The organism is Catenuloplanes japonicus (genome assembly GCF_000717135.1).
Lineage (GTDB): Bacteria > Actinomycetota > Actinomycetes > Mycobacteriales > Micromonosporaceae > Catenuloplanes > Catenuloplanes japonicus.
In genome coordinates this window covers 1-55,998 of record NZ_JNXY01000033.1, presented here as the reverse complement: position 1 = coordinate 55,998, position 55,998 = coordinate 1, and the positions used below count along the sequence as shown (strand labels likewise).

Genomic DNA, 55,998 nt, shown 5'->3' with positions numbered 1-55,998 from the left:
CGCGGACGCCGGTGCCAGCCAGCCACTCGGCCTCGGCCAGCAGCTCGTCCGGCCTACGGGAGACGAACGCGCCACGGAACGCCGGGATCGCACAGAACGCGCACTTGCGGTCGCAGCCGCTGGCCAGCTTGAGCGAGGCCACCGGCCCCTTCTCCAGGCGGTGGCGCAGGATCGGGCGCAGGTGCGCGGGCGTGGCCGCGTCGACCACGGAGTGGCCGGGGACCACGACCGAGGTGTCCCGGCGCGCGACCGGCGTGATCGGCAGCAGCTCGCGGCGGTCACGCGGCGTGTGCGAGCCGACCTGCTCGCCGGCCAGCACCGCGTTGAGCCGCGCGGAGATGTCCGGGTAGTCGTCGAAGCCGAGCACCGCGTGCGCCTCGGGGAGGCTGTCGGCGAGCTGCTTGCCGTAGCGCTCGGACATGCAGCCGGCCGCGACGACCTTGGCGCCGGTCTCGTGCGCGGCGAGCAGCGTGTCGATGGAGTCCTGTTTCGCCTTCTCCACGAAGCCGCAGGTGTTGACCAGGACGACGTCCGCGTTCTCCGCGTCCGTGCCGACCTGCCAGCCCTCCGCATCGAGACGGGCGGCCAGCTCCTCGGAGTCGACCTCGTTACGGGCGCAGCCCAGCGTGAGCAGGGCGACGCGCTGGCCGGGGGCAGAAGGCGTTACAGACACCACCCGAGGGTACCGGCATGTCCGCCGATACCTCGAAGTCGCCCGGTGAGGTCGGCCACCGGGGGTGGCTTCCGCGTGCGGTCGTTGCTACTTTCGGTGACGTGGTGCCCGCACATCTGCGGTCATCCCGGACGAGTGCGGTCGTACCCGGTTCTGCGAAGACGGCCGCTGGACAGGTGACTCGTCATGGCATGGGCAGTTCTCGTCGTCTCCGGCATCCTCGAAACGGTCTGGGCGATCGCGCTCGAGAAGAGCCACGGATTCACCCGCCCGATCCCCTCCGCGGTCTTCGGTGTCGCGCTCGTGCTCAGCATGGCCGGCCTCGGCTACGCGCTGCGCACGATCCCGGTCGGCACCGGTTACGCGGTCTGGGTGGGCATCGGCGCGGTCGGCACCGCGATCGTCGGCATGACCGTGCTGGGCGAGTCCGCCTCGCTGCCCCGCATCCTCTGCCTGATGCTGGTGATCTGCGGCGTGGCCGGGCTCAAGTTCTTCCACTAAGACCAATATTCGTTGGTAATACGATGGCGCGATGGACGACACCGGCCTGAACGCCGTCTCCACGCTCGCCGACCGGGTGCGCCGCGCCGCCTACCGCGAGGTGGCCTCCGCGGGCGGCGCACCGGTCGGGCGGGACGATGTCGCGGCCTCGCTCGGCATCGGCCGCACGCTCGCCGCCCACCACCTGGACAAACTGGTGGACGCGGGTCTGCTGGAGGTCACCTACGCGCGCCGGTCCGGCCGCACCGGGCCGGGCGCGGGCCGTCCGGCGAAGCTCTACCGGGTAGCGGCCGACGCCGAGCACGAGGTGAGCCTGCCGCCGCGCACCTACCGGACCGCGGCGGAACTGCTGGCCGAGGCGGTGGAGCGGACCGGCGCGGAGGTGGCGCTGTTCGACGTGGCCCGCACACACGGCCGCGCGACACGGACCCCGTCGGCGGAGGTGGCGGACCGGCTGGAGGCGCACGGCTATCTGCCGGTGGAGGCGGACGGGCGGATCGAGCTGCGCAACTGCCCGTACCACCGGCTGGCCGAGCAGTTCCCGCCGCTGATCTGCGGCATGAGCCTGGCGACGGTCGAAGGACTGGTGGAGGACACGGCGTGGTCGGCGCGGATGGATCCGGCGCCGGGGCGGTGCTGCGTGACGCTCTCTAAAAACAAAACTGATTGACACTAGAAGACTACGTCTGGTGAGCTACCGGGCATGGCGACCTTTCACCTCGCACATTTCAACGCCGCCCGCCTGCGCGCACCGCTGGACGACCCGGCCACCGCCGGGTTCGTCGCCGGGCTCGACCCGATCAACGCGCTGGCCGATCGCTCCCCGGGGTTCGTCTGGCGACTCGCCGAGGAAGGGGCCACAGTCACGCCCGTGGACGACGTCATCGCCACGCTGTCGGTCTGGGAGTCGCTGGAGGCGCTGCGCGCGTTCACCTACCAGAGCGAGCACCTCGACTACGTGCGCCGGCGGCGGGACTGGTTCGTCCCGCTCGGCTACCGCGCCTCGCTGGTCCTCTGGTGGATCCCGGCCGGCACGCTCCCCACGCCGCAGGAGGGCGTGACCCGGCTGCGCAGGCTGGGCGAGCACGGCCCGACGGCGGAGGCGTTCACGTTCCGTGCACCGTTCCCGGCGCCGGACGAGGTCACGGGCGCAGCGCCGCCATCGCCTCTTCCAGCTCGTCCGGCTTGATCAGCACGTCGCGGGCCTTGGAGCCCTCGGACGGGCCGACGATGCCGCGCGACTCCATCAGGTCCATCAGGCGACCCGCCTTGGCGAAGCCGACGCGCAGCTTGCGCTGCAGCATCGACGTGGAGCCGAACTGGCTGGTCACCACCAGCTCGATCGCCTGGAGCAGCAGGTCGAGGTCGTCGCCGACCTCCTCGTCGATCTGCTTGCGCGGGTCCGCGACCGCCTCGGTCACGTGCTCGCGGAACTCCGGCTCGCGCTGCTCCTTGCAGAAGTTCACCACCGCGGCGATCTCCGCCTCGGTGATCCACGCGCCCTGGATGCGGGTCGGCTTCGACGCGCCCATCGGCAGGAACAGGCCGTCGCCGCGGCCGAGCAGCTTCTCCGCGCCCGGCTGGTCCAGGATGACCCGCGAGTCCGCCAGCGACGAGGTGGCGAACGCGAGCCGGGACGGCACATTCGCCTTGATCAGGCCGGTGACCACGTCCACGGACGGGCGCTGGGTGGCCAGCACCAGGTGGATGCCGGCCGCGCGGGCCAGCTGGGTGATGCGCACGATCGAGTCCTCGACGTCGCGCGGCGCCACCATCATCAGGTCGGCCAGCTCGTCCACGATCACGAGCAGATAGGGGTACGGCTTCAGCTCGCGCTCCACGCCGGGCGGCGCCTTGATCTCGCCGCTGCGCACCTTGCGATTGAAGTCGTCGATGTGCCGGACGCCGTTCGCCGCCAGGTCGTCGTAGCGCATGTCCATCTCGCCGACGACCCACTCCAGCGCGGTCGACGCCTTCTTCGGGTCCGTGACGATCGGCGTGACCAGGTGCGGGATGCCCTCGTAGGAGGTCATCTCCACGCGCTTCGGGTCGATCAGCAGCAGCCGCACCTCGTCCGGCGTCGCGCGGGTCAGGATCGACACCAGCAGCGAGTTCAGGCAGGAGGACTTGCCGGCGCCGGTCGCGCCCGCGATCAGGATGTGCGGCATCTTGGCCAGGTTCGCCACGACGAAGCCGCCCTCGATGTCCTTGCCGAGCGCGGCCAGCATCGGGTGCTGGTCCGAGGTGGCGTTGTAGGACCGCAGCACGTCGCCGAGCGCCACGTTCTCCGGGTCCGTGTTCGGGATCTCCACGCCGACCGCGGACTTGCCCGGGATCGGGCTCAGGATCCGCACGTCCGCGGACTTCACGGCGTAGGCGATGTTCCGCGACAGCTGGGTGATCCGCTCGACCTTCACGCCGCGGCCCAGCTCGACCGCGTACCGCGTGACGGTCGGGCCCCGGGTGAAGCCGGTGACCTCCGCGTCCACGCCGAACTGGTCGAACACGCCCTCCAGCGCTTCGGTGATCTCCTCGTTCGCCCGGCTGGCCTTCTTCGCGGCCGCGCCCTCCACCAGCAGGCTCGGCGGCGGCAGCTTGTAGTCGCCCTCGATCGCGGTGATGGCCAGCTGCTCGGCCCGGGTCGGCGGCGGCGCGTCCGAGTGCGCCGGCGCGACCCGGCGACCGGACGCCTTCTTCGTCTTGGTGATCTTCGGGAGCGCGACCGTCTCCTGCAGATCGTCCATCAGGTCGTCGAAGTCGTCCCCCGGCGGCGGGGGCGGCGGCACGTCGTCGTCCGGCGGCGGCGAGTCCGCATGACCGGCGGCCTTGCGACGGGCGGCACGGCGGCGCGCGGGCCGTGGCGCCTCCTCCTCGTCCTCGTCGTCGTCCAGATCCTCGTCGTCGTCGAGGTCGTGGCGGGCGCGGTTGCCGAGCGGCCGGCCCGCGAACGCCTCGACCAGGTCGCCGAGCCGCTCCGGGATCTTGTTGATCGGCGTGGCCGTGACCACCAGGACACCGAAGAGCAGGAGCAGGACCAGCAGCGGTACGGCCACCCACGGCGTCACGGCCGCGACCAGCAGCGAACCCACGCCGTAGCCGATCAGGCCGCCGGCGAAGTCGAGCTGCGCGTCGCTGACCGGGCGCTGGGCCACGTGCAGCAGGCCGTCGCCGGCCACGATGATCGCGGTCCAGCCGACCAGCCCGCTGCCCCGGTGCTCCGGGTCGGACGGCTCGCGCATCAGCCGGATCGCGTTGTAGAACAGCAGCAACGGGATCGCTATCGCGACCGCGCCGAAGAAGAGCCGGATCGTGTCCGCCAGCCAGGCGCCGACCGGGCCCGCCGACTCGAACCAGACCGCGACCGCGATCACGATCGCCAGGCCGAGCATGAGGAAGCCGGTGCCGTCGCGGCGGTGCGCCGGGTTCAGATCGCGGGCGCTGGACGCGCCGCGACCGACCTGCCGCACGCTCCAGCCGACCGCGCCGGCCGTGGCCATCCACAGCGCGCCGAGCGAGCCGGCCGCGAACGCGAGCGGGTTGACGCTGCTCTTCCGCTTGGCGCGGGCCCGGGGTGCGGGCTGACGCTTCCGCGGGGTGGCGGCGCGGGCACGGGACTGGGCCGGCGTGCGCGACGAGGAGGACGTGCCCGTCCGCGCCGCGGGAGTGGTCCGCCGCTTAGCCGGAGAGGAACGACCTGCCATGATGCCACGGTAACGGCGACGCGCCGGGAAGGCCTGTCTATCGGGGGCGTGTCACCGGGATCGAGATCTCACTCTCACCGATATGTCGGGGCTTGGCCGGAAATGTTCGCGCTCACGGGCGTACCCCCGTCGGCATGTGCTCCTGATCTTTCCGCGCGCGGCGGCGGCGCAGCACGACCGCGTAACCGGCCCAGGACACGCCGACCGCCAGCCCGAGGATGATCCGCGCGGCCCACACCTGGTCCTCCGGGTAGATCACGCCGGCCAGGTAGCGGTCGATGAAGCCGGCGTCGGAGACGGCCTGACCGGCGCGGCCGCGCGCCCAGTGCTCCAGAGTGGTCAGCGGGCAGGTCAGCGACGCGGCCACCACCAGCACGCCCCACACGGCGGTGAGCAGGTGCAACCAGATCGTCCGCGGCCAGCGCCAGGCGAGGAAGCCGCCGACCGCGAGGTATGCCAGGAAGGCGAAATGCAGCGTGAGCACCACGGTCACCAACGCCTCGTAGACCACGGAGACCACGGTAACCCGCCCCCTGACATCCGTCATGGGTCCGGCATGACGTGTGCCCGCGGGGCGCGGGCGCGATCGACGGCATGGAGACGAACGAGGGACCGGCGGTACGACTGAGCGGGCTGACGAAGCGGTTCGGGCCGGTGACCGCCGTCGACGGACTCGACCTGACGATCGGGCGCGGTGACGAGGTGGTCGAGGCCGCCCGGCGCACCCGGCCGGACGTGGCGCTGCTCGACGTGGAGATGCCGGGCCTGGACGGGATCGCGGCCACGGCCGCGCTCAGGGCCGCGGTACCGGGCTGCCGGGTGCTGGTGGTGACCACGTTCGGGCGTCCGGGCTACCTGCGGCGGGCCATCCAGGCCGGTGCGGGCGGGTTCGTCGTCAAGGACACCCCGGCCCGGCAGCTCGCGGACGCGGTCCGCCGGGTCGCGGCCGGCATGCGTGTGGTCGACCCGACGCCGGCGGCGGAGGCGCCGGTCACCGGCGACAGTCCGCTCACCCCGCGCGAGACCGACGTGATCCACGCGGCCCGGGACGGCGGCACGGTCGCGGACCTGGCGGCCGGCCTGAACCTCTCCGAGGGCACCGTCCGCAACCACCTGTCCTCGGCGATCGGCAAGACCGGCGCCCGCACCCGCGCCGAGGCGGTCCGCCTGTCCGTCGAGAACGGCTGGCTCCCACCGGACTGACCGGCGCCGCCGCGGGCAGTCCGGCCCGATCGCCCCGGCGGCATTACACGCCGGCCGGCGGCCCGGTGCCGGTCGGACGGCTCTTTCGGCACCACGGCGAAACCGGCAGGGAGGAGCGCCGGCGACGACCGGTGCCCGCGGGAGCAACGCTGCCGGGCCACGCCGGAAGCGGGAAGATGAACTGGATTTTGATCTGGAAAGCAGAGATCGGTGTGGGGCGGCTGACCCGTTGACCGCCCCACACCGACGTTTCTGTGCCGCGCCCGCCTGCTAGTTCACCGCGAACTGCAGGGAGAAGTCGCCGGAGCCGGCGGCCGAGGCGACGCGGTAGCGGTAGTTGCCCGCGGTGCCGGAGAAGGTGAGCGTCTCCGAACCGGCGTCCGTCGCGGCGCGGGCCACGGTGACCCAGCGGCCGCCGTTGACCTGCTGCTGGAGGTACAGGTCGAAGTCGGCGCCCTCGGGGGCGGTGAGGCAGGCGGCGTGCGTGCCGGCCGGGGCGCGGAAGCGGACCGCGTCACGGCGCTGGCCGGGACGGTTCAGCGTGCCGTCGCGGGTGACACTGCCGGCGGCGTCGCAGCCGACCGCGTCGGCCGGCGGCGTGCTGGGCTCGCCCGGCGTCGCGGGCGGGCTGGCCGGCGGGGTGCCGCCTCCGCCGCTGCCGCCGGTGACCAGCGTGAGGTTGTTCTTCTCCAGGATCTCGGCGATCGGCTGGAAGAACGTGGTGCCGCCGACCGTGCAGTCGCCGGAGCCGCCCGAGGTGACGCCCTGGGCCTGGTTGCCGGAGATGAACGATCCGCCGGAGTCGCCCGGCTCGGCGCAGACGCTGGTCCGGGTGAGGCCGGTGACCGTGCCCTCGGCGTAGTTGACCGTGGCGTTGAGCGCCTCGACCTCGCCGCAGTGCAGGCCGGTGGTGGAGCCGGAGCGGCAGATGGACGAGCCGACCGGGGCCACCTCGGCGCCGGCGACCGGGAGCACGCCGCCGTTGTAGTCGTTGACCGTGGCGGTCGGCGTCCAGTCCGCGTTCGTCAGCACGACCGCGAAGTCGTCGCCGGGGAACGAGGACGCGCTGAACCGGCCCTGGGGCGCGCCGTTGACGCCGTTGGTGCCGGCGCCCTCCTGGCCGCAGTGACCGGCGGTGACGAAGCCGCCCTCGACCGCGAAGCCGATCGAGCAGCGGGCGTTGCCGATGGTGTACGCGTCGCCGCCGACCAGGTCGAACAGCGGCTTCGGGGCCTCGTCGCTGCGCTCGACGCGCACCGCGGCCGCGTCGACGCCGCTGGCGGCCGCGAACTCCTTGGCGGCGCCCTCCGCGTCCGCGACGTCGGCGCGGGCGAGCAGCACGACGGTGTTGGCGGCCGGGTCGATGTACCAGCCGGGGATCGACTCGGAGGCCTTGTCCGAGTTGGTGTCCAGCGCGGCCTTCACGGCGTCCAGCGTGGCGGAGCTGTTCTTGACGATCTTCGGCTCGGCGCCGGCCTTCCGTACCTGGTCGGCCAGCGCCTGATCGGTCACCGCGATCGTGAGCGTCGCCGCGTCGTCGGTCAGCCACGCGCCGGCCCAGGAGGTGCCGGCGGCGGCCTTGACGGTACGGACCGCGGCCGCGGCCTCCCGCTCCGCGGCGAGGCGGTCGGTGGCCTGCTCGGTGGTCAGGTTGAAGTCGCGGGAGAGCGCGGCGAGCACCTCGGGCTCGGCGAACGCGCGGTCGACGGCCACCTCGCCCGGCTCCTCGCGCGTCACCGTGCCGGCGAGCGCGGGGAAGGTGAGCGCGACAGTGGCTCCCGCCGTGGCGATCACCGCTGCCGTGGTGATTGCTCGTCTTCGATCCATCCGTCTTCTCCTTACCTGACTCCCCCGCCGGAACGCCGATGCGACGTCGGACGGAAGTACGGGGATGGTGTCAGATTTGGATTAAAGGATCGATCGTGGCTAAAGTCACCCTCCGTTCGGTGAACGATATGCGGCCGTGATGCGTATAGGGGTCGGTTGATCCGCTCGACTTCGCGCTATAGAGATCAACAAACCTTGGTCAACTTGCGCCGGCGCGCCTCCGTCAGGAACACCCGCCACGCCTCCCCGGAGAAGATCAGCACGGCGCCCGCGGCATCCCGCACCCACACGCCGCCGCCGACGGAGGCCACCTCCAGACATGCCGCGGTGTCACACCGCCTGCTCTTACGCCATTCCGGCCGACGCCCTCGGTCGACAGCTTCCATCTCGAACCTCCCATCAACAACACCGAATGTAATCAATGGGCTACTAAAAGCAATAGAGCGCGCCCGAAATCAGGCACGCTCCATTGCCGGGATATTGCTACCGCGCAAATTTCTCCTGCTTCACAAAATCCGTGAACGACCTCCATTGCGCGGTGGGAATCCGGAGATACGGACCCTCAGGATTCTTGCCGTCGCGCAATCCCACCCCACCATCCGGGAGGCCGCGTACTTCTACACAGGCAGACGTGTCACAGTAGGAACTCGTGAACCACGAGAATTGAGAAATCATTTCCATTTCCTCCTCGATCATCTGGAGATGGCCGAGGACATTCTCCATTCCGGCGTGCCATGCCGGTGTCCGGAGTCAATTTTTCACCATGGCGAGTCGCCCGTGCCGGGCCCCGGATCGGCCAGCCGGGCACGGCTCCGGCCGATCAGTGCCCTGAGCTCCGCCATCCGGGCCTCGATGAGCCGCGCCGAGATGTCGGGGGCGAAACTGCGCCCCCAGACCTGCTCGTAGATCTCGCGCCAGCGCCGGATGTCCTTGATCGAGTGGCCGAAGGAGTCCGTCTGCCAGCCGCTCTCCCGGTAGAGGAAGACGTCCTCCTCATCGCCGAGCTCCAGGATCGTGAACGATCCGAGCATGGCGGGAATCGCCCCCTCCGGAAACGGGACGATCCGGACCGAGATGGCCTGCCGCCGGATCAGGTCCAGGAGGAATTCCAGCTGATCCGCGAAGATCGAGGGCCCGCCGATGTCGCGATGCAGCACGGACTCGTCCAGGACCAGCAGATATCTCGGCGGATCGGGCGCGCCGAACAAACCCTCACGGCGGCGGGCCCGCAACTCCACCCGCACCTTCATATCCTCCTCGGGGACCGCCCGCGACCAGAATCGCTGGATCCAGCCGGCATAGTCCGCGGTCTGCAGAATTCCCGGAACCAGCGTGGCCTGGAAGACGCGAATGGCGGTGGCCTCGCTCTCGAACTGCAGAAGTTGCAGCATGGCGGGGGTCAGGTGGTCGCGGTACTCCGGGCGGGTCCACCAGCGCTGCCGCCGCGACGCCTTCGCGTCCTCCACCAGCTGGTCGACGCGGCGGGGGTCGCGCACGTCCAGCAGCGCGAGCGCGGCGCGCAGGTCCGTGGTGGAGACGGACACGTCGCCGCTCTCGATCCGCTGCACCTTCGACAGGGACCACTCGAGCGCCTCCGCCACCTGCGACTGCGTCAGCCCCTGGCGCTGCCGCGCGTGGCGCAGCGCCAGCCGCACCCGGCGACGGGCGACCGCGGGCGGGTCCTGGGCGGTCATGCCAGCCGCACGGCTGGTAGGAGCACCGCAGTCTGCACCGGTCTCAGCTCTCGCCGAACGCGCGGGCCCGCGCCAGCGCCCGCCGGACCCGCCCGAACTCGCGCGCGTCCGAGGACTCGTAGAGCGTCACCGGCATGCTCCGGTAGACCGCCCGCAGCGACCACGGCCGGGGCCGGATCCGCAGGCAGGCGCCGCCGAGCACGGCACAGGCCGCGCCGAGCGCGACCGCGGTGGCCCAGCCGTTCACCAGATGCATCAGGCGGGCCGCGGCCACGGCGGCGAGCAGCGCACCCCCGCCGGCCAGATGCAACCGGTGCGCCGGCGGCAGCGTGCGCGGCGGATGGACGATGTGAATGCCGGTCAGCTCGTCGAGCTCATAGGACCGGCCCGAGGTACGGAACGTGCGGTCGCTGATGTCGAGCCCGGCGCCGCGATAGAACACGGTCATGGTGGTGCCTCCCCCCAACCGGCACCCGGCCTGTGCGAACGCCGGGTGCCGATCGTCCCCCCAGGTGGTTCCCCCGCTGCCGTCGAGTAGAACAGCTACCCACCGTGATCGTCATACGTCTATCTGCGGTATGGCAAATAGCGGAAAGCAAAACGGCCGGTGCGTCGTACGCACCGGCCGTTTCGAGGAGAACGTCAGACTTCGACGACGTTCGGCACGATCATCGGGCGGCGGCGGTACGCCTCGTTCACCCAGCGCCCCACCACACGGCGCACGATCTGCTGGAGCTGGTGCGGGTCGGTGATGCCGTCACCCGCGGCCCGGTTCAACGCGTCCGTGATCAGCGGCAGCACCGGGTTGAACGCCTCCGTGTTCTCGGAGAAGCCCTTCGCCGAGATCGCCGGGCCGCCGACCACCTTGCCGGTCACGGAGTCGACCACCACGGTCGCGGCGATGAAGCCGCCGTCGCCCAGGATCTTCCGCTCGGTGAGCAGCGACTCGCTGACGTCGCCGACCGCGAGGCCGTCCACGTAGACGTAGCGGTTCTGCGCGTGGCCGACCACCCGCGCCCGGCCGTCGATCAGGTCGACGATGTCGCCGTCCTCCGCGAGGACCACGTGCTCGGGCTTGATGCCGGACTCGATGCCGAGGCGGGCGTGCGCACGCAGGTGCCGCCACTCGCCGTGCACCGGCATCAGGTTGCGCGGCTTGACCACGTTGAGCAGGTAGAGCAGCTCACCGGCGGGCGAGTGCCCGGAGACGTGGACGCGCGCGACCTCCTTGTGGATCACGGTCGCACCGGCCCGGGAGAGCCGGTTGATCACCCGGTAGACCGAGGTCTCGTTGCCCGGCACCAGCGAGCTGGCCAGCACGATGGTGTCGCCGGGCGCGACCGTGACGTGCCGGTGGTCGCCGGTCGCCATCCGGCCGAGCGCGCTCATCGGCTCGCCCTGCGAACCGGTGGACATGAGCACGATCTCGTCCGGCGGGAGCGCCATCGCCTCGTCCATGCCGACGACCAGGCCGGGCTTGATGTGCAGCAGGCCGAGGTCGCGGGCGATCCCCATGTTGCGCACCATCGAGCGGCCGATGAACGCGACCTTGCGCTCGTGCTCGTACGCCGCGTCGAGCACCTGCTGGACGCGGTGCACGTGCGAGGCGAAGCTGGCCACGATGATGCGGCCGGTCGCCTTGCCGAAGATCGCGTCGATGACCGGCCCGATCTCCCGTTCCGGGGAGACGAAGCCGGGGATCTCCGCGTTCGTCGAGTCGGAGAGCAGCAGGTCGACGCCCTCGGCGCCGAGCCGCGCGAACCCGGCCAGGTCGGTGATCCGGCCGTCCAGCGGCAGCTGGTCCATCTTGAAGTCGCCGGTGTGCAGCACGGTGCCGGCCGGTGTCTTGATCGCGACCGCGAGCGCGTCCGGGATCGAGTGGTTCACCGCGAAGAACTCGCACTCGAACGGCCCGAGCTTCTCGCTCCGGCCCTCCTTGACGGTCAGCGTGTACGGATCGATGCGCCGCTCTGCCAGCTTCGCCTCGACCAGCGCCAGCGTGAACTGCGATCCGACGAGCGGAATGTCCTTCTTGTGGGCGAGCAGGTACGGCACCGCGCCGATGTGGTCCTCGTGCCCGTGGGTGAGCACGATGGCCTGCACGTCGGCGAGCCGGTCCAGGATCGGCGTGAAGTCCGGCAGGATCAGGTCCACGCCGGGCTGGTCGACGTCGGGGAAGAGAACCCCGCAGTCGACTATGAGCAGCTTCCCGTCGTACTCGAACACGGTCATGTTGCGGCCGATCGCGCCCAGCCCGCCCAGCGGAAGCACCCGCAGAGCGCCCTTGGGCAGCGGCGGGACGTGAACGGCGGTTTCCTCGCTCACACCGCCACCGCCCGGTGCCGGGCGGTGGACAGGGTTGTACGTTGCGTCATGCAATCACCTCGGTGCGTTAATCATGCCGTCAGCTCGACGCCGGCGGCCAGGCAATCGGCGCGTAGCTGCGCCGTCTCGTCCTCGGTGGCATCCACCAGCGGCGATCGCACCGGCCCGGCCGGGAGGCCCTGGGCGTTGAGCCCGGCCTTGACCAGAATGGTGCCCGCGGTGCGGAAGATGCCGGTGTAGATCGGCAGCAACTGCCGGTGCAGCCGGAGCGCCTCGGCGACGTCACCGCGCTCGTAGGCCGCGATCAGGTCCTGGGTCTGCGCGCCCACGAAGTGCGTCGACGTGCCGACCACGCCGGCCGCGCCGATCGACAGATAGGGCAGCGTCGCCGCGTCCTCACCGCTGTAGAACGCCAGATCGGTCCGGGCCAGCACGTCGGAGGCGGCCGCGAGGTCCTGCTTCGCGTCCTTGACCGCCACGATGTTCGGGTGCGCGGCCACGCGGACCAGCGTCTCGGTCGCGATCGGTATGCCGGTGCGGTGCGGGATGTCGTAGAGCATCACCGGCAGCGCGGTCGCCTCGGCCACGGTGGTGAAGTGGCGGACCAGACCGGCCTGCGGCGGCTTGTTGTAGTACGGCGTCACGACCAGCAGGCCGTCCGCGCCGGCCTTCTCGGCGGTGCGGGCCAGCTCCACGGTGTGCGCGGTGTCGTTCGTGCCGACGCCGGCGATGATCCGGGCGCGGTCGCCGATCGCCTCGCGCACGAGCCGGATCAGCGTCTCCTTCTCCGCCTCGGTCGTGGTCGGCGACTCGCCGCCGGTGCCGCTGAGCACCAGCGCGTCGTTGCGCTGCACGTCGACCAGGTGCGCGGCGAGCTGCTGCGCGCCGTCCGCGTCGAGCGAACCGTCCGGGCGGAACGGCGTCACCATGGCCGTGATAACTCGTCCGAATGGCCGCCGGGCGTCGGACCCGCGGGCGGCACTCTGGTCGTGCGTCATGCACACAACCTAGCGGACGGCCGCCGACCGGCCTTAAGCCCTCGACGCCTCCGGGCCCCGGCCCGCACGTCTTTTTTCAACCATCGAGGGTACGGGAGAGCGCTTCTTTCGCCCGGCCGCCGCCCCGGCCACAAACCGTGAGGCCGGGGCGCCTCGAAAAAATCTCTACGAGCGTTCCGCGTGCGGGCTGGCCGCGACCTCGGTGCCGTCCGCCAGCTTGCTGATGGTGAAGTCACCGAACACGTTCGGCACCGTGGCGGTCAGCCGGCGCAGGCACTCGACGGCCAGCTCCCGGATCTCCACGTCCGCGTGCTCGGTGGCGCGCAGCGCGATGAAGTGCCGCCACGCCCGGTAGTTGCCGGTCACCACGATGCGGGTCTCGGTCGCGTTCGGCAGGATCGCACGCGCGGCCTGACGGGCCTGCTTGCGGCGCAGCGTCGGGCTCTCCACGTCGGCGAACTTCGCCTCCAGGCCCTCCAGCAGCTCGTTGTAGGCGACCAGGCTGGCGTCGGCCGCCTTCTCGAACATCGCGTTCAGCTCCGCGTCGTCCTTGATCGCATCGGGCACGACGAACGCGGCGTCGCGCTCCGGGACGTACCGCTGGGAGAGCTGCGAGTAGGAGAAGTGGCGGTGCCGGATCAGCTCGTGGGTGAGCGACCGGGAGATCCCGCTGAAGTAGAAGCTGACCGAACCGTGCTCCAGCACGGAGAAGTGCCCGGTCTCCAGGATGTGCTCCAGGTAGCCCGCGTTCGTGGCGGTCTTCGGGTTCGGCTTCTTCCACGACTGGTAGCACGCGCGGCCCGCGAACTCGGCGAGCGCCGCCCCGCCCTCGGCGTCCGTCGACCACGGAACATCCGCCGGAGGCTCAAAATGCGTCCACGCGATCAGCTGAACCTGCTGCGGCACGATCTGCGCCATGTGACCCCCTCGGTTCCCAAAAATCCGACCGAGCCTAGCCGGTCTAGACGAAGAACCAGGTGAAGGGCTCCCAGGGGAGATTTCTCAGCACGGAGAAGACCCCCCAGGCCGCCAGGAACCAGATCAGCGACCGCGACGACGGCTCCCAGCTGGGCAGACGCCAGCCGAACCAGGCCTTCCCGGCCCAGGCGACGTAGAGGTACGCGATGAACGGGACCACGAACAGCAGCAGCGCGTGGTGCCGGGCCGCGGCCGGGAGGTCGCCGTGCAGCATGTACCACGCCGCGCGCGTGCCGCCGCACCCCGGGCAGTCGAAGCCGGTGAGGTATTTGACCAGGCAGGTGGGCTGCGCGGACGCGTCGGCGGCGGCCGGATCGGCCCACAGCACGTAACCGGACGCGGTGGCCACACAGCCGAGCACGCCGAGCGGGGCCAGCCAGCGCGGCGTCCGGCTGTAGATCGCCCAGTAGAACCGGGTCAGCCGGTCCGGCTGCGGCGGCACGTAACCGGGCGGATAGGCGGGGTAGGGCGGATAGTCCTCGACGGGCGTCGCACTCGCCTGGGGCGGCTCGCCGGTCATGCCTGTCTCCCTGTCTCACCCGGCACTCACGCCGGACCGGTCAAACCTACAACGGCGCCGCGACCCCTGACGAAAGTCGGGGGTGGGTCCTGACCGTCGTGCGATGGCCGCGGGCGTCCGGATGACTACGGTCGGAGTGGTGTTTACCGACAGAATTCCCGATGTTCCCGACATTTCCGGCGATTGGTATCTGGAGGTGGTCGCGCTCGCCGGGCGTACCCCCGTGGCGCTCCAGATCTTCATGAAACACTTCACCGAGCTCGGCCTGATCGGCCTCGCAGCCGCGTTCCTGCTGCTGGTGGCACGTGCCTGGCGCGGGCGGCCGCGGACCGCCGCGCTCGCGCCGATCGGCGTCGCCGGGGTGCTGACCGCCTACGGGCTGAGCGAGTGGGCCAAGACCTACCTGGACGCGGATCGGCCGTGCCGCACGTTCCCCGACGTGCGGATCATCGCGGCCGAGTGCCCGCCGGCCGGCGACTGGTCCTTCCCGAGCAACCACGCCACGGTCTCGGGCGCGCTGTGCGCCGCGATCCTGCTGCTGTCCTGGCGGTGGGGCCTCGCGGCGCTGCCGGTCGGCGCGCTGGTCGCGTTCTCCCGGGTGTTCGTCGGCGTGCACTACCCGCACGACGTGCTGGCAGGCTTCCCGTTCGGCGCCTGGGTGGTCGGCGTGCTCGCGCTCCTGCTGGTCCTGCCGGTCACCGCGCTCATCCGTCGTCGCCGGTCAGACCCGCCTGGTACGCCAGCAGCGCCGCCTGCACACGATTCCGTACGCCCAGCCGGTCCAGGATCGCGCTGACGTGCGCCTTCACCGTGCCCTCGACCAGGTGCAGGCGCGCGGCGATCTCCGCGTTGGACAGGCCCGCGCCGAGCAGGCCGAGCACCTCACGCTCGCGGGCGGTCAGCGCGGACACCCGCCGCCGGGCCGCCGCGCCGCGCGTCAGGTCGCCGCCGACCCTGGTGATCATGCGCCGGGCGACGGCCGGTGACAGGTAGGCGCCGCCCTCCGCCACCGCGCGGACGCCGGTGATCAGGTCACGCGGGTCGCCGGTCTTCAGCACGAAGCCGCTCGCGCCCTCGCCGAGCGCGCGGGCCACCAGATCGTCCTCGGAGAACGTGGTGAGCATCATGACCGCGGCCGACGGCACAGCCCGGCGGATCTCGGCGGCGGCGCCCAGTCCGTCCAGCACGGGCATGCGGATGTCCAGCAGCGCGACGTCCGGGCGGTGCAGCCGGGCCAGCCCGACCGCCTCACGGCCGTTCCCGGCCTCCGCGACGATCTCGACGGCCGCGTCCTGGGTGAGAATCGCCCGGCATCCGGCTCGGATCATCGGCTCGTCGTCCGCGAGCAGCACCCTGATCACGTATCACCCCTCATTCCGGTGGCAGGACGTCCTTCGCGACCAGCGACCCGTCGCGGAAGCAGAGCCGGTAGACGTCGAACGGCCGCGGGACCGGGCCGGCCGAGGAACGGTAGTACTCACAGTCGGTCCCGGCCGGCCCGGCCCGCTCCCGGCGCTCCGGGACCTGGCGGGCGGGCAGCAGGCCGGCCAGGTCCACGCGGGCGGCGCCGAGCGGGAGCGCGCGGAACTGGGCCGGAGCGAGCCGGGAGGTGCCGCTGTCGTAGGCGTAGAGCGCCATCAGCGTGCCCACCACGGCCAGGACGAGCGCGGCGGGGGCGCCGACCGCGAGTGTGCGGCCGCGGCCGGTGCGGTGGCGCAGGGCGGTCGCCGGGTTCCCGCGCGGCGGCTCCCCGGCCTCCGTCGGCCCCGGGCGGCCCGGCGGCCCGGCGTGGCCGGACAGGTGGGCGACGACCTCGAAGCCGCCGTCCGGTGCCGGCCCGGCGCGCAGGCCGCCCACCCGCTCTCGCAGTCCGGCAAGCCCGCTGCCGGCGCCGGAGGCCGGGGCGGTCCGAGCCGGCGGCGGCGCGTTCCGGACAACCACGGAATCACGGCGGAGCAGAACCTCGACGGGCGCGCCGGGCGCGTGCTTGGCCGCGTTGGTCAGTGCCTCCCGCACCACCACGTAGGCCGCCTCGTAGTCCCCCGGTTCGTCCTCGATCGACAGCGTGACCGCCACCCCCGCGTCGGCGGCACGCACGATCAGATCCTCGACACGCCGCTCCGGATCCTCCGCCCAGAGCAGTCCGACGATCTCCGCGAGTCGCTCCGCCGCCGTGCTCACGCCCGCCCGGACCTCGGACGCGGCCGCCCGCTGCCGGGGATCGAGGTCCGCCGCCAGTTCCAGCGCCCCCGCGTGCAGCGCGATCAGGCTCAGCTCGTGACCGAGCGAGTCGTGCATCTCGCGCGCGATCCGCGCCCGCTCGGCCGCGCGGGCCCTGGCGGACACCAGGTGACGCTCGCGTTCCAGCCGGTCGGCGCGGTCCCAGCCGGACTGCTCCAGCTCACCGCGCAACCGCTGGTAGCCCCCGGCCAGCATCGGCGCGACCCCGCACACCACCACGACCACGATCCAGAGCAGCCAGGTGTACGGCCCGGCGCCCTGCGACACCACGATCCGGACACCGGCCACCACCGCGAGGGCGAACCCGGCGGCGACCGCGGGGGCGCGCCGATCCCCGGGACCGGGGGCCGGCGCACGGAGGCCGGCCTGCCAGAAGAGAATCATCACCGCGGGCAGGAGGCGCCAGTCGGCCGCGCTGACCGCGAGCACGACCAGCGCGGTGATCAGTGGATACCGGCGTCCGGCCACGAGTGCCACCGCGATCACGCCGCACGCGGCCGGCGTCGCCCAGGGGAACGGCTCGGGCAGCAGCGCCAGCGGCACACCGGCGGCCGACCACGCGCCGACCCGCATCACCCATCTCATTCCGGGCAGCGTATCCATCGAGAGCCGACGACGGAGCAAGCGTGCGGGGCCGTCTCGGGGCTCAGCCGTCCGCGGCGGTACCGGTGGCGACGACGGGGGCCGGGGCGGCGGCGGGTCCCGCCTCGAGCGCGTCGGACAGCGCGCGGGCCAGGTCGCCTCGGTCCGGCACGGCCACCTCGGTGAGGCCGAGCCAGCCGGCCAGCCGGCGCAGCTCGGCCGCGAGCGCCACCGCGGTCTCCGCCTCGTCCGCGTCCGGCTCGCGCCAGGCCGCGGGGACACGCAGCACGCCCGCCTTCCGGTCCGCCTTGAGGTCGACGCGGCCGGCGAAACGCTCGCCGTGCAGGAACGGCAGCACGTAGTAGCCGTACAGGCGCTGCGGGGCCGGCACGTAGATCTCGATGCGGTAGCTGAAGCCGAACAGCCGCTCGGCCCGCGCCCGCTCCCAGACCAGCGGGTCGAACGGGCTGACCAGCGTGCTCGCGCGTACCCGTCGGGGCAGACGCGCCTCCGCGTGCAGGTAGGCCGGGCGGTTCCAGCCCTCGACCCGGACCGGACGGAGCGTGCCGCCCTCCACCAGCTCCGCGACGGCCCGGCGGGCGCCCGCGACCGGGAGCCGGAAGTAGTCGCGCAGCTCCGGCTCCGCGGCCACGCCGAGCGCGCGGGCGGAGATCGCGACCAGCTGCCGGTACGCGTCCTCCGGCGACAGCGCCGGCGCGGTGGCGACCGCGGCGGGCAGCACCCGCTCGGGCAGGTCGTAGAGGCGGGCGAACGCGGAGTTACGCCCGGCGGAGGTGACCTCGCCGGTCCAGAACAGCCACTCCAGCGCGCGTTTGACGACGGACCAGTTCCATCCCCAGTTGCCGGTCTCGCGCGGTGCGTCGTGCTCGATCTCGGCCGCGGTCAGCGGACCGCGGGCACGGACCTCGTCGCGTACCCAGGCGACCAGCGCGGGCTGCTCGACCGCGATGCGCCGCATGCCGCCCCAGGCGGACGTGTGCGCGGCCTCCATCCGCCAGCGCAGGGCAGGGTGCAGCTCGACCGGGATCAGCGACGCCTCGTGCCCCCAGTACTCGAAGAGCGCCCGGGGCGCGCGGGCGGAGGCGCGGTCCAGCAGATCCGTCGGGTACGGCCCGAGGCGGCTGTAGAGCGGCAGGTAGTGCGCGCGCTGGAGCACGTTGACCGAGTCGATCTGGAGCAGACCGACCCGGCCGAGCACGCGCCGCAGATGCCGCATGGTGACCGCCCCGCCCGGAGCGGGGTCGGTGAAGCCCTGCGCGGCCAGCGTGATGCGCCGCGCCTGGGCGAGCGAGAGTTCGTCGGAGAGTGCCATCGAGAGGGCACGCTACCGGCAATTCCCGACAGTTCTAGGCGACCAGTGAGGGGCTGCTGCTGTCCTTCTCCGTACCCTCGGCCTGATCTTCGGTCTTGGGCTCTTCGCTCTTCGCGGTGGCCTCGATCGGGATCAGGACGAGCAGCACGATGCTGATCCAGATGTAGGAGCTGCCGAACACGAACGGCAGGCCCCACCCGGTGTTGTCGAACCGCCACAGCCAGACCAGCCGGCTGCAGAGGATCGCCCAGCTCACGAACGCGACCGAGAGCAGCACCCACTTGCGGCGGCCGGTCTCCCGGAAGCCGGCGCCTGCCACCAGGAACAGCGCGGGGAGCAGCCACACCAGGTGGTGCACCCAGGTGACCGGGCTGATCAGGCAGCCGACCACGGCGGTCAGCGCCAGGCCCGCGCGCTCGTCGCCGGCAACGGCGGCCTTCCGGCTGCGCCAGCCCCAGTAGACCAGCGTGATCAGCACCAGCACGGCCCAGACCGGCTTCATGTCGCCGAGGAACACGCGCGCGACCACGCCCTGCAGCGACTGGTTGGAGATGAAGCCGAGCTGGCCGACGCGGTCCGTGTCGAGCAGCGCGGACGTCCAGAACTCGCGGGTCGCGTTCGGCGCGATCAGGCCGGCGATCAGCGTCACGAACGCGGCCGTGGCCATCGAGGTGATCGCGGCGCGCCAGCGCTTCGTCACCAGCAGGTAGATGATGAACACGCCGGGCGTCAGCTTGATCGCGGTCGCCAGGCCGATGCCGACGCCGGCCCACGGGCTCTTGCGCGCCAGCAGGAACAGCACGTCGGCCGCGACCAGGAACAGCAGCAGCATGTTGACCTGGCCGAAGTTCACGGTCTCGCGCATCGGCTCGAACGCCGCGACCATGCAGGCCGCGATCGCGAACGTGAACCAGGGCGACCAGCCCTGGCGCTGCGAGATCGGACGCGCCATCCACCACACCAGCACCGAGGACACGATCACGGTCAGCACCACGCTGATCCTGATCGCGGTCTCCCACTGCACCCAGGCCATCGGGAGCATCACGAGCGCGGCGAACGGCGGGTACGTGAACCCGTACAGCGTGTTCGGGTTCAGGTAGTCGTAGATCATGCCGCCGTGATTCGACCAGTAATTCAGCGCACCCCAGTACACCTTCAGGTCGAAGAAGCCGTGCCGCTCGCTGGTGAACAGGTCGAAGGCGCCGACGGCGACCGCGAGCACGACCACGGCGGCGACCCGCCAGAGCGTCCGCATCGGAAGAGTCCCCCAGAGTTGATGTGTCTCCACGTACGCTAGCCAACCATGGCACTTGGGTACGTTCGGCCGGCCGGCCCGCAGGACGCCGGTGAGATAGCGCGAATCCAGCTCACGACCTGGCGGGTCGCATATCGCCGGTTGCTGCCCAGGCAGGTGCTCGACTCGCTCGACGTCACCTGGCTGACGGAGCGCTGGCAGGAGTCCATTGAATCTCCGCCAACCCCCCGGCACCGGGTGCTGGTCGCTGTCGAACAGGCGGCAGCATCGTATCTGGTGGGATTCGCCGCCGCAGGCCCGGCCGATGACCAGGCACTGGCCCCCGACGAGACTCCCGACACACTCGGCCCCGACGTCGCCGCCGTCACCGACCTGCTGGTCGAGCCCCGATGGGGCCGCCGCGGCCACGGCAGCCGCCTGCTCGCCGCCACGATCGACCTGTGGCGCGAGGACCTGTTCGGCACCGGCATCGCCTGGGCCTACGACGCCGACGCGGCCACCCGCAAATTCCTCGGCTCCGCCGGCTGGGAGCCCGACGGCGCCTCCCGCGCCCTAGACGTCGACGACCTGCTGATCCCCCAGCTCCGCCTCCACGTCTCCCTGGCCGACGCCCCGCTCTGACGCTCGAACCTGCCTGGGGACGACTCCAGACCCCACTTGAGCTTTGCCTGGGGACGACCCCAGACCCCGAGCCTGCTCACGCGACGCCCCAGCCCGCGTCTCCCCACCGGCATCCACACCGATCAAGAGCCGACAACCCAGATCAAGACCTTGCTTTCCCGCTTCCGGCGTGGTCCGGCAGCGTTGCTCCCGCGGGCAAACCTCGCGCCGGGCTCCGCCGGCGCTCCGCACGACGCGAGGAGCCGGTCCCGTCGTGCTCAGGCACACCCGTGCGGGCCGAGGCGGTCGGCCGCTTCCGGGCGCCCGCCCCTGATCGCTCTCCCATTATCCGAGAAGATTTTTCCAATAAACGGGACTCAAGGTCCTTGCCGGTGCGGAAACGCCCCGTCGCTGGGGCGGGTTTCCGGAGCGGGGCCAGGAGCTCCATGCCGAAACGCAGAGCCCCGGACAGGTTTTCCGGGACCAGCGGCGGAACCGCAAGGGAGGAGCGCCAGCGACGACCGGTGCCCGCGGGAGCATGCGGACCGCAACCACCGCGAAAGCGGGAAGATCAAGAATTTGATCTTCTGCTTCTCCCCCGGCCGCGGCCGGACATGATTCCGGGCCCTGCCTCACACGGAGACAGGGCCCGGAGAACAAGACCTACAGCAGGTCGGCCAGACCGACGGTGAGACCGGGGCGGCCGAGGACCTCGCGGACCGCGAGGAGGACGCCGGGCATGAAGGACGCGCGGTCCAGCGAGTCGTGGCGGATGGTCAGCGTCTCGCCGAGCGCGCCGAACACGATCTCCTGGTGGGCGACGAGGCCGGTGGCGCGGACCGCGTGGACGCGGACGCCCTCGACGTCCGCACCGCGTGCGCCGGGGATCTCGTCCCTGGTCGCGTCCGGCATCGCGGCCAGGCCCGCCTCGGCACGCGCGGCCGCGATCAGCCGGGCCGTGTGCATGGCGGTGCCGCTCGGCGCGTCCAGCTTGCGCGGGTGGTGCTGCTCGATGATCTCGACCGACTCGAAGTACCTCGCCGCCTTGGCCGCGAACTCCATCATCAGCACCGCGCCGATGCCGAAGTTCGGCGCGATGACCACGCCGACGCCGGGCTTCTCCGCCAGCCACGTGCGGACCTGCGCGAACTTCTCCTCGTCGAAGCCGCTGGTGCCGACCACCACGTGGATCCCCTGGCCGATGCACCAGCGCAGGTTCTCCATGACCGCGTCGGGCGTGGTGAAGTCCACGACCACGTGCGCGCCGGCGGCCTTGTCCAGCGGCTCGCCGGCGTCGATCTCGGCGGTCAGCTCCAGGTCCTCGGCGGCGGTGACCGCCTTGCAGACCTCCGCGCCCATCCGGCCGCGGGCGCCGGTGACGCCTACCCTGATCACCACTCGGTCTCCTCGTCGAACGGACCCACGACCGCGAGCGAGTGCGGGCGGGTCAGCAGGTCGGCGGCGATCGCGTCCACCTCGGCGGCGGTGACCGCGTCGACACGCCGCAGGTAGTCCGCGACCGGGAGCAGATCGTCGTAGAGCAACTCGGCCTTTGCCAGGCGGGTCATGCGGGAGCCGGTGTCCTCCAGGCCCAGCACGTACGCCCCCTTGGTCATGCCCTTGCCGCGGTCCAGCTCCTCGGCGGTGAGGCCGGTCCCGGCGACCCGGGCCAGCTCCGCACGGGACAGCGCCAGCACCTCCTCGACCTTGCCGGGCGCGCAGCCCGCGTAGACCGCGAAGAGGCCGGAGTCCGCGTACTGCGTGGTGTACGAGTACACCGAGTAGGCGAGGCCGCGCTTCTCCCGGATCTCCTGGAAGAGGCGGCTGGACATGCCGCCGCCGAGCACGTTGTTGAGCACGGCGGCCGCGAACCGGCGGTCGTCGAGCCGGGCCAGGCCGGGCGCGCCCAGCACGACGTGCGCCTGCTCGGTGTCCTTCGGCTCGACCGTGCGCGCGGGTGACGCGTAGGCCGGCTCCGGCCCGGACGGGCGGCGGGTGGCCGGCGCGGCGGGCGGGCCGTCCAGCGGCGAGCCGGCCAGCGCGGCGGTGATCCGGGCGACGACGGCCTCGTGGTCGAGGTTGCCTGCGGCCGCGATCACCAGGTGCGGCGCGGTGTACCGCTCACGGTAGAACGCCTGGATCTGCGCGCGGGTCATCGCGCCGATGGTCTGCTCGGTGCCGGAGATGAGCTGGCCCAGCGCATGGTCGCCGTAGACGAGCTCGGTGAAGATGTCGTGCACCTGGTCGCCGGGCTCGTCGTCGTGCATGGCGATCTCTTCGAGGATCACGCCACGCTCGGTCTCCACGTCCGCGTCGGCGAGCACCGAGTTGGCCGCGAGGTCACAGAGCACGTCGATCGCGAGCGGCAGGCTCTCGTCCAGCACGCGCGCGTAGTAGCAGGTGTACTCCTTGGCGGTGAACGCGTTCGTCTCGCCGCCGACCGCCTCGATCTCGGCGGAGATGTCCATCGCGGAGCGTCGTTCGGTGCCCTTGAAGAGCAGGTGCTCCAGGAAGTGCGACGCGCCGGAGAGCTCCGGCGTCTCGTCGCGGGAGCCGATGGCTGCCCAGATCCCGATCGACACGCTGCGGACGGTCGGGATGGACTCGGTGACGATGCGCAGCCCACTGGGCAGCACGGTCTTGTTGACCGTGCCGCCCAGTGGGTCAGCGCCCCGCTGGGCGGGGTTCGTCATCAGTCGCGGCGGGTCCGGCGGCGACGCGGGTTGTCACCCTCGCTGCCACCCTCGCCGTCACGCTCACGCGGGGCACGGTCGCCACGGTCACCGCGCGGGGCGCGGTCACCACGGGGCGCGCCGGCGTCGGCCTCGGCCGGCGCCTCCTCGCCCTCGGCGCGGACCTTGTCCAGGTAGATCTTGCCGCGCGCGTCGATGTCCGCGATCTGGACCTCGATCTTGTCGCCGACGTTGAGGAAGTCCTCGACCTTCTCGACGCGCTTGCCGTTGCCCACCTTGGAGATGTGCAGCAGGCCGTCGCGGCCGGGGACCAGCGAGATGAACGCGCCGAACGCGGCCGTCTTCACGACCGTGCCGAGGAACTTCTCGCCGACCTTCGGGAGCGTCGGGTTCGCGATGCCGTTGATCCGGTCGACCGCGGCCTGGGCCGACGGCCCGTTGGTCGCGCCGACGTAGATCGTGCCGTCGTCCTCGATGGAGATCTCGGCGCCGGTCTCGTCCTGGATCGCGTTGATCGTCTGGCCCTTCGGGCCGATGACCATGCCGATCTTGTCGACCGGGATCTTCACCGTGGTGACCCGCGGGGCGTAGTCGGACATCTCGCCCGGACCCTCGATCGCGGTCTGCATGACGGCGAGGATCGTCGCGCGAGCCTCGTTCGCCTGCTGGAGCGCGGCGGCCAGCACGTCCGACGGGATGCCGTCGAGCTTGGTGTCGAGCTGCAGCGCGGTGACGAACTCCGGCGTGCCGGCGACCTTGAAGTCCATGTCGCCGAACGCGTCCTCGGCACCGAGGATGTCGGTCAGCGTCACGTACTGCGTCTTGCCGTCGACCTCGTCGGAGATGAGGCCCATGGCGATGCCCGCGACCGGCGCCTTCAGCGGGACACCCGCGGAGAGCAGCGCCAGCGTGGACGCGCAGACCGAGCCCATCGACGTCGAGCCGTTGGAGCCCAGCGCCTCGGAGACCTGCCGGATCGCGTAGGGGAACTCCTCGCGGCTCGGCAGCACCGGCACGAGCGCCCGCTCGGCGAGCGCCCCGTGGCCGATCTCGCGCCGCTTCGGCGAGCCGACCCGGCCGGTCTCACCGGTCGAGTACGGCGGGAAGTTGTAGTTGTGCATGTAGCGCTTGGACTTCTCCGGCGCCAGCGTGTCCAGCGCCTGCTCCATGCGGAGCATGTTCAGCGTGGTGACGCCCAGGATCTGGGTCTCGCCACGCTCGAACAGCGCGGAGCCGTGCACGCGCGGCAGCACGCCGACCTCGGCGGACAGCGGGCGGATGTCCCGCGGGCCACGGCCGTCGATGCGCACCTGCTCGCGGAGCACCCGGTTGCGCACCTCGGACTTGGTCACCGAGCGGAAGGCGGCGGAGATCTCCTTCTCCCGGCCCTCGAACTGCGGCGCGACCTGCTCGACGACCTTCGCCTTGACCAGGTCGAGCGACTCCTCGCGCTCGGCCTTGCCGGCGATCTTCAGCGCCTCGGCGACCTCACCGCGCGCGGCGGTGGAGACTGCCTCGTACACATCGTCCTGGTAGTCCAGGAAGACCGGGAACTCGGCGACCGGCTTCGCGGCGACGTCGGCCAGCTCGCTCTGCGCGCGGCAGAGCTCACGGATGGCCGGCTTGGCGGCCTCGAGGCCGCTCGCCACGATCTCCTCGGTCGGCGCGGTGGCGCCGGCGGCGATCAGCTTGACCGCCTGCGGCGTGGCCTCCGCCTCGACCATCATGATCGCGACGTCGCCGTCCGGCAGCGTGCGACCGGCGACGACCATGTCGAAGGTGGCGCGCTCCAGCTCCTCGAGCGTGGGGAACGCGACCCACTGGCCGTCGATGTGCGCGACGCGGGTCGCACCGATCGGGCCGCTGAACGGCAGGCCGGACAGCTTGGTGGAGAGCGACGCGGCGTTCATGGCGACCACGTCGTACGGGTGGGCCGGGTCGAGCGCCAGGATCGTCTCGACGACCTGGACCTCGTTGCGCAGGCCCTTGGTGAAAGACGGGCGCAGCGGCCGGTCGATCAGGCGGCAGGTGAGGATCGCGTCCTCGCTCGGCCGGCCCTCACGACGGAAGAACGAGCCGGGGATGCGACCCGCGGCGTACATCCGCTCCTCGACGTCGACGGTCAGCGGGAAGAAGTCGAAGTGCTCCTTCGGCTGCTTGCTGGCCGTGGTCGCGGAGAGGACGACCGTCTCGCCGAGCTGGGCGATGACGGAGCCGGCGGCCTGCTTGGCGAGCCTGCCGGTCGAGAAGGTGATCTCGCGGGTGCCGAAGGCGCCGTTGTCGATCACGGCCTTGCTGTGGTTCGTGCCGAGAGTGTTCTGCTCGGTCATAAGCGGTGTTGCACTCCAATCGGTCGTGGGCCACGACCACCGCGCCGGGGGCGCTGTCCGCTGTGGGGACAACTGCTCAGTCGGCCGGTCTTCGATCGAAGCGCCCGGGTGCGGCGTCGAACGCCGGCCCGGAGGCCACTACCGAGGACCGGTGCGCTGACCGGCGGTGGTCAGTAGCGGGCCCAGCTGTGGTTTGTGAAACGACGGGCGGCGGTATGACCGCCGCCCGTCGAAGAAGCTATCGGCGCAGGCCGAGGCGCTCGATGAGCGTCCGGTAGCGGGCGATGTCCTTCTTCTGGACGTAGTTGAGCAGGCGACGGCGGCGGCCGACCAGCAGCAGCAGACCACGACGGCTGTGGTGGTCGTGCTTGTGCACCTTGAGGTGCTCGGTCAGCTCCGCGATCCGCTTGGTGAGCACGGCCACCTGAACCTCGGGGGAACCGGTGTCGCCCTCGACGGTCGCGAACTCCGCGCGGATCTTGCTCTTCTGCTCTTGATCGAGCGCCATTCAATCAATCCTGTCGGTGCGAAACTGTCGCAGAACCGCCGCCCGCGGCGTCGAGCAGGCAAGCGGCGCGAAACGCCGGAGACCCGGCGTCGCACCCACACTACCAGCAAGCAGTACCACCACCGCCCGCAACCGGTCCGCTCAGGCCTCGGTCAGCAGGTCCCTCGCCTGGGCGACGTCCTCGGTGATCTGCGCCACCAGAGGCTCGATGCCGGCGTAGGCGCGCGTCTCCCGCAGCCGTGCCGTGAAGTCCAGCGCCAGCCGCTCGCCGTAGAGATCACCGTCGAAGTCGAGCGCGTACGCCTCGACGCGGCGCTCGGTGCCGGAGAACGTGGGGTTCGTGCCGATCGACACCGCGGTCATCAGCCGCTCGTCCCGCCGGACCAGCCAGCCCGCGTAGACGCCGTCGGCCGGGATCGCTGCGTACCGGTCGGTCAACAGGTTCGCGGTGGGGAAGCCCAGCTCGCGTCCGCGCTGGTCGCCGCGGACCACCACGCCCTCCAGCCGGTGCGGGCGGCCGAGAGCGCGGGCCGCGGCCGCGACGTCGCCCGCGTCCACACAGGCGCGGATGTAGGTGGAGGAGAAGACCGTGCCCTCCTCCGCGGAGATCAGCGGCGCGTCCTCCACCGCGAAGCCGAACGTGCGCCCGAGCCGTCGCAGCAGCTCCACGTCGCCGGCCGCGCGGTGGCCGAACCGGAAGTTGTCCCCCACCACAACCTGCGCCGCGTGCAGGTGCTCGACCAGCACCTCGTGCACGAACTCCTCCGGGCTGCGCCGGGAGAAGTCCTGGGTGAACGGGACCACGCAGAGCGCGTCGACGCCGAGCGCCTCGATCAGGTCGGCCTTGCGGGCGGCGCCGGTCAGCACGGCCGGGTGCGAGCCGGGCCGCACGACCTCGGAGGGGTGCGGGTCGAACGTCACCACGACCGAGTGGACGCCCAGGTCACGTGCACGCTTCACGGTGTCGCCGATGGTGGCCTGGTGGCCACGGTGCACGCCGTCGAAGACCCCGATCGTCACGACCGATCGGCCCCAGCCGCCCGGAACCGCGTCGTAACCCCGCCACCGCTGCATGGCCACCAGCCTAAGCAGGCACGCCGGTGCGGTCAGGAGGGGGTGACGGCCGCGGCCGCGCTCAGCCGGCGGGTCACCTCGGTCGCGCGGTCGACCGCCGTGCTGATCCGCGCGATGTGTGCGCGCACCTCGTCCGCGCCGCCCTCATCGTCCAGATCCTCCTCGAGGAACTGCAGGTAGTTGGCGGCGATCCCGAGCAGGTTGGCCAGGTCATGGGCGTCCTGCCGGACCTGGTCCCGAAAGCCCGGAGCGTGATGCCCGCTCTTGGCATCGCGTTCCGGGCTTTCGGGTGCCGGCTGAGGATTGGCCATTCCGATATTCCACCATATAAACCCACATTAAGGACCTCGGTGGGTACGGCGTGCGCGCGGTTCCCACGATCTCTGACGGCAAACGCCCGGCGCCGCTACCCAGCCCAACTACAGTGCGTATTGATATGAAGCTGGAGAGTAATCAAATGCTGGTGATCGCGGCGGAAGTACTCTTCGCGGCGCTCTTCCTGCGCGTCCTCTACCACCTCGTCCGGCGCCCCGACCCGCTGCAGCACAAGGTGACGATGCTCTTCGCGGCGCCCACCGCGATCTTCGTGATCGACGCGGTGACCCGGGTGACGCACCCGATCCCGCCGACGGGCGGCCGGCTGCCACTGAGCTGGCTGTACCTGCCGGTGATACTCCTTCAGCCGTACCTCACCATGCGGTTGATCTCGATGTTGCGCCCGGTCCGCCGGGAGCTGACCGTGGCGGTCCTGGCCGGCGGCCTGGCGATCGGCGTCGCGCTGCTGAAGATCCCGGCCGGCACCCCCGACCGGCGGCCGCTGCTGATGGTCACGATGGCCTTCTTCGCGATCGCGCAGACCGTCCCCGGCATCTACCTCGTCTCCGAGGCACGCAAACGGACCGGCTCCTCCAAGGTGCGGCTGGGGATCGCGGCCGGCTCCACGATCGCGTTCGCCGGCGTGGTGGTGCTGATGGGCCTGGCCGGGCTGTTCGCGGCCAGGACCGTGGGCACCTCGCCGTTCTCCGCCGCCGCCCGCGTGCTCGCCGCGGTCTGCGGGATCGGGTACGCGGCCGCGTTCCTGCCCCCGGCCTGGCTGCGCCGGATGTGGTCCGCGATCGCGCTCCAGAAGGCCACCGTGCGCCTGCTCAACTCGCCGGCCACGGACACCAAGGAACAGATCTGGCAGCGGTACGCCCGGATGATGCGCGCCGAGTCGGCCGCGGACGCGGTCGCGGTGGTGGTCCGCAAGACCGACGGGCACCTGGAGCAGACCGCCTACGCCGGCGAGGCCGACGCGCCGCTGACCGGGTTCGACAGCGGCGACCTGGACGACCTGATCAACGCGCCGCAGCCGGTCTCGCTCTCCTCCGTGCCCCGGTTCCGCCGCAGCGCGCAACCGCTGCTCGCCATGCACTACGCGGACCAGGGCGAACGCGGGCACCTCACCACGCTGGCCATCCGGATCCCGCCGCACGAGACCGGTGCCGTGCTGATCTTCCACCGGTACCGCGGCCTGTTCAGCGACGACGACCTGCGCATGCTGGCCGACTTCGGCGGGCACGCGGGCGTGCTGGCCGAGCGCGGCGACGTGCTGACCCAGCAGCGGCGGATGACCGAGGAGCAGCGCCGGCTCTCCGACGAGCTGGCCGCGTCCGTCGCCCAGCTCTCCGCGGCCAGCCAGGCGAAGAGCGACTTCCTGGCGAACATGAGCCACGAGCTGCGTACCCCGCTCAACGCGATCATCGGATTCAGCGACCTGATGCGGGGCGAGAAGCCGATCGAGGACCGCCGCACCGTGCCCGCGGACTGGGTGGACCACATCCACAACAGCGGCCGCCACCTGCTCGGCCTGATCAACGACATCCTGGACCTTGCCAAGGTCGAGGCCGGCCGCATCGACCTGCACCCGGCGCCGCTGCGCGTGGACACCGCCGCGAAGGAACTGCTCACCGGCCTCCGCCCGCTCACGGACAGGAAGTCGCTGACCATCGACTGCCGGCTGCCGGAGCTCACCGTCCGCGCGGACGCGCTGCGCTTCCGGCAGATCCTGGAGAACCTGCTCTCCAACGCGATCAAGTTCACCCCCGAGGGCGGCACCATCACGCTGGAGGCCTCGACGTTCACCGAGGACACGGACCGGCCCATGGTCGCGCTCTCCGTCGCGGACACCGGCATCGGCATCGCCGAGGAGGACCAGCCGCGCGTCTTCGAGGAGTTCCAGCAGGTCGGCGACCGGGCCCACCACCAGGCCGGCACCGGGCTCGGCCTGGCGCTGGCCCGGCGGCTGGTCCAGGCGCACGGTGGCGACATCACGCTCGTCTCCACGCTCGGCGAGGGCAGCCGCTTCACGGTCACGCTGCCGGACGCCACCGAGGCCGCCGTGGCCGCGGACACCGTGGTCGCGGCACCACAGGCGCACGAGCGCGGCCGGATCCTGCTGATCGAGGACGACCAGCGGTCCGCGGAGCTGATCCGCACCTACCTGGTCAAGGCCGGCTACCTGGTGGAGATGGCCGCCACCGGCGAGTCCGGGTTGCACGCGGCACGCCTCAACCCGCCGGACGCGATCCTGCTCGACGTGGTGCTGCCCGGCATCGACGGCTGGGCCGTGATCCGCGAGCTGAAACAGGACGGGCTGCTCAACACGATCCCGGTGCTGTTCATCTCCGTCGTCGACGAGCGCCACGCCGGCATCGCGATGGGCGCGGCCGACTTCCTGGTCAAACCGGTCGCGGACCACCAGCTGGTCGGCTCGCTCGCCCGGCACATCTTCCCGGGTCCCACCGAGCAGCCCACCGTGCTCGTCGTCGACGACGACGCGGAGAGCCGGCACTCGGTCGAGGAGAGCCTGCGCACCGCCGGCGCGGAGGTGTACTCCTGCGGCGACGCGCACGAGGGCCTGGAGATGAGCCGCAACCAGCACTTCGACCTGATCGTCTGCGACCTGCGCATGCCGGACCTGGACGGGTTCTCGCTGCTGGCCGCGTTCAACGACGACCCGGCGAACGCGGACGTGCCGGTCGTCGCGCTCGCCTCCACCTCGGCCGCGGCCGGCGGCACCACCGAGATGACCGGCAAGCTCCTCGCCCGCGCCATCCACGGCACCGAGGAATGGGACAACCTCGTCGCGCTGGCCAGCGGCACCGCCGCCGCCCGCCGCCACGAGACCGACAACGGCGAACGGGGTGACCGATGACCGCACGAATCCTGCTGGTGGAGGACGAGGAGCTGAACCGCGTGCTGGTACGGGCCGTGCTGGCCCGCGCGGACGACCCGGAGGTCCGGGACGCCCGGCTGGTCGAGGCCGGCAGCCTCGCGGCCGCACGCGACGTGCTGCACAGCCCGGACCCGGTCGACGTGGTGCTGCTCGACATGAACCTGCCCGACGGCAGCGGCCTCGACCTGGCGAGCGAGCTCGCGGACGTGGCGGAGAAACCGCGGGTCATCGCGCTCACCGCGAGCGTGCTGCCGAGCGACCGGGCGGCGGCGCTGGAGGCCGGCTGCGACGGCTTCCTCGACAAGCCCTACGCCGCGGCCGACCTGGTCACCGTGATCGCCAGCAACCTGCCGCACTGACGTTTCTAGGCCGGGGCCAGGACGATCTCGGGGCGGGCCTTGCCGTCGCGCTCGCTGACGATGGCCAGCAGCGCGCCCTCCGCGCTGATCACCGCGTAGGGCCCGTCGATGCCGGCCCGCTCCAGCGGGCCGCCGTGGGACAGCGTGCGCGCCTCCTCCGCCGTGGCCTCGCGGACCGGGAAGCAGCGCCGGGCCGCCTCCGGCATCGGCAGCGACACCACGTCCGGCGAACGCTCCTCCAGCTGCTCCAGCGTCAGCGCCTCGGCCAGCGGGAAGCCGCCCACCTCGGTGCGGCGCAGCGCGGTCAGGTGCCCGCCGACGCCCAGCCGCGTGCCCAGGTCACGGGCGATCGCCCGGATGTACGTGCCGGACGAGCAGCTCACGCTCACGTCCACGTCGATCACGTCGCCGTCTTCTCCGGACCGGCGGATCTCGTGCACGGCGAGCCGGGAGATGGTGATCCGCCGCGCCGCGAGCGTGACCTCCTCGCCGTCGCGCACCTTCTTGTAGGCGCGCTCGCCGTTCACCTTGATCGCGCTCACCGAGCTGGGCACCTGGTCGATCTCGCCCTCGAACGTCGCGAGCGCGGCCCGGATCTCCTCGTCCGTCACGTGCCCGGCCGGCACGGTCGCGGTCACGTCGCCCTCGCGGTCGTCCGTGACCGTCGCCTGCCCGAGCCGGATCGTGCCGTCGTAGCTCTTCGTCGCGCCGGTGACGTAGGTCAGCAGCTTCGTGCCGCGCCCCACGCCGATCACCAGCACGCCGGTGGCCATCGGGTCCAGGGTGCCGCCGTGCCCCACCCGGCGCGTCTTCGCCAGGCGCCGCATCCGCGCCACGACGTCGTGCGACGTCATGCCACCCGGCTTGTCCACCACGACCAGACCCTCCACGCGCCACCCCATCCTCGCGATCATCCTGAACCACCGATTATCCCGGCAGGTCCGGCACCGGTTCCGCGCGGGCACACCGCGGTCCCGGTCAGGACGGGCGGGTCGCGGTCGCGATGGCGGTCACGGTCGCGGTGGGCGGGTCACGGTGGCGGTCGCGGTCACGGTCGCGGTCAGGAGGGGCGGGTCGCGCCGGTCAGGGACCAGGCGCGGGTGCGGACGCGCAGCAGCAGCGCCACCAGCCGGATCACCGTGAACAGCGCCAGCCCGGCCCAGACGCCGCCGAGCCCGAGGTCCAGCGCGTAGGCCACCCAGATGCCGGGCAGGAAGCCGCCCAGCGCGGCCACGATCGTCATGTTCCGCATGAACGCCACGTCCCCCGCGCCGATCATCACGCCGTCCAGCGCATAGACCACGCCGACCAGCGGCAGCAGGCCGGTGAACCACGGCCACACCACCAGCGCCTGCGCGTGCACCGTGCTGTCCGGTGTGAACAGCGCCGGGATCACCCGCGCGCCCGCGCCGAAGACCACGGCGAACAACACGCCGGACGCGAGCCCGATCAGGCCGATCTGCCGTCCCAGCCGGCGGGCCTGCGGCTCGTCCCCGGCACCGAGCGCGGCGCCGACCAGCGACTGGGCCGCGATGGCCACCGCGTCCAGCACGAGCGCGGCGAAGAACCACAGCTGGATGCCGATCTGGTGCGCGGCGAGCGCGGCGTCGCCGTACCGTGCCGCGACCGAGGTCGCCGACAGCCAGCAGGCCTGGAACGCGGCGCCGCGGATGAGCAGGTCCCGCCCGACGACGAGCTGGGCGAGGATCTCGGACGGGTGCGGGCGCAGCGGTGCGCGCTCACGCAGCAGCGCGGCCACGAAGAGCAGGCCGGAACCGAGCTGCGCGATGACGTTCGCGATGGCGGAGCCGTGCAGGCCGAGCCCGGCCGGGTAGACCAGCAGCGGGCACAGCACGGCGGAGACCACGTTGGCCGCCACCACGATGGCCAGCGGACGGCGGGTCTCCTGGACGCCGCGCATCCAGCCGTTGCCGGCCGCGACCAGCATCAGGCCGGGCGCGCCGAGCACCGCGATGCGCAGCCACTGCTCCGCGGCCTGGGCGACCGGCGTGGGGCCGCCGGCCAGCGCGCGGATGAGCGGCCCGGCCACGATCTGGACGATCACGATCATCGCCAGGCCGATGCCGAGCGCGAGCCAGGACGCCTGCACGCCCTCCTCGACCGCGGCCCTGCGGTCTCCCGCGCCGAAGCGGCGGGCGGAGCGGCCGGTCGTGCCGTAGGCCATGACCGTGCCGAGCCACGCCGCGAACGACATGACGGTGCCGCCGATGCCGAGCGCGGCCAGCGGCACACGGCCGAGATGGCCGACCACGGCCGTGTCGACCAGCACGTAGATCGGCTCGGCGGCCAGCACCACCAGGGCCGGCAGGGCGAGCGCGGCGATCCGGCGCAGCGGCACCCGGTCAGCTGGGTCGGAGTCGTTCATCGCCGCGCATGGTGACACAGGCCGGGTAAGGCCCGCAAGCGCGGCGCGGCACTTACAGGAACGTCCTTACTGACGGGTGTCCAGCGAGGCCTGCAGCGCGCGGCGAGCCTCTTCCCGGGCGTCGTCGGGACGCGCGGGCGACGGGGACGCGGTGGTGGCCGGCGCCGGCGTGACCGGAGCGGCAGGGCGCGTAGCGGTGACGGTCATGGTGGTTCCTCCATGGTGGAGCCCCGGGCGCGCGGATCGCGCCCGCGACAGGCGGTGCCTCTGCGACACGCCAGCGGATCCTCCGGGATCACCGGAGCCTGCCGCGGCGGCGCGCGAGCCCCGAGTCGGTCGGACCTGGAGCAACCATGCAAAAGCAGAAAAATCAGCGTGGGTACGGACGACGGTGTCCCGGACCCACCAGCACGCTACCCAAGTTAACGTTAAGTCGAGGACCGTGAGCCGACAGTTCCCGTTATACGGACTGGTAACCGATCCGTGGAAATCAATTAAATCCGGATATAAGTGGTCATCTGGCGAAGAAGTGCCAGCCGAGCCACCACCAGAAGCCGAGGATGCCGATCCGGCCAACCGGCACCCGCCCGACCTGATACCGCATCACGTACCCGCAGAGGTCGCCGAGCGCGGGCACCCGTGAGTCCTCCCGGCGCGCGGCCAGCTCCACGGCCACGACCAGCAGGCCGGCCAGCACGAAACCGACGATCGCGAACCAGCGCGTCATCGCCGGGCCAGTCCCCAGAACGCGGACATCCAGCCGAAGTAGGCGGCCGCGCGCGTGGTCGGATCCGCCAGCAACGGATCAGCCAGTTTGGACAGTGTCGGATACGACTCCTGCGAACCACTCAGGAACGTCGAGCTCTCCAGCGCCACGAACACCACCGCGGGCGCGAGCCACCACACCGTGCCGCGACCGGGCCGCTCCGGGGCCGCCCGGCGGGGCATCCGCTGCGACAACCCGTACCACATCAGCGTGCCGCCGATGCTCAGCGAATAGAGGTTGGCCGCCGTGGAGAACGACGGAAGCTGGCCACCGACCAGCGAAAAGACGGCGAAGACGGGCATGACCACCAACGGCCGGTCCCACGCTCTGGGCGCATCGACCGCGACTTCCCGGGGAGCCTCCATACATCGATTGTCACCGTGAACAACGGCTCCGACCAGGGGGCTAGCGGATGACGGACTCGTCCAGGACCGCGCGGACGGACGCCAGCACGTCCTCGGGGGTGCCGGCGCCGGTGAAGCCGGCCGCGGCCCGGTGGCCACCGCCACCCAGCAGACCGGCGACGCGGGACACGTCCACCGCACCCTTGCTCCGCATCGAGACCGACCAGGAGTCGTCGCCGATCTCCTTGAGCACCACGCACACATCCGCCTCGGCCACGCAGCGCACGGAGTCGATCAGTGCCTCCAGCACGTACGCCCGCTGGCCGTGGCGTTCCAGATCGGCGCGGGTGGCCGTGGTCCAGCACAGGCCGTGCCCGCGCGCCGCCTCCTGGTCCAGCTCGCAACGGCCGAGCACCTCGCCGAACAGCTTGACCGCGCCGAGCGGGCGGCTGTCGAAGACGCGCTGCGAGATCTCACCGGGACGGAGCCCGGTCGCGATCAGGCGCGCGGCCATCTGGTGCACGGACGGCGTGGTGGCGAACCGGAACGATCCGGTGTCCGTGGTGAGCGCCGTGTAGAGACACTCGGCGATCTCCGCGTCCAGCGGCACGTCCAGCCTGTCCAGCAGCTGCTCGACCACGATGGACGTGGCCGCGGCGGCGGGGTCGACCAGCCGTACCGTACCGAAGCCGGGGTTGGAGGCATGGTGGTCCAGCACCACGGAGTCGCGGGCGGTGCCCAGCCGATCGGCGAGCCCGCCGAGCCTGCCCGTGCTGGCCGCGTCGAACGTGCACAGCAGGTCGGGCGCGGCCCACGCCTCGGTCTCCGGGATCACCCGGTCGATGCCGGGGATCTCACGCAACGACTCCGGCACCTCCGGCGGCCCGGGGAACGTGGCCTGCACGTTCCGGGCGCCGAGCCGGGCCAGCCCGTGGGCGAACGCCAGCATGCTGCCGAGCGCGTCGCCGTCCGGGTTGACGTGGCAGACCAGCAGGATCCGCCCGTCGGGGAGCCAGCGCCGGACCGCGGCCACGGCCTCCGCCCAGTCCGTTTCCCGCGGCGGGCCGATCGGGCCCTCCACGGCGGTCCTGGGCGGCGGCACGACGGCGCGGGCCGGCGCGGCGGTCACCGCTTCTCCTGCTCGACCAGCTCGTTCTCGTCCTCGAGCAGCTCGTCGTCCTCGTCGTCGTCTTCCCTGTACGGCTGGGCGTCGCCCGCGTACGTGGCCCCGGCGGCGATCTTCTGCGTCTCCGCGTCCGCCTGGCGCGCCTGGGCGAGCAGGTCGTCGATGTGCTTCGCCTGGTCCTGGACGTTGTCCAGGACGAAGGCGAGCGACGGCGAGTGCCGGATGCCGAGCGCCTTGCCGACGGTGCTCCGCAGCAGGCCCTTCGCGCTCTCCAGCGCGGCCGCCGTGGACGCCTGCTCGGTGGCGTCGCCGAGCACCGTGTAGAAGATCGTCGCCTCGCGCAGATCAGCGGTGAGCCGGGCATCGGTGATGGTGATCATCCCGAGCCGGGGGTCCTTGATCTGCGTACGCACAACAGAGGCCACCAGTTTATGAACTCGTTCGGCGTGCCTGCGCACCTTGGCCGAATCAGTCATCTCGTCCACCTCCACGCTGACAGTACCCGTGCGTCATTCTCGTCAGTCGTCCGCGCCGTAGAGGCGACGGCGGACCGACAGCAGTTCCACCTCCGGGCGACCGGCGACCAGCCGCTCGCAGGTGTCCAGCACCTCGCCGACGTGGGCGGGCTCGGCAGCGACGACGGCCACGCCGATCTCGGCGCGGCCGTGCAGATCCTGGGAGCCCACCTCGGCGGCGGAGACCTCGAAACGTCGCAACGCGGCGACGATGGGCCGGATGTACGCACGCTTCGCTTTCAGCGATCGCGAGTCACCCGGCAGGAGCAGGTCGAAAACCACGGTTCCGGTAAACATCGCCGGGAGTATTTCACCTGTCCGTAGCGAGGGCCAGCGCCTTTCCCCGGGCCGGAACCCGGGGAAAGGCGCTGGTCACAGCGTCACACGCTTACGCGCGCGGCTTCTCGCGCATCTCGAAGGTCTCGATGACGTCGCCGACCTGGACGTTGTTGTAACCGCCCAGCGTCAGACCACACTCGAAGCCCTCGCGCACCTCGGTCGCGTCGTCCTTGAACCGCTTGAGGGAGCTGATCGTGACGTTGTCCGCCACCACAGCACCGTCGCGGATGACCCGGGCCTTCGCGTTGCGGCGAATGAGCCCCGACCGGACGATACAACCGGAGATGAGTCCGACCTTGGACGAGCGGAAGACGTCGCGGATCTCCGCGGTGCCCAGCTCGACCTCTTCGTACTCCGGCTTGAGCAGGCCCTTGAGAGCCGCCTCGATCTCCTCGATGGCCTGGTAGATGACCGAGTAGTACCGGATCTCCACGCCCTCGCGGTCGGCGATCTCGCGCACCTTGTTCGATGCACGGACGTTGTAGCCGATGATCGTCGCGGCCGGGTCGGACGCGCTCGCCAGCATGACGTTGCTCTCCGTGATGGCACCGACGCCACGGTCGAGGATCTTGAGCTGAACCTCTTCCGGGATGTCGAGCTTGAAGAGCGCGTCCTCCAGGGCCTCGACCGAACCCGAACCGTCACCCTTGAGGATGAGGTTGAGCGAGGTCTTCTCGCCCTCCTTGATCTGCTCCATGAGCGTCTCAAGGGTGGCGCGGCCACGGGAGTTGGCGAAGCTCGCCGCACGACGGCGTGCCTGCCGCTGCTCGGCGATCTGCCGGACCGTACGGTCGTCCGCCGCGGCGAGGAACGTGTCGCCGGCGCTGGGAACCGCGGTCAGACCGAGGACCAGGACCGGACGCGCCGGGCCCGCCTCCGGGATCGACTGACCGTTCTCGTCGAGCATGGCCCGCACGCGACCGTGCGCACCACCCGCGACGATCGAGTCGCCGGCCCGCAGCGTGCCCTTCTGCACCAGGACGGTCGCGACAGCACCGCGGCCCTTGTCCAGGTGCGCCTCGATCGCGACACCCTGTGCGGCGCCGTCGATCGGAGCGGTGAGCTCCAGCGACGCGTCCGCGGTCAGCAGGACGGCCTCGAGGAGGTCGTCGATGCCGATGCCGGGCTTGGCCGCGACGTTGACGAACATGGTGTCGCCGCCGTACTCCTCGGCGACCAGACCGTATTCGGTCAGCTGCTGGCGCACCTTGTCCGGGTTCGCCTCGGGCTTGTCGATCTTGTTGACCGCGACCACGACCGGCACCTCAGCGGCCTTGGCGTGGTTCAACGCCTCGATCGTCTGGGGCATCACGCCGTCGTCCGCCGCGACCACCAGGATCACGATGTCCGTCACCTGCGCACCACGTGCACGCATGGCGGTGAACGCCTCGTGACCCGGGGTGTCGATGAAGGTGATGGCGCGCTCGATGTCGTTGTGCTCGACGTGCACCTGGTAGGCACCGATGTGCTGGGTGATGCCACCGGCCTCACCCGCCACGACGTTCGCCTTGCGGATCGCGTCGAGCAGCTTGGTCTTACCGTGGTCGACGTGACCCATGACGGTCACGACCGGCGGACGGGTGACCAGGCGGTCCTCCGCGACCTCGGCATCGAGGTCGATGTTGAACTGCGCCAGCAGGGCGCGGTCCTCGTCCTCGGGGCTGACGATCTGCACGTTGAAGCCGAGGTGCTCACCGAGCAGCAGCAGCGTGTCGTCGGAGCACGACTGCGTCGCCGTGACCATCTCGCCCAGGTTGAACATCTCCTGGACGAGCGTGCCCGGGTTCGCGTTGATCTTGTCGGCGAAGTCGGAGAGCGACGCGCCACGGGACAGCCGGATCTCCTGGCCGTTACCCCGGGGAGCGCCCGAGCTCATCGTCGGGGCCGACAGATTGTCGAACTCCTGACGCCTCTGCTTCTTCGACTTCCGGCCGCGTGCCGGCTTGCCACCCGGACGCCCGAAGGCACCCGCGGCGCCGCCGCCACGACCACGACCGCCGCCACCGGGACGACCCGGAGCGCCGCCACCGGCCGGAGCACCGCCGCCACCGGGGCCACCGCGGTAGCCACCGCCACCAGCGCCGCCACCGGGACCGCCACGGAAACCGCCACCGGCACCGCCACCGCCGCCACCGGGACCGCCGCGGAAGCCACCGCCGCCGCCACCGCCACCGGGACCGCCGCGGAAACCGCCGCCACCGCCACCGGGACGACCAGCGCCGCCACCGCCGCCGGGACGACCGGCGCCACCGCCGGGGCCGCCACCGGGACGACCGGGCCGCTGGCTCGGCATCGAGGCCGGGCTGGGCCGCGGCGGCATGGACGCCGGGCTGGGCCGCGGCGGCATGCCGGCCGGGCTGGGCCGACCGCCGGGACCGGCGGCCGGAGCCGACGGCCGGTTACCGCCCGGCGTGATGCCGAACGGGTTGTTGCCACCGCTGCGCGGCGGACGGTTGCCACCGGGCGCGCCACCCTGGCCGGGACGGCCCTGGCGGTCGCCGGGACCGTCGCGACGCTCCGGACGCGGGCCGCTGCCCGGACCACCCTGCGGACGGGCCGCGGGAGAACCGGGACGCGGTCCCATGGCTGCGGGACCGAACTTCGGACGCGGGTCGCCGGGCGCGGCACCCCCACCTTCGCGGCGGGTGGTCTCACGCTGACGGGCGGCCTGCTGGGCGGCCTTGACGGACGCCTCCTGCTCGGCCTTCAACGCGGCGGCGCGCTGCTCGGCAGCGGCCACCTCGATGTCGTGGGCGCTCGCCGGCTTGGCCACGGGGGCCGGAGGGCCGGGAACAGGCGCCTTGGGACGGAGAGAGGCCGGACCCGGAACCGGGGCCGACGGGTTGCGCGGCGCGGCCGGAGCCGGGCCGGGCGCGGGTGCGCCGGCGCTGTTCGGGCCGGGAACCGGCGGTCCGGGACGCCGGGGCGGGCCCGGACGCGCGGACGGGCCGGGACGCGGCGCGTCACCAGAACCGGACGGGGCCGGGGAGGCCGGCGCGCTCGGCGCCGATCCCGCGACCATCGCACCCCTCAGACGGCGGGCGACAGGCGCCTCCACCGTGCTGGATGCCGACTTGACGAACTCGCCCATCTCCTTGAGTTTGGCGAGCACGACCTTGCTTTCGACCCCGAGCTCTTTGGCAAGCTCGTGTACGCGGGCCTTTCCTGCCACTGCACTCCTCACTCCGAGGTCGTGCGGGCACGGCCCGCATCGACCTCACTCGTGCACTAGAAGCCTGGTCATTTCAGGGACTTCATCGTGTGCTCATGTTGGTCGTCCACCTTGCTGGTCCGGGCGGGGCGTTGCCCCGCCACCAGTAGTCCCATGCGGTGCGGAGACCGCACGGATGTGCTCGGCCAGCGGCGCGGTGTCCAGGACACCGGTGAACCGCAGCGCCCGGCCGAAGGCCCGGCGCCGCTCCGCCAGCGCGAAGCAAGCCGGATCGAGGTGCAGGTGTGCTCCCCGGCCCGGCAGCCTGCGGGGCGGGTCGGGGCGTAGCTCCGAACCGACCATGACAAACCGCAGGACTTCAGATGCTGATGCACGGTGCCGACAACCGACACACGTACGCACAGGGGGTTTCAGGCGTAGATCTATCTTTTGACGCGCGGACTGGTCCACACGACGCGGATTTCTGCCCACGCCTCGCCCCACCTGAAGAAGTCTACTCCTAAGCGCCCGCGGCGGCGCCGCCTGGTTCGGCAGCGTGATCCGCGCGGTCCCGTCCGGCCCCGGGCGACTGCTCGTTGTCCGGCCGGATGTCGATCCGCCAACCGGTCAGCCGGGCGGCGAGTCGCGCGTTCTGTCCCTCGCGTCCGATCGCCAGCGAGAGCTGGAAATCGGGCACCGTGACCCGCGCGGTACGACTCCCGGCGTCGACGACCTCCACCCGCAGCGCCTTCGCCGGCGACAGCGCGTTGCCGACGAACTGCGCCGGATCGTCCGACCAGTCGATGATGTCGATCTTCTCACCGTGCAGCTCGCTCATCACCGCGCGCACCCGCTGGCCCATCGGGCCGATGCAGGCGCCCTTGGCGTTGACGCCGGACGCGGTCGACCGGACCGCGATCTTCGTGCGGTGACCTGCCTCACGTGCGATCGCCGCGATCTCCACGGTGCCGTCCGCGATCTCCGGAACCTCCAGCGCGAAGAGCTTCTTCACCAGGTTCGGGTGGGAGCGGGACAGCGTGATCTGCGGGCCGCGGAAACCCTTGGCCACGTGGACCACGACGCAGCGGATGCGCTGCCCGTGGTCGTACTGCTCGCCGGGGACCTGCTCCACCTGCGGGAGCACCGCCTCCAGCTTGCCCAGGTCGATCGTGACGATGCCCTTCTCGGCGCGTGCCTCGTGGGCCTGGATGACGCCGGTGACCAGGTCACCGTCGCGGCCCACGTACTCACCGAAGTGCACCTCGTCCGTCGCCTCACGCAGGCGCTGCAGGATGACCTGCTTCGCGGTCATCGCGGCGATGCGGCCGAAGTCGTGCGGGGTGTCGTCCCATTCCCGGGTGACGACGCCGTCCGCGTCGACCTCCTGGGCATAGACCGACGCCGCGCCCGACTTCCGGTCGATCCGCACGGTGGCGTGCGACTCCGCGCCGTCCGTGTGCCGGTAGGCGGTCAGCAGCGCTGTCTCGATCGCGGCGAGGATCGTCTCGAACGGGATCTCCCGCTCACGCTCCAGCGCGCGCAGCGCCGCGAGGTCGATGTTCACCTCTCCTCGCCCTCCAATTCCTCGTCGTCTTCGTCGTCCTCGTCGTCGAGGTCGTCGTCGTGCTCGTCGTCGTCATGCTCGTCGTCGGGGCCGAACTCGGCCTCCTCGACCCGGTTGAACTCGATCTGCACCCGGCCCGGCCCGAGCTGGGCGTACTCCGCCTCGACGATTCCCTTGGCCGTCTCGATGACGACGCCGTCCTCGTCCGCCGCGGTGATCCGCCCGGTCACCTGCTTGTCCCCGGCCGTGACCTGCACGAGCCGGCCCACGTTGCGCCGCCAGTGGCGGGGCAGGGTGAGCGGCCGGTCCACGCCCGGCGAGCCGACCTCCAGCTGGTATTCCCCCGGGACCAGCTCGCCGCCGGTCTCCTCGGCCTCGTCCAGCGCCGCGGAGATCGCGCGGGAGACCTGCGCGATCGCGTCCAGACCGACGCCGCCGTCCGCGTCCAGCAGGATGCGGATGATCTGCCGGCGCCCGGCCCGGGAGACGGTCAGGTCCTCCAGGTCGCAGCCGGACTCGGCGACGACCGGGCCGATGATCGATTCCAGCCGGGCACGGAGCGCCGCGGTGTCCACCCGCGGCCGCTGGGGACCCGGGGACGGCCTGCGCCGGTCGGGTGCGGCGGCCCCGCGGGCACCCGGGCCCGATCGGCCGGCACCTCGGCCACGCTGCGTCATCCGGCATACCCCCTCGCGCTCGGCCACCGGCGGTTATCAGCCGCAAACCTATTGAAAGCGGCCACGCCAGTGGTCCGCTGGGCCCAATTCACCCAGCGGTTGCGCTGAGCGTAACGCGACGGCCGTGGGGACGACGGGCCGCCGCACCGAACTGTCCCACCGGCGCGCGACAGCCACTACGCTACGCATACCCTCCGATACAACGAGAAACATCGCGATAGGTTCCGCACCGCTCACGACCATCCGTTCGCCGTAAGGTTGACTGTCACTCTTGATGTGACGCGGCTTACGGGAGGGCTTTCACGATGGCTTCCACGCGACGCCGGATACTCGCCGGCGCCGTCGCGCTGGCCGGCGCCACGGCCGCGCTCGCCGGCTGCTCCCCCGACGACCAGGAGACGCCACCGCCACCGCCACCACCGCCGGACGCACTCGAGCCACTGCTCGCCGAGACCCGCGCGCTGCTCGACCTCTACCAGGCCGCGTACGCCGCCCAGCCCTCGCTGGCAAGCCGCCTGACCCCGATGCTCGAGGCACACACCGCACACCTCGCCGAACTGACGAAGGTCATGACCCCGCCGCCGTCCCCGGTCACGGCCGGCAGCGTCCCGGTGCCACCCTCCGGCTCACCCACGACCGCGGCCTCGGTCACGCTCGCGGAACTCCGCGCCGCGGAACAGACCGGCCAGAAGTCCGCGGCCACCGCCTGCGCCACCGCCCCCGCCACCCGCGCCGCGCTGCTCGGCTCCATCGCCGCCGCCCGCGCCACCCACGCCGAGGTGCTCCGATGACCGTCCCGCCGGAACTCGCCGCCGCACTGGCCGGCGAGGAGGCCGCGATCTTCGCCTACGCCCCGATCGGCGTCCGCCTGACCGGCAACGCGCTCGTCACCCAGGCCCGCGACGCCGAGGCCGCCCACCGCGACCTCCGCGACGCGCTCCTCACCCGCTTCGCCGAACTGTCCGCCACGCCGTCCCCGCCCGCGGCCGGATACACGCTTCCGTACCCGCTCACCGACCAGGCGACCGCGCTCACGCTGGCCATCGAGATCGAGGAGCGAGCGGCCGCGATCTGGCGCGCCGCCCTGCCGCCGACGACCGGCACCGACCGGGTGCTGGCCCTCAGCGCGCTCACCGACTCCGCCCTCCGCGCCACCCGCTGGCGCATCGCCGCCAAGGTCACGCCGACCACGGTTCCGTTCCCGGGGGAGCAGCTTTAGATTCCTTTGCCCACTTTCGGCGTGGTCCGGCCCGCACGCCTTCTCGCGGGCGCTCGAACCGGCCCGGGGACAGCCCCGGACCCGGCATTCCCGCTTCCGCCGCGGTCGAGCCCGCGCGCTCCCGTGGCGCTCGAACCGGCCCGGGGACCGCCCGGAACGACATTCCCGCTTCCAGCGTGGTCCGGGCCGCATTCCCGCGGACGATCGAATCAGCCTGGGGAACGAACCCAGAACCCGATATTCCCGCTTCCAGCGTGGTCCGGCAGCGTTGCTCCCGCGGGCAAACCTCCGGCGGGCTCCACCTCCGCTTCGCTCCGTTACGCACGCCGTTTCGGAGCCGGTTCCGGCGTGCTCACGAAAGAAGCCACCGCCGTCACCACCGTCGCCACGTCGCCATCGGCCTGGCGGCCGGCCCCGCCCGGCCAGGGCGGTCACCCTCAGACGCGCGGCCTACGCCCGCCGCGCGTCATTTCCTCGCGCGGGCGACGCCTCCGCTCTGGTCCTGGGTAATTTGTCCGGGTAGTGGGCGTTCGGCGTCGAAGGCTGGGCTTACCGCGGTCAACCGGGCGCTGGCGCGCCCGATATTTCGTGTTATTGGTTGCGTTGGGTGGTCTGGCTGCTGTTTTTGCCTCGGAGCAAAAGCCGCTCGAAAAACGCACTGAATTCGCTCCGATGATCACGCTTGCCGATCTATGAAGAGCAGATTTGCTGCCCTTGATCGCGCACGCAGGCGCATGACGGGAATTTCCGGCATGGTGACCGAGTAGGTCGATAAGCGTGCTGGAGCGGCCCGGTGAATCACGGCCGATGGCTGATCATGCGCCGGGGAGATGGAGTTCCGAGTCGTACCCTCGTGGGGATTTTTAATGGTTTTGAGGGAATTGGCGTGGGGGTGGTTCGGGTGGGGCGGTAAGACGATGATGCGCGGGGTGGGTGATGGGAATCCTTATCTCGTGAATCCGCGGTGGGCGGTGGCGGAACGGGTGGGTACGGCGGTGCGGCGGCGGTATCCGGCGGACGTGTGGAGTGTTGGCGTGCACGGGAGTCTGGCGCACGGGGACGACACGGAGACCAGTGGCGTCGAGATGATCGTGGTGACCTACCGGCCGGGTGGTGGGCCGCGGACCGTGAGCCGGCGCATCGATGACGTGCTGGTACGCGTGCGGGTCGTCGGCGCGGACGACTATCTGCACGAGGCCCGCGTGCTGTCGCCGCTGTGGCCGCTGGCGGCGGACCGCTACGTGACGACGCGCGCGGTGCACGACCCGGACGGCTGGCTGCGGCGGCTGCGTGACACGCACCTGGGGCGGCTGGCGCAGGCGCGCCCGCCGGAGTTCACGGCGCTGGCGCGGGAGGCGTGGGCGTCCGCGGCGGAGGCGCACACCAGGGCGGTCCGGCTGGCCGAGTGGTACGAGACCGACGCCGCGCTGCTCCTGCTGGGCGAGGTGCGCCTGCACGCCGCGATGGTGACCGGGCTGCTGAGCCGCACCTACTTCCGCAACAGCGCGGACGCGGTGCGCAAGACCGGTTTCGCCGGGCTGGACATGACGGACCTGGGCCGGGTGCTGCGGGAACTGGAGACGGAGCTGGCCGGCCGGGGGCGCGCGGTCGACGCGACCCCGGAGACCATGTTCGACGTCTGATCAGGGCAGCGTGAGGATCTCGTAGCCGGAGTCGGTCACCACGAGCGTGTGCTCGAACTGGGCGGTCCAGGCACGGTCCTTGGTGACGACGGTCCACCGGTCGTCCCACATCTCGTACTCGTGGGTGCCGAGCGTGATCATGGGTTCGATGGTGAACGTCATGCCGGGCTCCATCAGCGTGTCCAGCGACGGGTTGTCGTAGTGCGGGATGTAGAGGCCGCTGTGGAACGTCTCGCCGATGCCGTGGCCGGTGAAGTCGCGCACGACGCCGTAGCCGAACCGCTTCGCGTACGACTCGATGACGCGCCCGATCACGTTGATCGGGCGGCCGGGCGCGACCACCTTGATGCCGCGCATCATGGCCTCGTGGGTGCGCTCGACCAGCAGGCGTGCCTCGTCGGTGACGTCGCCGACGGTGAACGTGGCGTCCGTGTCGCCGTGCACGCCGCCGATGAACGCGGTGACGTCGACGTTGATGATGTCGCCGTCCTCCAGGACCGTGCTGTCCGGGATGCCGTGGCAGATGACCTCGTTGAGCGAGGTGCAGCAGGACTTCGGGAAGCCCTTGTAGCCGAGCGTGGACGGGTAGGCGCCGTGGTCGATCAGGAACTCGTGCACGACCCGGTCGATCTCGTCCGTGGTGACGCCGGGCTTGCAGTGCTCGCCGGCGAGCTGGGTGGCCTGGGCCGCGAGACGGCCGGCGAGACGCATCTTCTCGATGGTCTCCGGGGTCTGCACGTGCGACCCGGTCCACTGACGCGGGCGTTCCTTCCCGACGTACTCCGGGCGGGCGATCTGGGCGGGCACCTGCCGCCACGGCGTGACGGTGCCCGGGGTGAGAGGCGCGCGAACGGTCATGCCGGAAAGCCTATCGCCGCCCCGGGGAGAGCGCTGACGGCTGTGCGTTCACCGGATGGGGTGGGAGGTTGTTGCTCCGCTCCCCGCGCCTGTGGAATCGTAGCCAGCGTGGATCAACCGCCGTTCTCCGCCGTCGCCGAGGTCGACGGAGACCAGCTCAGCGTGCGCGTGTCCGGCGAGGTCGACATGGCCACGGCGGACAGGCTGTTCTCCACCGCGACCGGCGCACCGGCCGCGTTCCTGACGCTCGACCTGCGCCCGGTGTCGTTCTTCGACTCGGCCGCGATCCACGCGCTGGTGCGCATCGCGGAGCACTACGCCGGCCGGCTCTCGGTGCTGCCGTCGCGCCAGGTCCGGCGGGTGCTGGAGATCTCCGGGCTGGGCGACCAGCCCTGGCTGACCGCCTGAGATCAAGATCTTTCGAGGGTACGCCGCAGCGTCAGCGCCGTGCCCGCCTCCGACCGTTCGACGGTCAGCGTCGCCAGCGCCCTGATCAGCGCCAGCCCGCGCCCGCGGAACCCGGCCTCGCCCTCCGGCCGCCACTCCCCGGTGTCCCGGATCGTCGCCGTTACCGCGGTCACCGTGCCGTCCGCGTCCAGTTCGGCCCGCACCGTGATGTCGATGACCGGCTCGCGCGGCGACACCGGGTGCTCGATCGCGTTCGCCGCGGCCTCGGAGACCGCCACGGTCAGGTCGAAGATCTCGTTCTCCGGCACCGCGTGCGCGGACAGGAAGTCGTCCAGCCGCCGGCGCAGCACGGACAGCCGGGTCGGGTCGGACGGCAGGCGCAGGTGCATCCGGTCCGGCTCGGTGGCCTCCAGCGCCAGCAGCGCGATGTCGTCGTGCCGTGGCTGGTCCGCGACCCGGCGCAGCATCGACTCGATCAGGTCCTCGACGTGGTCGGCCGGGCGCGCGGCCTCGACCAGCAGCGCGGCCAGCCCGGTGTCGATGCCCTGGCGGCGGTCCTCGATCAGTCCGTCCGTGTAGAGCAGCAGCCGGGAGCCGATCGACAACCTGCCGGTGCCGGTGCGGTACTCGGCGTGCGGGAGCGCGCCGATCGGCGGCCCGAGCGCGGTGTCGTAGAGGAACCTGACCGTGCGGTCCGGTGAGATGTCGACCGGCGACGGGTGCCCGGCGCTGGCGAACCAGAGATCGCGCCGGTACGGGTCGTAGCGCACGCAGACCACGGTGGCGAACAGCCGGCGCCCCAGGTTGTCGACCAGCCGGTTGAGCCGGGTCAGCGCCTCGCCGGGGTCGAAGCCCTCCAGCAGGTACGCCCGGAGCGCGTTGCGCAGCTGACCCATGGCGGCGGCCGCGTGCACGCCCTTGCCGACCACGTCGCCGATGACCAGGTCGAGGCGGCCGTGCGGGTCGACGATCACGTCGTACCAGTCGCCGCCGACCTCGGCCTCGGCACTGCCGGACAGGTAGCGGCTGGCCACCACCGAGCCGGGCACCTTCGGCAGCGAGCTGGGCAGCAGGCTGTGCTGGAGCGTGGTGGCGATCCGGTGCTCGGCCTCGTAGAGGCGCGCGTTCTCCAGCCGGATGCCGACCAGGCGGCCGAGCTGCGCGAGCACGGCCTCGTCGAACGGTGTCGGGTCGTGGCCGTCGCGCCACACCGAGATCTCGCCGAGCGGGTCGCCGGTCGCGCCGGCCAGCGGCACCACCGCGGTCGGCAGCTCCGGCGTCTCCTCCCCGGTCCCGGTCTGCACGCTGATGTCGCGCACGGTCGCCACCACGCGCCCGGCGTTGACCATGCGGAGCGCGTGGTCGGCCGCGATCTCCATGACGGTCGCGGTGGAGCGGGCCGCGTTCAGCTCCGCGGCCGCGTCGACCAGTGCGCGCAGCCGGTTCGTGATCCGGCCACGCAGCCGCCCGAGCTCCAGGTTGGCGCGGACGCGGGCGACCAGGTCCCGCGCGGAGAACGGCTTGACCAGGTAGTCGTCCGCGCCGGCGGCCAGCCCTTCGACGGAGGCCTCGTCGCCGGCCCGCGCGGACAGGATGATCACCGGCAGGCCGCTGGTCCGCGGATCCCCGCGCAGCGCCCCGACCAGCGCGAACCCGTCCATCCGGGGCATCATCACGTCCGTCAGCACCAGGTCGAACGGCGTCTCGAGCGCGGCGTCCAGCGCGGCGTCCAGTGCTTCCTGACCGTCCACCACCGTGACCACGTCCCAGTGCGGGCGCAGCAGCCGGGCCACGTGGTCGCGCAGGTCGCCGTTGTCGTCCGCGAGCAGGATCCGGCCGCGCCCGGGTGTGCTCTCCGGGGCCTCGGCGGGCGCCTCGGCCAGCCACTGCCGCGTCTCCTCCAGGAACTGGCGGCCGTCCGGCTCCTCGGCCAGCGGTGCGGCCGCGATCAGCCGGTCCGGCGGCAGGTGGGCGGTGCCGAACGGCACGGTCAGCCGGAACGTGCTGCCCTCGCCGGGCGTGCTGCGGACCGTGACCACGCCGCCGTGCTGCTCGATCAGCTCGCGGACCAGCGCGAGGCCGATGCCGGTCCCCTCGTGGCTGCGGGACCGCACGCCCCGGACCTGGTGGAAGCGCTCGAAGAGCAGCGGCGTCTCGGACTCCGCGATGCCCACGCCGGTGTCCGCGATCTCGACGACCGCGACCGCGCCGACGGCCCGTGCCCGGACCGTTACGCTGCCGGTGAACGTGAACTTCACCGCGTTGGAGAGCAGGTTGAAGATGATCTTCTCCCACATCTCCCGGTCGACGTGGACCGGCGCGGGCAGCGGCGGACAGTCGACGCGCAGCTCCAGCCCGGCCCGGTCGGTCGCGGAGCGGAACGTGCTGGCCAGCCGCGCGGTGTAGTCCGCGAGATCCGTCGGCTGGTAGGCCGCGCGCAGCCGCCCGGCCGAGATCCGGGAGAAGTCCAGCACCGTGTTGACCAGCTTGAGCAGCCGGAAACCGTTGCGCTGCATGACCTCCAGCCGTTCGCGCTGCGCGGCGGCGAGCGCGGGCGCGGCGAGCGCGTCCTCCAGCGGGCCGAGGATCAGCGTCAGCGGCGTGCGCAGCTCGTGGCTGACGTTGGAGAAGAAGCTGGTCTTCGCCTCGTCGAGCGCGGCCAGCGCGGCCGCCTGCGCGCGCTCGTGCTCGTAGGCGCGCAGGTTCGCCACCGCGTTGCTGACCTGTGTCGCGGCCAGCCGCAGGAACCCGAGGTAGAGCTCGTCCAGCGCGAGATGCCGGCTCACGCCCACCACCAGCACGCCGACGGTCTGGGTGCCGGCCGTGATCGGCAGCGCGACCGCGTCCCCGGCCGCGGACTCAGGCGCCTTGAACAGCACATCGGGGGTACGCGGTGCGCCCTCCACCCCGCCGGCCAGCACGTCCGCGACCACGGCCGCGGCGCCGGGCTGCAGGTCCGCCGCCGCGACGCCGCCGACCGCGCGGATCGGCGCCTCCCCGGCCGTGACCGGCTCCAGGTGCAGCAGCGAGAACGGCACGTCCGCCGGGAACTCCGCGAGCACCCGGACGACCTCCTCGGCCAGCACCGGCTGGCTGGCCGCCTCCGCGAGCCGGGTGCCGAGCGCGCTCAGCGCCGTGACCCGCCGCTCCCCCACCACGCGCGTGGTGGTGTCCGTGACGATGCAGTAGATGCCGCCGACCGCGCCGTCCGGCAGCCGGATCGGGTCGTAGGAGATGTCGAAGTACGTCTCCTCCAGGTAGCCGTGCCGCGCCAGCATGAACCGGTGGTTCGGCGCCCAGAACGCCTCGCCGGTGCTGGCCACGCCGTCGAAGAGCGCTTCGAGCAGCCCCCAGACCTCGTCCCACATCTCGCGGCCGGGCCGGCCCAGGAACGCCGGGTGCTTCGCGCCCATCGCCGGGATGTAGGCGTCGTTGTAGAGCGCGGTGTACTCCTCGCCCCAGAAGATGATGATCTGGGCCTTGGAGGCCAGCATCAGCGCGACCGCGCCGCGCAGCACCGCGGGCCAGCCCGCGGGCGGGCCGACCGTGGTCGCGGACCAGTCGAGGTCGCGCAGCCGGGAGCCCATCTCGCCACCGGCGGCGAACGCCATCGCGAGTTCCGGAGGAAGATCCTCCGCTGACTCCTCCGAGGCGACGGCCATGCATCACCCTCCCGACACGTCAGATCCGGCCCGCCCTATACCCGTCCGGGGTCGCGCCGTAACGTCACGCTGCCAGGCGGGTGCGGGTGGTCAGCGCACGGCTGCGCGCGGCCTCGACCAGCGCGGCGAACGGGCGCAGGTCGTCGGTGCGCTCCGGGTGCCACTGCACGCCGAGCACGAACCCGGCGTCCGGGTCCTCGACGGCCTCGATCAGCCCGTCGTCGGCCCAGCCGGTCGCGACCAGCCGGCCGGGGTCCGCTACGGCCTGGTGGTGGAACGAGTTGACCGGCGCCTCCGGGCCGAGGATCGCGTGGGCGCGCGAGCCGGGCGCGAGGCGCACCCCGTGGTGGCCGTCCTGGTCGTCGCCGGGCATGTGCCCGGAGTGGCCCACGATGTCCGGCACGTGCTGGTGCAGGCGGCCGCCGGACGCGACGGTGAGCAGCTGCATGCCGCGGCACACGCCGAGCACGGGCAGGCGCGGGTCGGCCAGAGCGCCGCGCATCAGCAGCATCTCGGCCTCGTCGCGTTCCGGCACGCTGACCGTGAGCGGGTGCGGCTCCGCACCGTAGTAGCCGGGGCTGACGTCGGAGCCGCCGGTGAACACGATGCCGTCCAGGCCGTCCAGCACGTCGTGGCCCGGGTCGTCCGTGGTGATCAGCACGGCCCGGCCGCCGGTCGCGTGCACCGCGCGCACATAGGTCAGCGGGAGTACCGCCGCCGGTACGTCCACCGTGCCGAAGCGGGTGTCCTGCGCGTACGTGGTGAGCCCGATCAGCGGTCGCGTCATGCGTCCTCCCCTTGTTCCTCGTCCTATCGGCGGTGCCCGTCCCGGCCCGCCGCTCGTCCCGGTTGCGGTCCGGTTAGTCCTTGATCCCCGCTGCGTTGACCAACGCGGCGAACAGCCGGAGGTCACCCGCCTCTTCCGGGTGCCACTGCACGCCCAGCAGGAACGGGTGGGCCGGGTCCTCGACCGCCTCGATCAGCCCGTCGTCGGCCCAGCCGGTCGCGGTCAGCCGGCCCGGGTCCGCGACACCCTGGTGGTGGTAGGTGTTCACCTCGGCCGCCGCGCCCAGCAGCGCCTCGATCCGGCTGCCCGGCGCGCAGCGCAGCCCGTGCGTGCCGAACACGCCGGGCGCGGGCCGGTGCTTCTCGTGGCCGAGCACGTCCGGCAGGTGCTGGTGCAGCCGCCCGCCGTGCACGGCGGTCAGCAGCTGCATGCCCCGGCACACGCCCAGGACCGGCAGCCTGGCTCCGATCGCGGCCGTCACCAGCGCGACCTCGCCCGCGTCCCGGTCCGGGCGGGTGTCGGTGAACGCGGCCGGCGTCTCGCCGTAGAGCGCGGGGCCGATGTCCGCGCCGCCGGCCAGCAGCAGCCCGTCCAGCACGCGCAGCACGTCCGCGTCCGTGTCGTCCGGCGGGAGCAGCACGGCACGGCCGCCGGCCTCGGTGACCATCCGCACGTAGGTGTGCGGGATCAGGTCGGCGGCGGTGTCGCGCCAGATGCCCCAGGAGGCCGGCTCACGGTAGGACGTGATACCGATGATCGGTCGCATCGTGCCACCGTATGCCCACCGCGGACATCCCACGGTAAAGGCTCAGCCGCGATCCCAGGATGCGCGATGCGGGAGCGCCTCGTAGCGTCCGGCCAGCGCGGACAGCTCGTCGGCCAGCGCGGTGCGGCCCCCGTCCAGGCCCGCGTCCGCGTCGGCCTTCCGGTAGGCGGCGATCCGCTCCTGCGGCGTCAGGCCGATCGCGGTGGTGATCGCGCGCCGCTCCGCCGCCGAGGCCTCCTGGCGACCGGCCAGCTCGCGCCAGGCCGCGGTGACGGCGGACCAGGCCGCGTCCACGTCGGCGGTGATCCGGCTCAGCTCGGCGCCGCCGGCCTCGGCCAGGCCGTCGCCGGTGGCCCACGCGTTGAACCGGCTGCTGACGATCAGCACGCGCCCGGCCGCCTCGCACACGGCCGGGTCGGCCAGGCCGCTGCTCAGCACCTCGCCCAGCAACCGTGGTCCGCCGGTCGGCGCGGGCGTTCCGATGCCCAGGTCAGGAAGTCGCACCCGGCAAGCATGTCATCCCGTGAAAAGACGCCGGCGCCACGGTTTGGTCAACCGTGGCGCCCGGCGTACTTCACGGCCGGCACCCGCCGTCGCAGCCTGTTGGCGGTACGTCAGCGGGGCCCTTGGCCCCTCTTCTGTCCCGCCCCCGGTGGGGATGGTTCCGCTGGTGACGGGTTGTTACAGATCACAGTGCCCGGGTCGTGGGAGGCCCAAACACACCTTACTTACAAAGGTGTGACGTAAGCGCCGGTGATGCCGCCGTCCACCACGAACTGGCCGGCCGTCATGAACGAGGCGTCGTCGCTGGCCAGGAACGCGACCGCGGCGGCGATCTCCTCCGGCTGCCCGAACCGGCCCATCGGCACGTGCACCAGCCGTCGCGCGGCCCGCTCCGGGTCCTTCGCGAACAACTCCAGCAGCAGCGGCGTGGCGATCGGGCCGGGGCAGAGCGCGTTCACCCTGATCCCCTCGCGGGCGAACTGCACGCCCAGCTCGCGGGTCATCGCCAGCACGCCGCCCTTGCTGGCCGTGTACGCGATCTGCGACGTGGCCGCGCCCATCAGCGCCACGAACGACGCGGTGTTGATGATCGAGCCCTTCCCCTGCCGCCGCATGTGCGGGATCGCGTACTTGCAGCACAGGAACACGCTCGTGGTGTTGACCCGGATCACCCGCTCCCACGCGTCCAGGCCGGTGGTCAGGATCGAGTCGTCGTCCGGCGGGGAGATGCCCGCGTTGTTGAACGCGATGTCGACCCGGCCGTGCCGCTCGGCGACGCCGTCGAAGAGCGCGCGGACCTGGTCCTCGTCGCCCACGTCCACGGTGACGGCCTCGCCGCCGACCTCCTCGGCCGCGGCTTGTCCGGCGTGGGAATCCACGTCCGCGCACACCACGAACGCGCCCTCGTCCCGGAACCGGCGTGCCGTGGCGAGCCCGATGCCGCTGCCCGCGCCCGTGATGACCGCGACCCGGCCGGCCAACCGCTCCATGCGTACCCCCGTCAGATTGTGGTGTTGATGAAGACGTTCTTCACGTCGGTGAAGGCGAGCAGCGCGTCCGGGCCCAGCTCGCGGCCGAGGCCGGACTGTTTCATGCCGCCGAACGGCGTCCAGTGGCGCACGGACGAGTTCGAGTTGACGCTCAGGTTGCCGGCCTCGACACCGCGGGCGACCCGGATCGCCCGGCCGAGGTCGCGGGTCCAGATCGAGCCGGAGAGGCCGTACGCGGTGTCGTTGGCCAGCCGGACCGCCTCGTCCTCACCGTCGAACGGCAGCACGGACACGACCGGGCCGAAGATCTCCTCCCGCCAGTGCCGGTCCTGTGTGGACGTCGCGCGCAGCACGGTCGGCGGGAACCAGAAGCCGTCCCCGTCCGGCGCGGTCGCCTGGGTCAGGATCTCCGCGTCGTCCACATAGGCTTTGACCACCCCGTGCCGCTTCCCGGAGATCAGCGGGCCCATCTGCGCGGTCTCCAGGCGTGGGTCCTCGGTGCGGAACGCCCGCACGGCCGGCTCCAGCAGCGCCAGGAAGTCGTCGTAGACTGCGCGCTCGACCAGCAGCCGGGACCGCGCGCAGCAGTCCTGACCTGCGTTGTCGAAGACCGCCCCCGGTGCGGCGGCGGCCGCCTCGGCCAGGTCCGCGTCCGCGAAGACGATCGACGCGCTCTTGCCGCCCAGCTCCAGCGTCACGCGTTTCACCTGCTCCGCACAGCCGGCCATCACGCGCTTGCCGACCGCGGTCGAGCCGGTGAAACAGACCTTCCGCACGGCCGGATGCGTCACGAACCGGGTGCCGACCACGTCACCACGGCCGGGCAGCACGGTGAACACGCCCTCCGGCAGCCCCGCCTCCAGGGCCAGCTCGGCCAGGCGCAGCGCGGTCAGCGGCGTCAGCTCCGCGGGCTTGAGCACCACGGTGTTGCCGGCCGCGAGCGCGGGCGCGAAACCCCAGGCCGCGATCGGCATCGGGAAGTTCCACGGCACGATCAGGCCGACCACGCCGAGCGGCTCGTGGAACGTGACGTCCAGACCGCCCGCGACCGGGATCTGCCGGCCGGAGAGGCGCTCGGGCGCGCCGGCGTAGTAGTCCAGCACGTCGCGGACGTTGCCGGCCTCCCAGCGCGCGTTGCCGATCGTGTGGCCGGCGTTGCGGACCTCCAGCGCGGCCAGCTCCTCCGCGTGCGCGTCAACGGTGGCGGCGAAGCGGCGCAGCAGGCGGGCACGATCGCCGGGGGCGACGTGCCGCCAGGTCTCGAACGCCTTGGCCGCGGTCTCGATCGCAGCGTCGGCCTCCTCGACGCCCGCCATGGGGATCGTCTCGACGACTGCCCCCGTTGCGGGATTTATCACGCTATAGCCGCTCATTGTGCTGGCCTCTCTCACAGCCGCTCACTGTGCTGGCCTCTCTCACAGCCGCTCGCTGCGCTGCCTTTCTCACAGCCGCTCGCTGCGCTGCCTTTCTCACAGCCGCTCGAAGCCACGCTGCAGCTCCCAATCCGTGACCGCGGCGTCGAAGGCGGCCAGCTCCACCCGGGCGTTGTTCGCGTAGTGATCAACCACGTCGTCGCCGAACGCGTCACGGGCCAGGCCGGACGACTCCCACAGCCGTCGCGCGTCCCGCAGCGTCGGCGGCACCCGCGGCGCGGCCGCGTCCTCGTAGGCGTTGCCCGCGAACGCCTCCTCCAGCGACAGCTCGTGCTCGATGCCGTGCAGCGCGCCCGCGACCAGCGCGGCGATCGCCAGGTAGGGGTTCACGTCCGCGCCCGGCACCCGGTTCTCCACCCGGGTGCCCGCGCCGTGACCGGCGATCCGCAGCGCACACGTCCGGTTGTCGACGCCCCAGCGCACCGCCGTCGGCGCGAACGAGCCCGGCTGGTACCGCTTGTACGAGTTGATGTGCGGCGCGTAGAACAGGCTCATCTCCCGCATGCTCGCGAGCAGCCCCGCCACCACGTATCCGCCGACGCGCGACAGCCCGCCCGGCCCGTCACCCGGCATCGCCGGCGTGCCGGTGTGGTCCCGCAGCGAGAAGTGGATGTGGCAGGAGTTGCCCTCACGCGCATTCGGCTTCGCCATGAACGTGATCGACATGCCCTCCTGCGCCGCGATCTCCTTCGCACCGTTCTTGTAGATCACGTGGTGGTCGGCCGCCGTGAGCGCCTCCGCATACCGGAAGCCGATCTCGTGCTGGCCGAGGTTGCACTCGCCCTTCGCCGACTCCGGAACCAGGCCGGCCCCGTACATCTCGTTACGGATCCGGCGCAGCAGCGGCTCCACCCGCGCCGTGCCGAGCAGCGAATAATCCACGTTGTAGAGGTTCGCCGGCGTGAGATCGCGGTAGCCCTTGCGCTGCGCGTCCTCGTAGGTGTCCCGATAGAGCACGAACTCCAGCTCCGTGCCGGCCCAGGCCGTGTACCCGTACTCACCGAGCCGGTCCAGCTGCCGCTGCAGAATCTGACGCGGCGACGGAGGCACGTACCCGGAACCGTCCGGCCAGGCCAGATCCGCCAGCAGCATCGCCGTCCCCGGCTGCCACGGCACGCGCCGCAGCGTGTCGAAGTCCGGCACCATCGCGAAGTCGCCGTATCCGCGCTGCCACGAGGACATCGCATACCCGTCGACCGTGTTCATGTCCACGTCCACGGCCAGCAGGTAGTTGCACCCCTCGGCCCCGTGCGCGACCACATCGTCCAGAAAGTAAGCGGCGTGAAACCGCTTCCCCTGCAGCCGCCCCTGCATGTCGGTCACGGCCAGCACGACCGTGTCAATCTCACCGGTATCGATTGCGGCCCGCAGACCGTCCAGGGTGAGTCCCATGAGCAATGGGTCTACTACCAAACCCTTTCCAGATCAACAGCTCCACACTTTCCCGCTGCCGGCCCGGCCCAGCCCGCACGCTCCCGCGAACGCTTGAGCCTGCCCGGGACGACCCCGGACCCCGAGCCCGCTCACGCGACGGCCCAGCCCGTCCGCCGCCGCCGCTTCTCACCCCAACCCGGCGGCAACCCCAGACCCAAACTCTCCCGCTTCCAGCGTGGTTGCGGTCCGCTTGCTCCCGCGGGCAAACCTCGCTTCGGGCAAAGACTCCGCCGGCGCTCCGCTTTCCCCTTCGCGTCGGAGCCGGTTCCGTCGTGGTCCGGGAAGATCACGCGATTCCCGCCGGGCACCAGCAGCATCAGCGGGCACGGTTACTGAACCTTCAGTGCCAGGGCCAGGTCGCAGCCGACTCCACAAGCCACTATGTACCGAAATTCGGGCACTCCGTGCCCGAAAGACCCAAGAGCCGCACGACCTCCGTCTCGCACACACACCCGTCCTGCCTCCCAAAGACCGAGAGCCACCTTCCAATATCCGAGACTCAAGATTCTTGCGCCTCTGGTGACCCTCTCCCGGGCCGAATAAGGGCCACCAGAGACGCAAGGATCTTGAACCGCCCTGACGCTCGCGCAGGCGACCGCCATAGCTAAAGGATCATTCGGTGCCGCAAAAACCAGGTCAACAGTCCGAGTGGATCTGGTTTTTGCGGCACCGAATGATCCTTTCCGGCCGGGCGTCGACGCGGTGCCGGATCCAGACTGGCCGCGGGGGTGCTCTGCGCCCGAAATTTCATGACATAGCGGCGGCGAGCCCGGCCATCTCACGACCTCGACAGCGCCGGCCGGTTATGAGAACGG

54 protein-coding genes and 1 riboswitch (1 of these 55 only partly in view) are annotated in these 55,998 nt (G+C 71.7%); of the genes, 12 read left to right on the top strand and 42 right to left on the bottom strand.

Annotated features, from left to right (window positions below; genetic code table 11):
• Positions 1-676 carry the beginning of a 30S ribosomal protein S12 methylthiotransferase RimO gene (gene rimO, locus OP04_RS37575; protein ID WP_033344728.1) on the bottom strand. Its footprint begins 788 nt before the window's first position, so only the first 676 of its 1,464 coding nucleotides appear in the window; the start codon lies at positions 674-676; its stop codon lies off the left edge, out of view.
• Between the two features lie 100 nt (positions 677-776).
• Positions 777-844, top strand: a riboswitch (guanidine-III (ykkC-III) riboswitch).
• Positions 845-859: 15 nt separating this feature from the next.
• On the opposite strand from rimO, the gene OP04_RS37570 reads away from it, so the two are divergent.
• Genes OP04_RS37570 through OP04_RS37560 form a run of 3 tightly spaced genes read left to right on the top strand, consistent with a single transcriptional unit; the run spans position 860 to position 2,363 of the window.
• Complete coding sequence (locus tag OP04_RS37570; RefSeq protein ID WP_033344727.1) at positions 860-1,174, top strand: DMT family transporter; 315 nt, start codon at positions 860-862, stop codon at positions 1,172-1,174.
• Positions 1,175-1,205: 31 nt separating this feature from the next.
• On the top strand, positions 1,206-1,844 hold the full coding sequence (locus tag OP04_RS37565; RefSeq protein WP_033344726.1) for a helix-turn-helix transcriptional regulator: 639 nt from the start codon (positions 1,206-1,208) through the stop codon (positions 1,842-1,844).
• A 33-nt stretch (positions 1,845-1,877) separates the two neighbouring features.
• The gene (locus OP04_RS37560; RefSeq protein WP_033344725.1) at positions 1,878-2,363 is read left to right on the top strand and encodes a DUF3291 domain-containing protein; all 486 of its coding nucleotides are present in this window, start codon (positions 1,878-1,880) and stop codon (positions 2,361-2,363) included.
• Here OP04_RS37560 and OP04_RS37555 read toward each other — a convergent pair.
• Both OP04_RS37555 and OP04_RS37550 read right to left on the bottom strand, forming a co-directional pair.
• Positions 2,317-4,875 (bottom strand): FtsK/SpoIIIE family DNA translocase, encoded by a 2,559-nt coding sequence (locus OP04_RS37555; RefSeq protein ID WP_033344724.1) that lies wholly within the window; start codon positions 4,873-4,875, stop codon positions 2,317-2,319. The genes OP04_RS37560 and OP04_RS37555 overlap by 47 nt on opposite strands.
• A 112-nt stretch (positions 4,876-4,987) precedes the next feature.
• Complete coding sequence (locus OP04_RS37550) at positions 4,988-5,422, bottom strand: DUF2784 domain-containing protein (protein WP_198154119.1); 435 nt, start codon at positions 5,420-5,422, stop codon at positions 4,988-4,990.
• A 47-nt stretch (positions 5,423-5,469) separates the two neighbouring features.
• On the opposite strand from OP04_RS37550, the gene OP04_RS37545 reads away from it, so the two are divergent.
• Positions 5,470-6,078 (top strand): response regulator transcription factor, encoded by a 609-nt coding sequence (locus OP04_RS37545; RefSeq protein WP_085067102.1) that lies wholly within the window; start codon positions 5,470-5,472, stop codon positions 6,076-6,078.
• A gap of 270 nt (positions 6,079-6,348) precedes the next feature.
• On the opposite strand, the gene OP04_RS37540 is transcribed toward OP04_RS37545, so the two are convergent.
• From OP04_RS37540 to OP04_RS37510, 9 genes are all read right to left on the bottom strand, one after another.
• Positions 6,349-7,905 (bottom strand): S1 family peptidase, encoded by a 1,557-nt coding sequence (locus OP04_RS37540; protein ID WP_033344723.1) that lies wholly within the window; start codon positions 7,903-7,905, stop codon positions 6,349-6,351.
• A 185-nt stretch (positions 7,906-8,090) separates the two neighbouring features.
• Positions 8,091-8,291: a DUF397 domain-containing protein gene (locus OP04_RS52435; protein WP_085067079.1), complete on the bottom strand. Its 201-nt coding sequence runs from the start codon at positions 8,289-8,291 to the stop codon at positions 8,091-8,093.
• Positions 8,292-8,388: 97 nt separating this feature from the next.
• The gene (locus tag OP04_RS56870) at positions 8,389-8,580 is read right to left on the bottom strand and encodes a DUF397 domain-containing protein (RefSeq protein WP_408606828.1); all 192 of its coding nucleotides are present in this window, start codon (positions 8,578-8,580) and stop codon (positions 8,389-8,391) included.
• An 83-nt stretch (positions 8,581-8,663) separates the two neighbouring features.
• The gene (locus OP04_RS37535) at positions 8,664-9,599 is read right to left on the bottom strand and encodes a helix-turn-helix domain-containing protein (RefSeq protein ID WP_051799688.1); all 936 of its coding nucleotides are present in this window, start codon (positions 9,597-9,599) and stop codon (positions 8,664-8,666) included.
• A gap of 43 nt (positions 9,600-9,642) precedes the next feature.
• Positions 9,643-10,047 (bottom strand): DUF6232 family protein, encoded by a 405-nt coding sequence (locus OP04_RS37530; protein ID WP_033344722.1) that lies wholly within the window; start codon positions 10,045-10,047, stop codon positions 9,643-9,645.
• A 194-nt stretch (positions 10,048-10,241) separates the two neighbouring features.
• Positions 10,242-11,924, bottom strand: a complete 1,683-nt coding sequence (locus OP04_RS37525; RefSeq protein WP_033344721.1) for a ribonuclease J — start codon at positions 11,922-11,924, stop codon at positions 10,242-10,244.
• 71 nt (positions 11,925-11,995) lie between these two features.
• Complete coding sequence (gene dapA / locus OP04_RS37520) at positions 11,996-12,922, bottom strand: 4-hydroxy-tetrahydrodipicolinate synthase (RefSeq protein ID WP_033344720.1); 927 nt, start codon at positions 12,920-12,922, stop codon at positions 11,996-11,998.
• Between the two features lie 165 nt (positions 12,923-13,087).
• Entirely contained in the window at positions 13,088-13,840 is a 753-nt protein-coding gene (gene thyX, locus OP04_RS37515; RefSeq protein ID WP_033344719.1) for an FAD-dependent thymidylate synthase, read from the bottom strand.
• 43 nt (positions 13,841-13,883) lie between these two features.
• Positions 13,884-14,420: a DUF2752 domain-containing protein gene (locus tag OP04_RS37510; protein WP_033344718.1), complete on the bottom strand. Its 537-nt coding sequence runs from the start codon at positions 14,418-14,420 to the stop codon at positions 13,884-13,886.
• A 139-nt stretch (positions 14,421-14,559) separates the two neighbouring features.
• Here OP04_RS37510 and OP04_RS37505 point away from each other — a divergent pair, with 139 nt between their 5' ends.
• Positions 14,560-15,216, top strand: coding sequence for a phosphatase PAP2 family protein (locus OP04_RS37505; RefSeq protein WP_198154118.1), 657 nt, complete (start codon positions 14,560-14,562; stop codon positions 15,214-15,216).
• On the opposite strand, the gene OP04_RS37500 is transcribed toward OP04_RS37505, so the two are convergent.
• From OP04_RS37500 to OP04_RS37485, 4 genes are all read right to left on the bottom strand, one after another.
• Positions 15,125-15,781 carry a response regulator gene (locus tag OP04_RS37500; RefSeq protein WP_033344717.1) on the bottom strand — a complete coding sequence of 219 codons (657 nt, stop codon included), beginning with the start codon at positions 15,779-15,781 and terminating at the stop codon, positions 15,125-15,127. The two genes, OP04_RS37505 and OP04_RS37500, sit on opposite strands and share 92 nt — an antisense overlap.
• Positions 15,782-15,791: 10 nt before the next feature.
• Complete coding sequence (locus OP04_RS37495; protein ID WP_198154117.1) at positions 15,792-17,246, bottom strand: sensor histidine kinase; 1,455 nt, start codon at positions 17,244-17,246, stop codon at positions 15,792-15,794.
• Positions 17,247-17,307: 61 nt separating this feature from the next.
• Complete coding sequence (locus OP04_RS37490; protein WP_051799686.1) at positions 17,308-18,576, bottom strand: winged helix-turn-helix domain-containing protein; 1,269 nt, start codon at positions 18,574-18,576, stop codon at positions 17,308-17,310.
• A gap of 34 nt (positions 18,577-18,610) precedes the next feature.
• Entirely contained in the window at positions 18,611-19,831 is a 1,221-nt protein-coding gene (locus tag OP04_RS37485; protein ID WP_063746797.1) for a glycosyltransferase family 87 protein, read from the bottom strand.
• Positions 19,832-19,879: 48 nt separating this feature from the next.
• Between OP04_RS37485 and OP04_RS37480 the strand changes: the two genes are divergently transcribed.
• Positions 19,880-20,452 (top strand): GNAT family N-acetyltransferase, encoded by a 573-nt coding sequence (locus OP04_RS37480; protein WP_033344716.1) that lies wholly within the window; start codon positions 19,880-19,882, stop codon positions 20,450-20,452.
• 642 nt (positions 20,453-21,094) lie between these two features.
• Here the strand turns inward: OP04_RS37480 and dapB are convergent.
• The 6 genes from dapB to OP04_RS37450 form a co-directional block, all read right to left on the bottom strand.
• On the bottom strand, positions 21,095-21,829 hold the full coding sequence (gene dapB / locus OP04_RS37475) for a 4-hydroxy-tetrahydrodipicolinate reductase (RefSeq protein WP_033344715.1): 735 nt from the start codon (positions 21,827-21,829) through the stop codon (positions 21,095-21,097).
• Positions 21,823-23,124, bottom strand: coding sequence for a M16 family metallopeptidase (locus OP04_RS37470; protein WP_033344714.1), 1,302 nt, complete (start codon positions 23,122-23,124; stop codon positions 21,823-21,825). Before OP04_RS37470 ends, dapB begins: the two co-directional genes overlap by 7 nt.
• Entirely contained in the window at positions 23,124-25,454 is a 2,331-nt protein-coding gene (locus OP04_RS37465; protein WP_033344713.1) for a polyribonucleotide nucleotidyltransferase, read from the bottom strand. Before OP04_RS37465 ends, OP04_RS37470 begins: the two co-directional genes overlap by 1 nt.
• Before the next feature lie 238 nt (positions 25,455-25,692).
• Positions 25,693-25,962 (bottom strand): 30S ribosomal protein S15, encoded by a 270-nt coding sequence (gene rpsO, locus OP04_RS37460; RefSeq protein ID WP_033344712.1) that lies wholly within the window; start codon positions 25,960-25,962, stop codon positions 25,693-25,695.
• 141 nt (positions 25,963-26,103) lie between these two features.
• Positions 26,104-27,036: a bifunctional riboflavin kinase/FAD synthetase gene (locus tag OP04_RS37455; RefSeq protein ID WP_033344711.1), complete on the bottom strand. Its 933-nt coding sequence runs from the start codon at positions 27,034-27,036 to the stop codon at positions 26,104-26,106.
• A gap of 32 nt (positions 27,037-27,068) precedes the next feature.
• On the bottom strand, positions 27,069-27,347 hold the full coding sequence (locus tag OP04_RS37450) for a hypothetical protein (RefSeq protein WP_033344710.1): 279 nt from the start codon (positions 27,345-27,347) through the stop codon (positions 27,069-27,071).
• A gap of 125 nt (positions 27,348-27,472) precedes the next feature.
• Between OP04_RS37450 and OP04_RS37445 the strand changes: the two genes are divergently transcribed.
• Together OP04_RS37445 and OP04_RS37440 are read left to right on the top strand one after the other, a co-directional pair.
• Positions 27,473-30,232, top strand: a complete 2,760-nt coding sequence (locus OP04_RS37445) for a response regulator (RefSeq protein ID WP_085067077.1) — start codon at positions 27,473-27,475, stop codon at positions 30,230-30,232.
• Positions 30,229-30,612: a response regulator gene (locus tag OP04_RS37440; protein ID WP_033344709.1), complete on the top strand. Its 384-nt coding sequence runs from the start codon at positions 30,229-30,231 to the stop codon at positions 30,610-30,612. Before OP04_RS37445 ends, OP04_RS37440 begins: the two co-directional genes overlap by 4 nt.
• Before the next feature lie 5 nt (positions 30,613-30,617).
• On the opposite strand, the gene truB is transcribed toward OP04_RS37440, so the two are convergent.
• From truB to rimP, 12 genes are all read right to left on the bottom strand, one after another.
• The gene (truB, locus tag OP04_RS37435; RefSeq protein WP_033344708.1) at positions 30,618-31,514 is read right to left on the bottom strand and encodes a tRNA pseudouridine(55) synthase TruB; all 897 of its coding nucleotides are present in this window, start codon (positions 31,512-31,514) and stop codon (positions 30,618-30,620) included.
• Positions 31,515-31,672: 158 nt separating this feature from the next.
• Positions 31,673-32,998, bottom strand: coding sequence for an MATE family efflux transporter (locus OP04_RS37430; RefSeq protein ID WP_033344707.1), 1,326 nt, complete (start codon positions 32,996-32,998; stop codon positions 31,673-31,675).
• Between the two features lie 66 nt (positions 32,999-33,064).
• Positions 33,065-33,205, bottom strand: a complete 141-nt coding sequence (locus tag OP04_RS53965) for a hypothetical protein (RefSeq protein WP_157240886.1) — start codon at positions 33,203-33,205, stop codon at positions 33,065-33,067.
• Positions 33,206-33,512: 307 nt separating this feature from the next.
• The gene (locus OP04_RS37425; RefSeq protein WP_033344706.1) at positions 33,513-33,725 is read right to left on the bottom strand and encodes a DUF6186 family protein; all 213 of its coding nucleotides are present in this window, start codon (positions 33,723-33,725) and stop codon (positions 33,513-33,515) included.
• Positions 33,722-34,129, bottom strand: a complete 408-nt coding sequence (locus OP04_RS37420; protein WP_033344705.1) for a hypothetical protein — start codon at positions 34,127-34,129, stop codon at positions 33,722-33,724. Before OP04_RS37420 ends, OP04_RS37425 begins: the two co-directional genes overlap by 4 nt.
• A 40-nt stretch (positions 34,130-34,169) precedes the next feature.
• Positions 34,170-35,210, bottom strand: coding sequence for a DHH family phosphoesterase (locus OP04_RS37415; RefSeq protein WP_051799730.1), 1,041 nt, complete (start codon positions 35,208-35,210; stop codon positions 34,170-34,172).
• A 23-nt stretch (positions 35,211-35,233) separates the two neighbouring features.
• Positions 35,234-35,710 (bottom strand): 30S ribosome-binding factor RbfA, encoded by a 477-nt coding sequence (gene rbfA / locus OP04_RS37410; RefSeq protein ID WP_033344883.1) that lies wholly within the window; start codon positions 35,708-35,710, stop codon positions 35,234-35,236.
• Positions 35,711-35,752: 42 nt separating this feature from the next.
• Complete coding sequence (locus OP04_RS37405) at positions 35,753-36,046, bottom strand: DUF503 domain-containing protein (RefSeq protein ID WP_033344704.1); 294 nt, start codon at positions 36,044-36,046, stop codon at positions 35,753-35,755.
• A gap of 91 nt (positions 36,047-36,137) precedes the next feature.
• The gene (gene infB, locus OP04_RS52425; RefSeq protein WP_085067076.1) at positions 36,138-39,260 is read right to left on the bottom strand and encodes a translation initiation factor IF-2; all 3,123 of its coding nucleotides are present in this window, start codon (positions 39,258-39,260) and stop codon (positions 36,138-36,140) included.
• A gap of 93 nt (positions 39,261-39,353) precedes the next feature.
• Positions 39,354-39,662 carry a YlxR family protein gene (locus OP04_RS52420; protein WP_269746730.1) on the bottom strand — a complete coding sequence of 103 codons (309 nt, stop codon included), beginning with the start codon at positions 39,660-39,662 and terminating at the stop codon, positions 39,354-39,356.
• A 97-nt stretch (positions 39,663-39,759) separates the two neighbouring features.
• Positions 39,760-40,803 (bottom strand): transcription termination factor NusA, encoded by a 1,044-nt coding sequence (nusA, locus tag OP04_RS37390; protein ID WP_033344702.1) that lies wholly within the window; start codon positions 40,801-40,803, stop codon positions 39,760-39,762.
• Positions 40,800-41,480, bottom strand: coding sequence for a ribosome maturation factor RimP (rimP, locus tag OP04_RS37385; RefSeq protein WP_033344701.1), 681 nt, complete (start codon positions 41,478-41,480; stop codon positions 40,800-40,802). Before rimP ends, nusA begins: the two co-directional genes overlap by 4 nt.
• Before the next feature lie 305 nt (positions 41,481-41,785).
• Here rimP and OP04_RS37380 point away from each other — a divergent pair, with 305 nt between their 5' ends.
• From OP04_RS37380 to OP04_RS37370, 3 genes are all read left to right on the top strand, one after another.
• Positions 41,786-42,271, top strand: a complete 486-nt coding sequence (locus tag OP04_RS37380) for a hypothetical protein (protein WP_051799683.1) — start codon at positions 41,786-41,788, stop codon at positions 42,269-42,271.
• Positions 42,268-42,699, top strand: coding sequence for a ferritin-like domain-containing protein (locus tag OP04_RS37375; protein ID WP_033344700.1), 432 nt, complete (start codon positions 42,268-42,270; stop codon positions 42,697-42,699). Before OP04_RS37380 ends, OP04_RS37375 begins: the two co-directional genes overlap by 4 nt.
• Positions 42,700-43,652: 953 nt before the next feature.
• Entirely contained in the window at positions 43,653-44,342 is a 690-nt protein-coding gene (locus OP04_RS37370) for a nucleotidyltransferase domain-containing protein (RefSeq protein ID WP_332309703.1), read from the top strand.
• On the opposite strand, the gene map is transcribed toward OP04_RS37370, so the two are convergent.
• Positions 44,343-45,200, bottom strand: a complete 858-nt coding sequence (gene map, locus OP04_RS37365) for a type I methionyl aminopeptidase (protein WP_033344698.1) — start codon at positions 45,198-45,200, stop codon at positions 44,343-44,345. It lies immediately after the preceding gene.
• 108 nt (positions 45,201-45,308) lie between these two features.
• On the opposite strand from map, the gene OP04_RS37360 reads away from it, so the two are divergent.
• Positions 45,309-45,608 carry an STAS domain-containing protein gene (locus OP04_RS37360; RefSeq protein WP_157240884.1) on the top strand — a complete coding sequence of 100 codons (300 nt, stop codon included), beginning with the start codon at positions 45,309-45,311 and terminating at the stop codon, positions 45,606-45,608.
• A 2-nt stretch (positions 45,609-45,610) separates the two neighbouring features.
• Here OP04_RS37360 and OP04_RS37355 read toward each other — a convergent pair whose 3' ends face one another.
• From OP04_RS37355 to OP04_RS37325, 7 genes are all read right to left on the bottom strand, one after another.
• Positions 45,611-49,270, bottom strand: a complete 3,660-nt coding sequence (locus OP04_RS37355) for a SpoIIE family protein phosphatase (RefSeq protein WP_033344697.1) — start codon at positions 49,268-49,270, stop codon at positions 45,611-45,613.
• 64 nt (positions 49,271-49,334) lie between these two features.
• A complete protein-coding gene (locus OP04_RS37350) occupies positions 49,335-50,057 on the bottom strand; it encodes a gamma-glutamyl-gamma-aminobutyrate hydrolase family protein (protein WP_033344696.1) in 723 nt (240 codons plus the stop codon).
• Positions 50,058-50,130: 73 nt separating this feature from the next.
• Entirely contained in the window at positions 50,131-50,823 is a 693-nt protein-coding gene (locus tag OP04_RS37345) for a gamma-glutamyl-gamma-aminobutyrate hydrolase family protein (protein ID WP_033344695.1), read from the bottom strand.
• Between the two features lie 42 nt (positions 50,824-50,865).
• On the bottom strand, positions 50,866-51,327 hold the full coding sequence (locus OP04_RS37340; RefSeq protein ID WP_157240882.1) for a hypothetical protein: 462 nt from the start codon (positions 51,325-51,327) through the stop codon (positions 50,866-50,868).
• Positions 51,328-51,551: 224 nt separating this feature from the next.
• Positions 51,552-52,316 carry a 3-oxoacyl-ACP reductase gene (locus tag OP04_RS37335; RefSeq protein ID WP_033344693.1) on the bottom strand — a complete coding sequence of 255 codons (765 nt, stop codon included), beginning with the start codon at positions 52,314-52,316 and terminating at the stop codon, positions 51,552-51,554.
• Positions 52,317-52,327: 11 nt separating this feature from the next.
• Entirely contained in the window at positions 52,328-53,689 is a 1,362-nt protein-coding gene (locus tag OP04_RS37330) for an aldehyde dehydrogenase family protein (protein ID WP_033344692.1), read from the bottom strand.
• 96 nt (positions 53,690-53,785) lie between these two features.
• A complete protein-coding gene (locus OP04_RS37325) occupies positions 53,786-55,141 on the bottom strand; it encodes a glutamine synthetase family protein (protein WP_033344691.1) in 1,356 nt (451 codons plus the stop codon).
• Positions 55,142-55,998: the final 857 nt, after the last annotated feature.

Excerpts from the sequence above, each read along its gene's own strand:
- OP04_RS37380 (WP_051799683.1), top strand. The coding sequence starts at position 41,786 with ATGGCTTCCACGCGACGCCGGATACTCGCCGGCGCCGTCGCGCTGGCC.
- OP04_RS37510 (WP_033344718.1), bottom strand. The coding sequence starts at position 14,420 with ATGACCGGCGAGCCGCCCCAGGCGAGTGCGACGCCCGTCGAGGACTAT.
- OP04_RS37450 (WP_033344710.1), bottom strand. The coding sequence starts at position 27,347 with ATGGCCAATCCTCAGCCGGCACCCGAAAGCCCGGAACGCGATGCCAAG.
- OP04_RS37550 (WP_198154119.1), bottom strand. The coding sequence starts at position 5,422 with ATGACGGATGTCAGGGGGCGGGTTACCGTGGTCTCCGTGGTCTACGAG.
- OP04_RS37425 (WP_033344706.1), bottom strand. The coding sequence starts at position 33,725 with ATGACGCGCTGGTTCGCGATCGTCGGTTTCGTGCTGGCCGGCCTGCTG.
- rbfA (WP_033344883.1), bottom strand. The coding sequence starts at position 35,710 with ATGACTGATTCGGCCAAGGTGCGCAGGCACGCCGAACGAGTTCATAAA.
- OP04_RS37335 (WP_033344693.1), bottom strand. The coding sequence starts at position 52,316 with ATGGAGCGGTTGGCCGGCCGGGTCGCGGTCATCACGGGCGCGGGCAGC.
- OP04_RS37330 (WP_033344692.1), bottom strand. The coding sequence starts at position 53,689 with ATGAGCGGCTATAGCGTGATAAATCCCGCAACGGGGGCAGTCGTCGAG.
- OP04_RS37455 (WP_033344711.1), bottom strand. The coding sequence starts at position 27,036 with ATGCAGCGGTGGCGGGGTTACGACGCGGTTCCGGGCGGCTGGGGCCGA.
- OP04_RS37560 (WP_033344725.1), top strand. The coding sequence starts at position 1,878 with ATGGCGACCTTTCACCTCGCACATTTCAACGCCGCCCGCCTGCGCGCA.
- OP04_RS37490 (WP_051799686.1), bottom strand. The coding sequence starts at position 18,576 with ATGGCACTCTCCGACGAACTCTCGCTCGCCCAGGCGCGGCGCATCACG.
- OP04_RS37420 (WP_033344705.1), bottom strand. The coding sequence starts at position 34,129 with ATGGAGGCTCCCCGGGAAGTCGCGGTCGATGCGCCCAGAGCGTGGGAC.
- OP04_RS37545 (WP_085067102.1), top strand. The coding sequence starts at position 5,470 with ATGGAGACGAACGAGGGACCGGCGGTACGACTGAGCGGGCTGACGAAG.
- OP04_RS37375 (WP_033344700.1), top strand. The coding sequence starts at position 42,268 with ATGACCGTCCCGCCGGAACTCGCCGCCGCACTGGCCGGCGAGGAGGCC.
- map (WP_033344698.1), bottom strand. The coding sequence starts at position 45,200 with ATGACCGTTCGCGCGCCTCTCACCCCGGGCACCGTCACGCCGTGGCGG.
- OP04_RS37345 (WP_033344695.1), bottom strand. The coding sequence starts at position 50,823 with ATGCGACCGATCATCGGTATCACGTCCTACCGTGAGCCGGCCTCCTGG.
- OP04_RS37325 (WP_033344691.1), bottom strand. The coding sequence starts at position 55,141 with ATGGGACTCACCCTGGACGGTCTGCGGGCCGCAATCGATACCGGTGAG.
- OP04_RS37465 (WP_033344713.1), bottom strand. The coding sequence starts at position 25,454 with ATGACCGAGCAGAACACTCTCGGCACGAACCACAGCAAGGCCGTGATC.
- dapA (WP_033344720.1), bottom strand. The coding sequence starts at position 12,922 with ATGACGCACGACCAGAGTGCCGCCCGCGGGTCCGACGCCCGGCGGCCA.
- OP04_RS37480 (WP_033344716.1), top strand. The coding sequence starts at position 19,880 with ATGGCACTTGGGTACGTTCGGCCGGCCGGCCCGCAGGACGCCGGTGAG.
- OP04_RS37350 (WP_033344696.1), bottom strand. The coding sequence starts at position 50,057 with ATGACGCGACCGCTGATCGGGCTCACCACGTACGCGCAGGACACCCGC.
- OP04_RS37440 (WP_033344709.1), top strand. The coding sequence starts at position 30,229 with ATGACCGCACGAATCCTGCTGGTGGAGGACGAGGAGCTGAACCGCGTG.
- OP04_RS37470 (WP_033344714.1), bottom strand. The coding sequence starts at position 23,124 with ATGACGAACCCCGCCCAGCGGGGCGCTGACCCACTGGGCGGCACGGTC.
- OP04_RS37355 (WP_033344697.1), bottom strand. The coding sequence starts at position 49,270 with ATGGCCGTCGCCTCGGAGGAGTCAGCGGAGGATCTTCCTCCGGAACTC.
- OP04_RS37445 (WP_085067077.1), top strand. The coding sequence starts at position 27,473 with ATGAAGCTGGAGAGTAATCAAATGCTGGTGATCGCGGCGGAAGTACTC.
- rimP (WP_033344701.1), bottom strand. The coding sequence starts at position 41,480 with ATGACGCAGCGTGGCCGAGGTGCCGGCCGATCGGGCCCGGGTGCCCGC.
- thyX (WP_033344719.1), bottom strand. The coding sequence starts at position 13,840 with ATGGCGCAGATCGTGCCGCAGCAGGTTCAGCTGATCGCGTGGACGCAT.
- OP04_RS37565 (WP_033344726.1), top strand. The coding sequence starts at position 1,206 with ATGGACGACACCGGCCTGAACGCCGTCTCCACGCTCGCCGACCGGGTG.
- rpsO (WP_033344712.1), bottom strand. The coding sequence starts at position 25,962 with ATGGCGCTCGATCAAGAGCAGAAGAGCAAGATCCGCGCGGAGTTCGCG.
- OP04_RS37430 (WP_033344707.1), bottom strand. The coding sequence starts at position 32,998 with ATGAACGACTCCGACCCAGCTGACCGGGTGCCGCTGCGCCGGATCGCC.
- OP04_RS37540 (WP_033344723.1), bottom strand. The coding sequence starts at position 7,905 with ATGGATCGAAGACGAGCAATCACCACGGCAGCGGTGATCGCCACGGCG.
- OP04_RS37555 (WP_033344724.1), bottom strand. The coding sequence starts at position 4,875 with ATGGCAGGTCGTTCCTCTCCGGCTAAGCGGCGGACCACTCCCGCGGCG.
- OP04_RS52435 (WP_085067079.1), bottom strand. The coding sequence starts at position 8,291 with ATGGAAGCTGTCGACCGAGGGCGTCGGCCGGAATGGCGTAAGAGCAGG.
- OP04_RS37535 (WP_051799688.1), bottom strand. The coding sequence starts at position 9,599 with ATGACCGCCCAGGACCCGCCCGCGGTCGCCCGTCGCCGGGTGCGGCTG.
- truB (WP_033344708.1), bottom strand. The coding sequence starts at position 31,514 with ATGGGGTGGCGCGTGGAGGGTCTGGTCGTGGTGGACAAGCCGGGTGGC.
- OP04_RS56870 (WP_408606828.1), bottom strand. The coding sequence starts at position 8,580 with ATGATTTCTCAATTCTCGTGGTTCACGAGTTCCTACTGTGACACGTCT.
- OP04_RS37405 (WP_033344704.1), bottom strand. The coding sequence starts at position 36,046 with ATGTTTACCGGAACCGTGGTTTTCGACCTGCTCCTGCCGGGTGACTCG.
- OP04_RS37495 (WP_198154117.1), bottom strand. The coding sequence starts at position 17,246 with ATGAGATGGGTGATGCGGGTCGGCGCGTGGTCGGCCGCCGGTGTGCCG.
- OP04_RS53965 (WP_157240886.1), bottom strand. The coding sequence starts at position 33,205 with ATGACCGTCACCGCTACGCGCCCTGCCGCTCCGGTCACGCCGGCGCCG.
- OP04_RS37570 (WP_033344727.1), top strand. The coding sequence starts at position 860 with ATGGCATGGGCAGTTCTCGTCGTCTCCGGCATCCTCGAAACGGTCTGG.
- OP04_RS37485 (WP_063746797.1), bottom strand. The coding sequence starts at position 19,831 with ATGCGGACGCTCTGGCGGGTCGCCGCCGTGGTCGTGCTCGCGGTCGCC.
- OP04_RS37530 (WP_033344722.1), bottom strand. The coding sequence starts at position 10,047 with ATGACCGTGTTCTATCGCGGCGCCGGGCTCGACATCAGCGACCGCACG.